Here is a 55,575-nt window from a genome sequence, read left to right as displayed (position 1 = left end):
CCCCACCGAAGACGGCCCGCCACCGATGATCGTCACCCGTACGCCCGCGTCCAAGCCCGTCATCGCGGCCATCGAGGGCTACTGCTTCGGCGGCGGCTTCGAACTCGCCCTCTGGTGCGACCTGCGCGTCGCGTCCACGACCGCCGAGTTCGGCGTGCTCAACCTGGCTCAGGGCCTGCCCTGCCTGGACGGAGCCACCGTCCGGCTCCCGCGCCTCATCGGCCAGGCCCGAGCCCTCGACATCCTCCTGACCGCCCGCCGCGTCCCCGCCGCCGAGGCCGAGACCCACGGCCTGATCACCCGGCTGGTCGCCCCGGGCCAAGCCCTGCAGGAAGCCCTGGCCCTGGCCGCCACCATCACGGCCCTGCCACCCGCCGCCCTGCAGGCCGCCCGCCATTCCGTACTGACCCAGTGGTCACTGCCAGAAAAGGAAGCCACCCACCACGAAGCCCACCTGGCCCTACAGGCCCCGCTGTAAGGGCCAGGCACCGGCTCCAGGACTCAGGAGTGGGGATCTTCGCTGAACAGCTCAGCGGCCGAGTCGGTCTTGAGCGCGCGCTCCAACATCGACTCGAGTTCGACGGTGTCGGTGCACTCCGCGATCCGCTCGCGCTGCTCCCCGGTCAGCTGGATCCCGCGAAGATCCAGCAACTTCAGCAGGGCCTTGGCCTCGCCCCGGGCCATGCCCCTGGCCATGCCCCTGGCCTCGCCTCGAGCCTCACCCTTGGCCTCGCCTCGCGCCTCCGCGTCGCGGAAGACCTCGCTGAAGTAGGGGGACTCGGTCTTCATCTTCTCCTCCAGGAAGGTTCGGACGACAGTTGGGATGACCGCGCAGACGTCGTCATAGTAACGACGAGCGATCTGCATGTTCTTCGCCGCCAGCAGATCGGTCGCCTTCTGAGTGGCCAGGAGGACTTCCCTGCCGGACGGCCCCTCGCTGTGAAAGCACGCCGACAGGACACCGAGGGCGTAGTCGGCGGCGATTTCGTACGGGTCGGTCATCAGAGGGATGTGTTCCGACTTGACCACCATGGGGCACAGAACGTAGCCCGGGTGGCCCAGGTCGATCGGCTCGGCACACCACTCGGCCACCTTGGGGTTGGGCGCGATCACCAGGACGCTTTCCGGAATCCGGGGGGATTCGGAAGGCGATCGCTGGGTGGTCTTGCGTTCCGTCAGGTACTGAACGGTAGTCTGGACACGTGTCCAGAACAACCGATCGTTTGCTTGCCAATCCCTCTCCCCTACTGCTGGACGGGCGCCTGACCGGTGGGTCGGGCGGTACGTTCGAGACGCTGAACCCCGCGACCGGCGAGGTCCTGGGGTCCGCGGCCGACGCGACGGCCGCGGACATGGACCGGGCGATCGCCGCGGCGCGGCGCGCGTTCGACGAGTCCGGGTGGGCCACGGACGTCGCTTTGCGGGTGCGCTGCCTGCGGCAGCTGCGCGAGGCCCTGCAGCGCCATGCCGACGAGCTGCGCGAGATCACGATCGCCGAGGTCGGCGCGCCCCGGTTCCTCACGCACGGGGCCCAGCTCGACACGCCGGTGGACGATCTGGGCTGGTTCGCCGACCTGGCCGAGTCGTACGGCTGGAGCCAGGACCTGGGACGCGCCGAGCCGATGGGCATGCCCAGCCATCGGCGGGTCGTACGGGAACCGGTCGGGGTGGTCGGCGCGATCACCCCGTGGAACTTCCCGCACCAGATCAATCTGGCCAAGCTCGGGCCCGCGCTGGCCGCCGGCAACACCGTCGTCCTGAAGCCGGCGCCCGACACCCCGTGGTGCGCCGCGGTGCTGGGGACCCTGATCGCGAACGAGACGGACTTCCCCGCGGGCGTCGTCAACATCGTCACGTCGTCCGACCACGGGCTGGGCGCGCAGCTCGTCCAGGACCCGCGGGTGGACCTGGTGTCGTTCACCGGGTCGACCGAGACGGGACGCGCCGTCATGACCTCGGCGGCGGTGACCCTGAAGAAGGTGTTCCTCGAACTGGGCGGCAAGTCGGCGTTCGTGGTGCTGGACGACGCCGACCTCAAGGCGGCCTGCTCGTACGCGGCGTTCGCCGGGATCGCGCACGCCGGGCAGGGCTGCGCGATCAACACCCGGATCCTGGTGCCCCGCGACCGGTACGAGGAGGCCGCGGAGATCACCGCCGGGACGCTGCGGGCGCTCGGTGCCGACGATCCGCACGACGAGGGGACGATCTGCGGCCCGGTGGTCTCCGCCCGGCAGCGCGACCGGATCGAGGGCTACCTGAGGCTCGCCGTCGAGGAGGGCGGTTCCTTCGCCTGTGGCGGGGGCCGTCCCGAGGGCCGCGAGCAGGGCTTCTGGATCGAGCCGACGCTGGTCACCGGGCTCACCAACGAGGCCCGTACGGCGCGCGAGGAGATCTTCGGGCCGGTGCTGGTGATGCTGCCGCACGACGGTGACGACGACGCGGTACGGATCGCCAACGACTCCCCGTACGGCCTGTCGGGCTCGGTCTACGGCACCGACCTGGAACGGGCGCGGGCGGTCGCGGCACGGATGCGCGCCGGGACGATCAGCGTGAACGGCGGCGTCTGGTACGGCGCGGACGTGCCGTTCGGCGGCTACAAGCAGTCGGGGCTCGGCCGCGAGATGGGCGTGGCGGGCTTCGAGGAGTACCTGGAGACCAAGGCGATCGCGGAGGGTATCTGATGGGGTTCGACGGCAAGGTCGCTGTGGTGACCGGGGCTGCGCAGGGGATCGGTGAGGCTTACGCTCGGGCGCTGGCCGCCGAGGGGGCTTCGGTGGTGGTCGCGGACGTGGACGAGGCGGGCCGGGCGGTCGCCGAGGACATCAAGGGCCTGTACGTACGGACCGACGTGTCGGATCCGGCGTCGGTGGAGGCGATGGCGCAGGCCGCGGTGGACCGGTTCGGCGGCATCGACCATCTGGTGAACAACGCCGCGATCTTCGGCGGGATGAAGCTGGACTTCCTGTTCACCGTGGACTGGGACTACTACAAGAAGTTCATGTCGGTGAACATGGACGGCGCGCTGCTGTGCGCGCGGGCCTGCTACCCGCACATGCAGGCGCGTGGCGGCGGCTCGATCGTCAACCAGTCGTCCACGGCGGCATGGCAGTACTCGGGCTTCTACGGGCTGGCCAAGGTGGCGGTCAACGGGCTGACGCAGCAGCTCGCGCACGAGCTGGGCGGCATGAACATCCGGGTGAACGCGATCGCGCCGGGCCCGATCGACACCGCCGCCAACCGGGCCGTGGTGCCGGGCGGGATGTCGGAGAAGATCGTCCGGGACAAGATGGCGCTCAAGCGGATGGGGACGCCGGACGACCTGGTGGGGGCGTGCCTGTTCCTGCTGTCGGACGCGGCGGGCTGGATCACCGGGCAGATCGTGAACGTGGACGGCGGCGAGGTGTTCCGGGCATGACGGTCGGGTTCATCGGTCTCGGCCAGATGGGCGCGCCGATGGCGGGCCACCTGGTGGGGCACGGGCTGGTCGTGTACGACGCGCGGCCGGACGCGGCGCAGCCGCTGGTCAAGGCGGGTGCGCGGGCGGCGGGCAGCGTCGCCGAGGTGGCCAGGCACGCGGACCTGATCTCGCTGATGGTCCGCGACGACGCGCAGGTACGCGAGGTCGCGGAGGAGATCCTGGCCTCCGCGCGCGAGGGCACCGTGCTGGCGATCCACTCCACGATCGGCGCCCGTACCGCCGAGGAGCTGGCCGAACGCGCCCGCCCGTACGGCATCGAGGTCGTGGACGCGCCGGTCAGCGGCGGGTTCATGGGCGCGAGCGCCGGGACGCTGGCGGTCATGGTCGGCGGTACGGACGAGGCGTTCGAGAAGTGCCGGGAGCCGTTCGGGACCTGGGCGGACCTCGTCCTGCACATGGGACCGGTCGGTGCCGGCACTCGTACCAAGCTCGCCCGCAACCTGCTGCACTTCGTCGCGTTCACGGCGGCGGCGGAGGCGCAGCGGCTGGCGGAGGCGTCCGGGGTGTCGCTGCGCAAGCTGGGCCGGGTGGTCCGGCACACCGACGCGATCACCGGCGGGGCCGGCTCGATCATGCTGCGCGGCACCACCGCGCCGATGGCGCCCGATGACGAGCTGTACGACATCCTCGACAACGCGCGCAGCCTCGGCGAGAAGGACCTGACGCTGGCGCTGGAGCTGGCCGGCGAGCTCGGGGTGGACGCCCCGTTCGCGCGGCTGGCCCTCGAACGCTTCGCGGCCGGCCTCGGCCTGCCCGACCGGAAGGGAGCCTGAGCGTGGACGAACGCCGGCGACGCGGGCTGGACATGATGCGCCAGGTGTACGGGTGGGAGGTCGGCGAGATGGAGGGCGACTTCTTCGGGCTCACCGTCGAGCACCTCTTCGGCGACATCTGGACCCGGCCGGGACTGAGCCTGCGGGACCGGCGGCTGCTGCTCGTCGGGATGCTCGCCGGCCAGGGCCTGAACGACGTCCTGGACATCCAGATCCCGGCGGCGCTGGCCAACGGCGAGCTGTCGCCGGAGGAGCTGCGCGAGATCGGGATCTTCCTGATGCACTACGTGGGCTGGCCGCTGGGTTCCAAGCTCTGCGTGCAGATCGACACGCTGATCGCCAAGCACGAGAAGGCGCAGCGGCGGCAGCAACGGGAGAGGGATCTCGAAAAGGAGAGTGACCTCGAGAAGGAACAGGACGGCTAGGGCCTGTCTCGATCTCGAACTGGCCGACCACCGCGCGAGCGCGCTACCTGGCCGGGGAGGCGAAGCCGAAGGCGAGCCTCACCGGCCAGATCGCGAAGCGATGCCGCGCTCGCCCAAGGCACGGCTAGTTTGCGAGCCGCCAGGCGAGCAACCGTAGGCCGGGACTGAAATTCAGGACGCGTGCCAGGTCAGGGCGACCTGGTGCTCCTGGAAGCCCATCGACCGGTACAGCGCGGCGGCCTCGGCGGGCGCGTGCAGATCGACCCGGTCCACGTCCTTGGCGCGGAACCAGGCCAGCAGCTCGTGCATGATCAGGCGGGCGTAGCCCTGGCCCCGGTAGACCGGGTCGGTCACCATGCCCAGGATGTAGCCGGACAGCCCGCTGCCCTGGTACGGGCCGGGCAGCCGGTACTCGATGACGCCAATGCCGCAGGCGGCGAGCCTGCCCTCTTCCCCGTCCACGACGAAGACGCCCAGCGTGTCGCCGAGCCGCTCCCCGACGTCGCGCGCGAACTCCGCGCGCCAGTCGCCCTCGGCGGCCGGTTCGGCGGCGTCGAGGACGCGCCGGAACAGCAGCTCGCGGAGGCGGGTGAGCTCGGGGACGTCGGCGGAGGTGGCCGGGCGAACGATCACGATGCCACCCTAGGCGACCGCGGCCCTCCGGCGCTGCCCCTGGTGGTGCGGTTGGCGTGGCACACAGGGCCCGCGTTGTGAGAGCAGGAATCCCGGTCGTGAAAGCAGGAGCCCCGGTTGCGAGCGCGGGACCGGCGGCTGCGAGAGCAAGGGCATGGAATTTTCCGGGAACCTTCGCCACAGAACGGGCGTCTAAGGGCCATGCGTGCCCGGTGGATGGCGTTCACTCCGTTGGTCCTCCTGACAGCGTGCTCGGGAGCTCCGGCGCCCCCGTCGCCTCCCGAGCCCACGTCCATGCGCCTGGTCGCGTACGACGGTTGCGACGAGGTCCTCGACGGCCTGCGTACGGCCACCGAACGCCGGGTCGGCCCGTACGGCCTGAACGGCGACGCCATCCCGCTCGCCTCTCCGGGAGGCGCCGTCCCGGAAGGTGCCGCCCCGGACGGTGCCCGCGCCCAGGGAGCGGCCCCGGTCGCCCCCGCGGAGAAGCCCGCGGACCACTCCCGTACGAACGCGCATGAGGCCGGTGCCGACGAGCCGGACCTGGTGAAGACCGACGGCCGCCGCATTTTCGTGCTCGCCGGGGGGCGGCTGAACGTCATCGATCCGGCGACGCGCGAGGTCGTGCACCGCCTCGACCTGCCCGGAGCGGCCGGCGAGATGCCGTACGCCCCTCAGGGCGATGGGAAACTCCTGCTGAGCGGCGATCGGGCACTGATCCTGAGCCCGCACGGCGGCGGCTACCTTCCGCGGGACCTTCCCGGGTCGAAGCCCGCGCGGCCGTCCCCGCAAACGGTGCTGACCCTCGTCGATCTGTCCGGGACGCCGAAGGTCGTCGGCTCGATGACCACGTCCAGCGACTACGTCGACGCCCGGCAGTCCGGCTCGATCGCCCGCGTCGTGGTGACGTCCGCGCCTCACATCGATTTCCCCCACTCCCCCCGGAGCGAGCGCGAGCGGGACAGGGCGGTCGAGCGCAACCGCCGGATCGTCCGCTCGGCGCCGCTCGACGCCTGGCTCCCCTCCTTCGAGGTACGCGGCGCCGACGGCCGGGCCAGGACGTACAAGACGCCATGCGACCAGGTGAGCCGGCCGGAACCGCACACCGGGACGACGATGCTGTCGGTGCTGACGCTGGACCTGTCCAAGGACCTCGGCGACCCGGCCCCGATCAGCATCGCCGCGGACGGGCAGAAGGTCTACGGCACCGGGTCGAGCCTCTACATCACCGGTGGCCGGCGGCCGGCGTTCACTCCTTCGGGCAGGGCACCGCAGGCGTACAAGCCGAGCACCGACGTGCACAAGTTCGTGACCACCGGTCCGGGCCGTCCCAGGTACGTGGCGTCCGGCTCGGTGCCCGGCACTCTGCTCAACCAGTACTCCATGTCAGAGCACGCCGGGAACCTCCGGATGGCCACCACGAGCGGATCCGGCATCGCCGGCTCCCGGTCCACGCAGAGCGCGGTGTACGTCCTCGGCCAGCGCGACGCGCGGCTGTCGGAGATCGGCAAGGTGGACGGGCTCGGCTTGAATGAGCGGATCTACTCGGTACGGTTCATCGGCCCGACCGCGTACGTGGTGACGTTCCGGCAGGTCGATCCGCTGTACGTGGTGGACCTCAAGAATCCGGCGCGGCCGCGGGTGACCGGCGAGCTCAAGATCCCCGGGTACTCGGCGTACCTGCACCCCATGGCCGACGGGCGCCTGCTCGGGATCGGCCAGGACGCCGACGGCAGCGGCCGCACGCGCGGCACGCAGGTCTCGCTCTTCGACGTCAGCGCGGGGCCGCGCCGCGTGGACTCGTTCCAGCTGCCCGGTACCAGCGCGACCGCCGAATTCGAGCCGCACGCGTTCCTCTACTGGCCGAAGTCCGGGCTGACCGTCGTCCCGGTCGCCGACCGGTCGGGCGAGAGTGAGGCGCTGGTGCTCAAGGTGGACCGCTCGGGCATCCACCGTCTCGGAGCGGTCGCCCACCCCGGCGGCGGCTTCGAGGGCCGGATCCAGCGCTCGCTCATCGTCGGCGACACCCTCTGGACGGTGTCCGATACCGGCGCCCGCGCCACCGACGCCGCCACCCTGGACGACCGTGCCTGGCTGGAGTTCTGAAGGCCGACTGGAATTCTGAAGGCCGGCTGGAGTTCTGAGGGCCGACTGGAATGCTGGGAGCCGGCCGGATTCCTGCCGGCCGGCCGGCCGGATCACGAGGGAGAACCTGTGGACCGAAAGAAGATCAACGAGTTCCGCGACTACCTCATCGGAGCCGCCCAGGACTACCCCGGCGCGGTCGAGGCGGGGCCGGTCCCGGGCGAGCACGGCATGTTCAGCGTGGACCTCGGCGACGGCGAGGAGCTCTTCGTCGCCATCGCCGCCGTCACCGCCTGACCGCGCAGTCTCACGTTGACTCGTGGCGTGTTCGCCTCAACGGGCGGCGCCGGGGGCGAACACGCCACGAGTCAACCACGAAGGCACCGAGAGGGCGCCGCTAGCGGAGGCCGGTGGAACGCTGCAGCGCGGTCTGGATGAGGCGGTCCACCAAGGCCGGGTAGTCGACGCCGCTGGCGGCCCACATCTGCGGGAACGCGGAGGCCGGGGTGAAGCCGGGCATCGTGTTGATCTCGTTCAGGACCCAGCGGCCGTCGGGCGTGTGGAAGAAGTCGACGCGGGCCAGCCCCTCGCAGTCGAGGGCCTCGAACGCCTGCACGGCCAGGCGCTGGGCCTCCTCGATCGCGGCCTGGTCCAGCCGCGGCGGGATGTCCAGCCGCAGGGACGTGTCGAGGTACTTGGTCTCGAAGTCGTAGAAGCTCTGGTCGCCGCTGATCACGACCTCGGCGGGCAGGCTGGGCTCCGGCGGGCCGTCGTCCAGGCCCTGCAGGACGCCGCACTCGATCTCGCGGCCCTCGATCGCGGCCTCGACGATCACCTTGGGGTCGTGCTCGCGGGCCGTCTCGACCGCGGCCTCCAGGCCGTCCTCGGAGGTGACCCGGGTGATGCCCATGCTGGAACCGGCCCGGGCGGGCTTGACGAAGACCGGCCAGCCCAGGTCCTTGATCTCGTCGATCTTGCGCTTGCGCTCGCGCCGCCACTCGCGGTCGCCGACCAGGACGTACGGGCCGACCGGCAGGCCGCGGGCCTGCCAGACCAGCTTCATGAAGCCCTTGTCCATGCCGACCGCGCTGGCCAGGACGCCCGCGCCGACGTAGCGGACCCCGGCCATGTCGAGCATGCCCTGGATGGTGCCGTCCTCGCCGTACGGGCCGTGCAGCAGCGGCATGACGACGTCGACCTCGCCGAGCGTCGACGGCACCTGGCCCGGCTCGATCACCATGAGGCCGCGGCTGTCGGGGTCGAACGGCAGCGCCAGCGGGCTGCCCTCGCCGCTCACCTCGGGCAGCCGGCCGTCCTCGATCGCCAGCCGCTGGCCGGCCGGGGCGAGCACCCAGCGGCCGTCGCGGGCGATGCCGACCGGCAGCACCTCGTAGCGGTCCCGGTCGATCGCGGCCATCACCGCGCCCGCGGTGACGCAGGAGATGGCGTGCTCGGAGCTGCGCCCGCCGAACACCACGGCCACTCGGATCTTGGTTGAAGCCTGCGACATGACGCCCGACCCTACCGGTGATCGGCCGGGATCGGCCATGAGCGCCCCGCCGGGTCCCGTGGGCTCAGACACCGTAGCGCTCCGGCTTGGGCGAACGGGAGATCAGCGCGATCGCGGCGTCCTTGATCGGGACGCCGTCGTACAGCACCGAGACGACCGCCTCGGCGATCGGCATCTCCACGTTGTGCTTGCTCGCCAGCTCCAGGACCGCGCCGGAGGACTTGACCCCCTCGGCGGTCTGCTTGGTCACCGCGATGACCTCGTCCAGCGTCATGCCGCGGCCGAGGTTCTCGCCGAACGTGCGGTTGCGCGACAGCGGCGAGGTGCAGGTCCCGATCAGGTCGCCCATCCCGGCCAGCCCGGCGAAGGTGTGCTCGTCGGCGCCCAGCGCGGCGCCGAGCCGGGCGATCTCGGCCAGCCCGCGGGTCATCAGCAGCGCCCGGGTGCTGTCGCCGAAGCCGAGCCCGACCGACATCCCGACGCACAGCGCGACGATGTTCTTGACCGCGCCGCCCAGCTCGCAGCCGACCACGTCGGTGCTGGTGTAGACGCGGAAGTACGGCGTCATCGAGGCGGCCTGCACCCGCCGCGCCGCCTCCTCGTCGACGCAGCCGACGACCGCCGCGCCGGGCTGCCCGGAGGCGATCTCGCGGGCCAGGTTGGGCCCGCTGAACACCGCGACCCGCTCGTCGGGCACGTCGGCGACCTCGGCGATGACCTCCGACATCCGCCGGCAGGTACCGAGCTCGACGCCCTTCATCAGGCTGACCAGGACCGCGTCGGGCGGCAGCAGCGGTACCCAGGCGGAGAGGTTCTCGCGGAGCGTCTGGGCGGGCACGGCCAGCGCCACGAAGTCGGCGCCCGCCAGCGCCTCGGCGGCGTCGGTGGTGGCGCGCAGGCTCGCCGGCAGCTCGATGCCCGGCAGGTAGTCGGGGTTCTCGTGCCGCTCGTTGACGGCCGCGACCGGCCCGGCCCGGCGCCCCCAGAGGGTGACCTCACCACCCGCGTCGCACAGCAGCTTGGCGAACGTGGTCCCCCAGGAACCCGCGCCCATGACGGCCGTACGGAAGGTCACGAGGTCTCCTCTCCAATGCCGGTACCGGTACCGGTGCCGGTGCCGGTGCCGGGACCGGTGTCCGTGCCGGTACCCGTCGTTCCGCGGCGCTGTTCGAGGACCTTGTGGTGGTCGTACAGCTCCTCGGGCGGCCGCTCGCCGCGCAGCTCGCCCAGCAGCCCGGCGATCGCGCGCATGATCTCATCCGTGGCCGCGCGCAGGGTCTCCTTGCTGAGCGGCTCGCCCTCGAAGCGCGCCAGGTCGACCGGCGGGCCGGCGATCACTCGCATCCGCTTGCGCGGGAACGGGTGGAAACCCCTCTTCAAGGTACCGGCCAGCCCGCGCTGCTCGGCCTTCTTGTACGGCAGCAGTTCGTGTGCGCCCCAGCTGGCCACCGGGACGACCGGGGCCCCGGTCGTCAGCGCCATCCGGGCCGCGCCGGTCTGCCCGGTCATCGGCCACAGTTCGGGGTCACGGGTACAGCTGCCCTCCGGGTAGAACATCAGGCACTGGCCGTTGAGCAGGGCCTGCTCGGCGTCCTTGAGGGCCATCGCGGCGTCGGCGCGGTCGCGGTAGACCGCGATCTGCCCGGTCCCGCGCAGCACGTTGCGGACGAACCGCACGTCGAAGAGCGTGGACTTGGCGAGGTACACCGGGTAGCGGCCCGACTCGAACACGAAATGGGCCAGCGCGAACGGGTCGGCCTCGGAGATGTGGTTGGCCGCGATGATCACGCCGCCCTCGCCCGGCACGTTCTCGCGTCCCCGCCACTCCCGCTTCAGCATCCCGTAGAGCAGCGGGCGAAGGATGACGATGGTGAGCTTGCGCCAGGCCGGCGAATACGCGTGGCTCATGCCCATCCCTCCTCGGTCGGGCCCACGTGAACGTGGGGTGTGCTCAAGTGTCGTGCTTGCCTGCGCATAGTGTCGAGTCGCCATGTCTATAGCAGAGCGCAGTTCGCCTCCCCTCCAGTGGTCGCTCGTGGTGCCGGTCAAGGTGCTGGCCAGGGCGAAGTCCCGGCTGTCCGGCGCGGCCGGCCCGCACCGCCAGGCGCTGGCGCTCGCCGTCGCGGCCGACACCGTGGTCGCCGCGCTGCGCTGCGAGCCGGTCCGGCATGTGATCGTCGTCACCGATGACCCCGTCGCGGCCGCCGAACTGGGCGCGCTGGGAGCGCTGATCGTCCCGGACGAGCCGGACGCGGGGCTCAATCCCGCGCTCGTGTACGGAGCGCGCCGGAGCCGGATGACCGCCCCGGACACCGGCGTGGGCGCGATCTCGGCGGACCTTCCCGCGCTGCGCCCCGGCGAGCTGGAACGGGTCCTGGACGAGGCGTCGCGGGCACCGGAGGCGTTCGTCCCGGACGCGGCCGGAATCGGGACCACGCTCTACACCGCGCGGCCCGGCGTCCCGTTCTCGCCCGCGTTCGGCCGGGACTCGCGGACGGCGCACCGGGCGCGGGGCGCACGCGAACTGCTGCCCGGCGACATCGACAGCGTGCGGCGCGACGTGGACACCCTGGAAGACCTGCGCGCGGCGCTTGCCCTCGGGACCGGTCCCCGGACGGCGGCCGTCGCCGCCCTGCTGCCCGCGCTCCGTACCTCCGCGTGATCCGTACCGCCACATGATCACCGGGTCGGCGGGCGACCGCTAGGCTGGCGCCATGCAAGGGACGGTGCGCAGCTATGACGCCGGGACCCGTACGGGCAGCGTGCTGCTCGACGACGGGACCGAACTGCCCTTCGACGCCGAGGCCTTCGCGGCGGGCGGCCTGCGGCTGCTGCGCTTCGGCCAGCGGGTGAACCTGGCCCTGGACGACGGCACCGACGACAGCACCGACGACGGCGCCGGCGCTCAGAACGAGGGCGAGAACGAGAGCGAGCGCGAGGAAGGCGGCGGGGCCGAGTGGGGCCGGATCAGGGCGATCACGCTGTCGACCTTCCCGCTGCCACCCGCCTAGCCCCCTGTACTCCCTGTGCCCAAGACCACAGAACCCGAGGCCATAGGACTGGCCACCACGGAACTGGCGGCCACAGAACCCGAGGCCGCAGAACTGGCGGCCCCAGAAATGCGACAGCGCCCGGAGCCGCGCAGTGCGGCCCCGGACGCTGACGAGGGCATTACTTCTTCCCGGCCACCAGGTTCTTGAAGTCGGCGCCCGCCTTGAACTTGGGCACGGACGTCGCGGGAACGTCGATGGTCTTTCCCGTTGCGGGGTTACGGGCCGTACGGGCAGGCCGGTCGGCCTTCTCGAACGAACCGAACCCCGTGATCGCGACCTTGTCGCCCTTGGCGACGGCGGTCTGGATGGTCTCCAGGATCGCGTCGACGGCCTCGGCTGCGGCCTTCTTGCTGCCCAGCCGGTCAGAGATCGCGTCGACCAGCTCACGCTTGTTCATGGGTTACTCCTCTAGTTCCCCCCTTGCCCGAACGAAACTAAGGGACCCATAGCACCGACACAATCACCTGCAAGCAATAGTTGCCGTGTCGCAGGCGTTTTGGTCGGTCTCGCCCCCGTCTCGCCAGGCGCCGGACCGGATCCGGCCACCCCGCACGCTAGCGGGATTCCGGCGCCCTGCGGAAATCGGCGAGGAACGTCTCCAGCCGGCGACCGGCCAGCGCGGGGTCGCGTTTGGCCAGATCAGTGATCGTCAGGAGCTGGCGGATCAGCCGCCGCCGGGGTTCCGGGGGCAGCGGCGCCACCAGCCGGTGGGCGACCTTCAACTGCTCGGCGAGCCAGGCCAGCGCCGGGTCGTCGTACTCGGGGCCGGTCCAAGGGACCGTGCTCAATTGAGCCCTCCAAAGGGTCGAGCGTGTCTCCGCACTAAGAATTGTCCTCCGTGCGGAGACACGCTCGTGCACCCGGGGTGCCCCGGCGCGTACCTGAGGCCCGCGGTGCCTGCCCTTGAGACCCGGCCCCTCAGGCGGTGACGGGCATCCAGGGCGTCCGCTGCTTCTCGTACGCCTGGACGGCGTCGGCGTGCCGGAGGGTCAGGCCGATGTCGTCCAAGCCCTCCATGAGCCGCCAGCGCGTGTAGTCGTCGATCTCGAACGGGGCGGTGATGTCGCCGGCGCGGACCTCGCGGGCGTCCAGGTCGACGGTGATCTCAGCGGTCGGGTCGGCCTCGGCGCGGGCCTGCAGCGCCTCGACCGTCTCCGTGGGCAGGATCACCGGCAGCAGCCCCATCTTGGTGGAGTTGTTGCGGAAGATGTCGCCGAACCGCGGCGCGATGACGACCTTGAAGCCGTACTGCTGCAGCGCCCAGACGGCGTGCTCGCGGGACGAGCCGGTACCGAAGTCGGTCCCGGCGACCAGGATGCTCGCGCCGTCGTACTGCGGCTGGTTCAGCACGAACTCCGGGTCCTCGCGCCAGGCCGAGAACAGGCCCTCGTCGAAGCCCGTACGGCTGACCTGCTTGAGCCACACGGCCGGGATGATCTGGTCGGTGTCGACGTTGCTGCGGCGCAGCGGCACGCCGCGCCCGGTGTGGGTGGTGAACGCTTCCATGATCGCGAGATCCCTCTACAGGTCGGTGTCATTCTGGGGGGCCGACCCCCCAGACCCCCCGGCGGCTGCGCCGAGGTCAGTGGGGGCGGCCAGCGTCCCCGTGACGGCGGTGGCGGCGGCGACGGCGGGCGACACCAGGTGGGTCCGCCCGCCGGGCCCCTGCCGGCCCTCGAAGTTGCGGTTGGACGTCGAGGCGCTGCGCTCGCCCGGCGTGAGCTTGTCGGGGTTCATCGCCAGGCACATCGAGCAGCCGGCCTCGCGCCACTCGGCGCCCGCCGCCGAGATGACCTCGTGCAGGCCCTCCTCCTCGGCCTGCTTCTTGACCGCCATGGAGCCGGGCACGACCAGCATCCGGACGCCGTCGGCGACCGTACGGCCGGACAGGATCCCGGCCACCGCGCGCAGGTCCTCGATCCGGCCGTTGGTGCAGGAGCCGACGAAGACCGTGTCGACCTTGATCTCGCGCAGCGGCGTACCGGCGGTCAGGCCCATGTACTCCAGCGCCCGCTCGGCGGCCTGGCGGCTGATCGGGTCGTCGTAGGAGGCCGGGTCGGGCACGGACTCGCCCAGCGGCAGCCCCTGGCCGGGGTTGGTGCCCCAGGTGACGAACGGGGTCAGCTCGGCCGCGTCGATCACGACCTCCTTGTCGAAGGAGGCGTCGTCATCGGTGCGCAGGGACGTCCAGTACTCGACGGCACTGTCCCAGTCGGCGCCCTCAGGAGCGTTGGGACGACCCTTCAGGTACGCGAACGTGGTCTCGTCCGGGGCGATCATCCCGGCCTTGGCGCCGGCCTCGATGGACATGTTGCAGACCGTCATCCGGCCTTCCATCGACAGCGAGCGGATCGCCTCGCCGCGGAACTCGATGATATGGCCCTGGCCGCCGCCGGTACCGATCCGGGCGATGATCGCCAGGATCAGGTCCTTGGCGGTGACGCCCGCGGGCAGCGCGCCGTCCACGGTCACGGCCATCGTCTTCGGCTGGATCTGCGGCAGCGTCTGGGTGGCCAGGACGTGCTCGACCTCACTCGTGCCGATACCGAACGCCAGCGCGCCGAACGCGCCGTGCGTGGAGGTGTGCGAGTCACCGCAGACCACCGTCATGCCCGGCTGGGTCAGGCCCAGCTGCGGGCCGATGACGTGCACGATGCCCTGGCCGGCGTCGCCCATCGGGTGCAGCCGGATCCCGAAGTCGGCGCAGTTCTTGCGCAGCGTCTCGACCTGGATGCGCGACACCGGGTCGGCGATCGGCCGCAGCAGGTCGGTCGTCGGGACGTTGTGGTCCTCGGTGGCGATGGTCAGCTCGGGCCGGCGGACCTTGCGGCCGGCCATCCGCAGCCCGTCGAACGCCTGCGGGCTGGTGACCTCGTGCACCAGGTGCAGATCGATGTAGAGCAGGTCCGGTTCGCCCTCGGCACGTCGTACGACGTGCGCGTCGTACACCTTCTCGGCCAATGTGCGGCCCATCGCCCTCACCTCACCTGATCGTTTTGCGGCGCGACGGTGCGCCGTGGTCCCGGTCACCTTGGTCGCTCTCGGTCACCTTGGTCCGCGTCCCGGTCACTCCGGCTTGCATCTCAAAGTACGAGACGACAATATCAAGACATGGACAACTCTAGCGGAGTCGGCGTACTCGACAAAGCCGTTCTCGTACTGAACGCGCTCGAAGCCGGTCCGGCCTCGCTCGCACAGCTCGTGCAGAGCACCGGGCTGGCCCGGCCGACCGCCCACCGGCTCGCCGTCGCGCTGGAGTACCACCGCCTCGTCCACCGCGACACGCAGGGCCGTTTCATCCTCGGCCCGCGGCTGGCCGAGCTCTCCGTGGCGGCCGGGGAGGACCGGCTGCTGGCGATCGCCCAGCCCGTCCTGACCCAGTTGCGCGACCTCACCGGCGAGAGCGCGTCGCTGTTCCGCCGCCAGGGTGACGTGCGGGTATGCGTCGCCGCGGCCGAGCGCAGCAGCGGCCTGCGCGACACCATCCCGGTCGGGGCGGCGCTGCCGATGACCGCCGGCTCGGCCGCCCAGATCCTGCTCGCCTGGGAGGAGCCCGACCGGCTGCACCGGGGGCTGCGCGGCGCCAAGTTCGAGGCCACCACCCTCGCCTCCGTACGGCGGCGCGGCTGGGCACAGAGCGTAGGCGAGCGCGAACAGGGAGTAGGGTCGGTCTCGGCGCCGGTCCGCGGTGCCGGCGGACGGGTGATCGCGGCCGTCTCGGTCTCCGGCCCGCTCGAACGGCTGTCGCGCTCCCCCGGCCGGATGCACGCCGGTCCCGTGCTGGCCGCCGCCGAGAAGATCTCCGAGTCGATGCGCCGTACCACCGTCCGGTGAGGGGAGCCCGGTGACAGAAGACACAGCAGCCGAGAACACAGTGGCAAAGGGCACAGCGGCCGAAGACACAGCGGCTGAGAACACAGCGGCCGAGGACACGGCACCTAGAACCGCGGGGCCTGATGAGGCCGACCTGCGTGAACGGCTCGGCCGGCTCTCCCTGGACGAGAAGGTCGGCCTGCTCACCGGGGCCGGTTTCTGGACGCTGCACCCGATCGAGAAGATCGGCCTGGCCTCCCTCGTGCTGTCGGACGGCCCCAACGGCATACGCGGCACATCCTGGGACGGGCATGACCCGAGCCTGCTGTTCCCCAATCCGACGGCCCTCGCCGCGACCTGGGACCCCGGCCTGGCCGAGGCCACGGGATGGCTGAACGGCGCGCAGGCCCGCGACAAGGGCGTCCACGTCCAGCTGGCCCCCACGGTCAACCTGCATCGCACCCCGTTCGGCGGCCGGCACTTCGAGAACTACTCCGAGGACCCGCTGCTCGCGTCCAGGATCGCGGCCGGGTTCGTACGCGGCGTCCAGTCGGCCGGGGTGGCCGCGACGGTCAAGCACTTCGTGGGCAACGACTCCGAGACCGACCGGATGTCGTACGACGCCCGGATCGACGACCGCACGCTCGACGAGCTCTACCTGCGTCCCTTCGAGGAGGCCGCCCGCGCTGAACCGGCCGGGGCCGGGGCATGGGCGGTGATGGCCGCGTACAACCAGGTCAACGGCGCCACGATGACCGAGAACCGGCCGCTGCTCACCGGCCTGCTCAAGGAGCGCTGGGGGTTCGACGGCGTGGTGGTCTCGGACTGGACCGCCGTCCGTTCCACCGAGGCCGCCGCGCTGGGCGGCACGGACCTGGAGATGCCGGGCCTGCCGTGGAGCCCCTGGCGGGACAAGCTGGTCGCCGCCGTACGCGACGGCCGGGTCCCCGAGGAGCTGATCGACGACAAGGTGCTGCGCGTCCTGCGGCTCGCCGCCCGCGTCGGCGCCCTGGACGGCGTCCCCGGCCCGCCCCCGGTGACCACACCCGACGACGCCCGCGAGAGGCTCCGCGCCCTCGCCTCGACGGGCACCGTTCTGCTGCGCAACAACGGCACCCTCCCGCTCCGGGCGGCCCGCGGCGTGGCGCTGATCGGCCCGAACGCCGTGCGGTTCAGCCCGCAGGGCGGGGGCAGCGCGCACGTCGATCCGGCCCATGTCGTGACCCCGTACGAGGGGCTCCGGCGGGCGCTCGGCGAGGACGCGGAGATCACCGTCCATTCCGGCGTCTACCCGCACGCCCGGCTCGCGCCGCTGCCACTCGCCCTCATGACCGACCCCGAGACCGGCGAGCCCGGCGCCCGCGCCGACTTCCTGGACGCCGCCGGCGGCGTGCTGCTCACCGACCACCGCCGCGCGGCCCGGATCCTGTCCTTCACCGACGACATCCCCGAGGGCACCCGCCAGGTCGTGATCAGGACGACCGTCACCCCGGCCGCGAGCGGCCTCCACACGTTCGCGGCGGCCGGGATCGGCGAGTTCGAGCTGCGCGTCGGGCCGGACATCGCGCAGGTCCGCACGCTCTCGGCGGACGGCGGCACCATGGTGGAGTCGCTGATGCGCCCGCCCGAGCACCGCGCCGAGATCGACCTGCCCGCCGGCCGCGCCGTACCGGTCGAGCTGCGGCACACGCTCGCCGAGGAGCCGTTCGCCATCGCGTTCGGCCTCGGCTACCAGGAGCCCCACCTGCCCGAGGACGAGGAGCTGGCCGCCGCCGTCGAGGCCGCCCGTACCGCCGAGACCGCCGTGGTGATCGTCGGCACCCACGACGACGTGGAGAGCGAGGGCTTCGACCGGACGAGCCTGGCCCTGCCCGGCCGCCAGGACGAGCTGGTCGCGGCCGTGGCCGCCGCCAATCCCCGGACGGTCGTGGTGGTCAACGCCGGCGCGCCGGTCCTGATGCCCTGGCGGGACGACGTCGCCGCCGTGCTGTGGGCCTGGCTGCCCGGCCAGGAGGGCGGCGACGCGATCGCCGACGTGATCACCGGCGCGGCCGAGCCCGGCGGCCGGCTGCCCACCACGTTCCCGGTCACCGAGACCGGCGTGCTGTCCCCCGTCCCCGGCCCGGACGGCACGCTCGAATACTCCGAGGGCACCGCGATCGGCTACCGGCACTACGCCCCCGAGGACGTCGCGTACCCGTTCGGCCACGGCCTGGGCTACACCACCTGGGAGTACGAGTCGATGACCGCCGCCGGCGGCACGGCCGAGGTCACCGTCCGCAACACCGGCAACCGGCGCGGCCGCGAGATCGTCCAGTGCTACGCCTCCGGCCCGGCCCTGCCGGTCCGGCTGGCCGGCTTCGCGGCGGCCGAGGCGGGCCCCGGCGAGACGATCACCGTCCCGATCGAGCTGGACCCCCGCCTGGACGGCCCGTTCCGGCTGCACGCGGGCCGCTCGATCGCCGACCTGGTGCTGGATGTCGAGATCGGCTGATACCCCGATCGGCTGATACCCCCTTTGGATAGTGGCAGTACCCGGCACCGGAATGGCGCTAGGAATGAGCCCTAGGGGGTGTGCCGTGCAGATTTCGGAGCTGAGCGACCGCAGCGGGCTCACCGTTCAGACGATCAAGTTCTACATTCGCGAGGAACTGCTTCCCCGGGGCACCGCCGCCGGCGCCACCCGGGCCGAGTACGGCCCCGGCCATCTGGAGCGGCTGCGCCTCATCCGCGCGCTGCGCGAGGTCGGCGACCTGCCCATCGCCGCCATCCGGCGGATCCTGGCCGCGATGGAGAACGACGGGATCGGGATGCACGAGCTGTTCGGGACCACCCAGCACGCCATCGGCCCGCATGTCGCGCCGCCCGACGACCCGCACTGGCGCGCCGCGCGGGAGGACGTCGACGCCCTCGTCGGCGAGCTCGGCTGGCGGGTCAGTGCCCGTGCCCCGGCCCGCGACCTGCTCGCCCAGACGTTCGTGGGGCTGCGCCGGCTGGGCTTCCCGATCACGCTGGCCGACCTGCGCCCGTACGTGCGGGCCGCCGCCGACGTGGCCGAGCACGAGATCGGACGGGTCGCCCACGACGCGCCCCGGACCCGTACCGTCCACTCGATGCTGGTCTCCACCGTCCTGTACGAGCAGGTCCTCACCGCCCTGCACCGGCTGGCCCAGGAGGACGCCTCGGCCCGCCGATTCGACGGGAATTAAGGAATTCCGCCGTTCAGCACGAATACCACCTAAATAGTGGGAATTCGCTTATCGCCTAATGTGGGGCGTGATGACCGAAATCCCGTCCCGCTGGACCGATCGGCTGCTCGCCGAGGGCGACGATCCCGATCCCCGGTTCACGCTGGCCAACGAGCGCACGTTCCTCGCCTGGATCCGTACCGCGCTGGCCGTGATCGCCGGCGGCATCGGGGTGGCCCTGGCCGGCGACGCGCTCGCGCCCGTGCTGCGCAACGGCCTGGCGATCGCGTTCTCCGCCACCGGCGCCCTGATGGCCGCGCTGGCGTTCCGCCGCTGGCTGCGCACCGAGCGGGCGCTGCGCCGCGCCGAGACCCTGCCGCCGCCCGCGCTGGCGCCGATCATGTCGTACGGCCTCGCGCTCGCCGCCATCGTGCTGCTCGCCGCCCTGCTCGTCGGCCGATGAGGCTCTGGGATCCCGGCGCCCAGCCCGAACGCACGGCCCTGGCCTGGTCGCGCACCACGCTCTCGCTCATCGTCGCGGGCCTGCTCTGCGTACGCTTCGCCCCGTCCGGCCCGGCCGCCGCGCTGAGCGCCGCGGCCGTGTGCGGCGCGGTCTCCCTCCAGCTCCGCCGTACCCAGAAGCAGCACCACAGGCGCCACCAGCGCCTCACGGCCGGCACCCGGGTCGCCGATCCCGGCTCCATCCTGCTGGCCACCGCCGTCACGATGCTGCTGGGCCTGATCGGACTGCTGTTCGCCCTCTGAGCCCTGACTTCTCTGATTCTCTGACCCTCTGACCCTCTGACCCTCTGGTTCTTTGGTTCTCTGGTTCCTTGGTTCTCTGGTTCCTTGACCATCTGACCGGCTCCGGCTCCTGAGCGGCGCTCTGGGAGGCTGGGGGCATGTTCGTCAGCCTGACCACCGACTTCGGCCACGCCTACACCGCCATCTGCGCCGGAGTGGTCGCCACGATCGCCCCGGAGGCCGACGTCCTGGTCCTGAGCGACGAGGTCACCCCGTACGCGATCACCGAGGGCGCGCTGCTGCTCCGCCAGGCCCTGCCCTACCTCCCGGCCGGCGTGCACGCCGCGATCATCGACCCCGGTGTCGGTACCCCGCGCCGCCCCATCGCGATCCGTACGCGCCGTGGCGACACCCTCGTGGGTCCCGACAACGGCCTTCTCATGCCCGCCGCCGCCCGCCTGGGCCTGGAACGCGCGTACCTCCTGGAGAACCCCGCGTACCGGCTGGCCGAGGTCTCCACCAGCTTCCACGGCCGCGACGTCTTCTCCCCCGCCGCCGCCCACCTGGCCTCCGGTACGGACATCACCGAGTTGGGCCCGGAGCTGAGCCTGGACGGCCTGCAAGCCCTGGACATCCCGGAACCCGAGATCGCGAACGGGCGGCTGACCGCAACGGTCCTCTACACCGACCCCTTCGGCAGCCTGATCCTCTCCGCCGAACGGAAGCACCTGGAAGAGGCTGTGGGCCCTCTGGAGCACGGCACCGTCCTGGAGACGGAAGCCGGGCCGGTTTCCTTCGAGTCGACGTACGGAAGCGTCCCCAAGGGCCACCCGCTCCTCTGGGTGGACTCCTCGGGACAGCTGGGCCTCGCCGTCAACCAGGGCTCGGCCGCCGAACGCTTCGGCCTGGCCGACGGCGACGCCCTCACCCTGCGTGGACGGCCCGGCTCGGCGACCCGCTGAACCGGCCGGCGGACTCCTCGGCCGACGGACCTGATCGGGCGACGGACCTGATCGGCCGGCTGGCAGACTGATCGGCATGGAGCTCGACGTCGTCGCCTGGGTGCACGTCTCCCGGGACCGGATGCTCGCCGTACGGTCCCGCGGCCGGAACCTGTTCTATCTCCCGGGCGGCAAGCGCGAGCCGGGCGAGGACGATTGGTCGGCGCTGTCCCGCGAGGTCCGCGAGGAACTGGCCCTCGAACTCGTTCCCGCCTCGTTCCGCGAGCTGGGCGTGGTCCGCGCCGCCGCCCACGACCAGCCGCACCACACCCACGTGCGGATGGCCTGCTTCACCGCCACGTACGAGGGCGCCATGGAGGCCGCCGGCGAGGTGGACGAGTACCGCTACGTCGAGGCCACCGAACGCGACCTGCTGGCCCCCGCCTCCCAAGCCGCCCTGGACCTGGCGATCGCCCGGGGCCTGCTGCCCTGATCGCGTCCCGGCGCGAGCGAGATGCCACGGTGTGCCCCTGTTCACATTCATGTGCCCCTGTTCACATTGAAGGGTCAATGTCATGATGCTTCGGGTCCTGATCAGCGCCGGATCGCCGGCGCCTCGACCATCCCTGGGGGCGAACCGATGAGGCAGATGACCGAGCGGGACATGACCGCACTGGGCGGGAACGGATTCCACTTCGAGGACATCCCCTCCGAGGACGTCGACCGGATGGAGGCGCTCTACGGGCCCCTGGGCGACAGCGTCCGGGCGCTGGTGGACGCGGTCATCCGTACCGAGGCCGACGCCGACACGATCCAGCAGGCCCGGAGCGAGATCGACGCCGTGACGGCACGGCTGCGGGAACGGCAGAGCGACGGGCCGTTCGGGATCAGGTTCAACCGCGCCGGCCGGGCCTGGTCCTGGGGCAACGCGGCCGTCGGCCTGCGCAACGCCGTCGCGCCGCCTTTGGTGATCGTGCACGGCCAGGACGGTCTCTCGCACACCGATTTCGAGTTGGGCGCGGCGTACGAGGGTCCGCCCGGCAAGGTCCACGGCGGCGTTCTCGCGCTCGTCCTCGACCATCTGATGGGCGAGACCGCCAGTACCGGCGGCCGGCCGACCGCGACCGGCACGCTGACGCTGCGCTACCGGCAGGCCACCCCGCTGGGCCCGCTGCGGGCGGAGGGACGGATCGACCGGGTCGAGGGGCTCAAGACGTTCGTCGTCGCGCACATCTCCGGCCCCGAGGGCGTCACCGTCGAGGCCGACGGCGTCTTCATCCTGCCCCGCTGGGCCCGCGACGAGCACGACGGCCGGCCCACCTGAACCTCCATCGCCTGAACACCATTCACCTGAACGCCCATCGCCTGAACGCCAACCGCCTGAACCCCTCCGCCCGAACCCCCTGAGGAGCGACACCATGCGCCACGGCATCGTCCTGTTCACCAGCGATCGCGGGATCACCCCCGCGCAGGCCGCGCGAGCGGCGGAGGACGCCGGTTTCCACACCTTCTACGTCCCCGAGCACACCCACATCCCGGCGCGGCGGGACGCGGCGCACCCCGGCACCGGCGACGAGACCCTCCCCGACGACCGGTACTCGCGCACGCTCGACCCCTGGGTGTCGCTCGCCACGGCGGCCGCCGTCACCGAGCGGATCCGGCTGTCCACGGCGGTCGCCCTCCCGGTCGAGTCCGACCCGATCACGCTCGCGAAGGCGATCGCGAGCCTGGACCACCTCTCCGGAGGGCGCGTCTCCCTCGGCGCCGGGTTCGGCTGGAACACCGACGAGCTCGCCGACCACCACGTCCCGGCCGGGAGGCGCAGGACGGTGCTGCGTGAGTACATCGAGGCGATGCGCGCCCTCTGGACCCAGGAGGAGGCCGCGTACGAGGGCGAGTTCGTGAACTTCGGCCCCTCGTGGGCGTGGCCGAAGCCCGTCCAGCCGCACATCCCGCTGCTGATCGGCGCGGGCGGCGGGCCGAAGACGTTCGACTGGATCTCCGCCAACGCCGACGGCTGGATGACGACCCCGATCGAGCAGGACATCACCGGCAAGGCCGGCGAGCTGCACCAGGCCTGGTCGGCCGCCGGCCGCGAGGGCCGTCCCGACATCGCGGTCCTGGCGACCACCCGGCCGGACGCCGACCAGATCGCCCGCTGGGAGGACGCGGGAGTGACCGACGTCATATGGGGACTTCCCGACAAGGCACCGGACGAGGTCGTCGCGTTCATCGGCCGCCTCGCCGGACGGGTCGGCGTGTCCGCCTGATCGGGACATGCACCTGATCAGGACATGCGAAAGGGGCCAGGATCGATGATCCTGGCCCCGCAATTGTCGAGAGGTACCCCCGAGCGGATTCGAACCGCCGTTACCGCCTTGAGAGGGCGGCGTCCTAGGCCACTAGACGACGGGGGCGTGCGTACTGCCGAGATCCTGGGCTCGCACCCGGGATCGGTTCGTTCGACCTGCGTTCGATCGATCTGCGTTTGATCGATCTGGGCGACCCGCGCTCCCGAACCGTACCCCCGAGCGGATTCGAACCGCCGTTACCGCCTTGAGAGGGCGGCGTCCTAGGCCACTAGACGACGGGGGCGTGCCCGGCCGTTAACGGGCCGGAACAGCTGGGGTACCAGGACTCGAACCTAGACTAACTGAACCAGAATCAGTCGTGCTGCCGATTACACCATACCCCAGTGCGGTAAACGGGCCCTTTCGGTTCTGGAACCGGCCGGACCCTCGCGCCTCGAAGAGAATACAGGACCTTGGGAGTTCGACCAAAACGAATAGCGAGGCAGGGCCGCGATTCAGGCCGGTTCGCCCGGCGGATCGATGTTCCGGGTGCCCCATTCGGCCAGCGGGCGCAGCCGGCGCCAGGACTCCCGGACCCGGTCCACGACCTCGCGGGTGTGCATCCAGGGGTCGGCGGGCCAGCCCTCGTGGGCGTAGAGCGAGCGGTGCCGCAGCAGGTCGAGCCGGGGATGATCGGGACGGGTACCGCGGGGGCGGGTCTTGAGGCGGTCGCCGGCGATCTCCAGGCCGGCGGCGCGCAGGCCCCCGACGATCGCCTCGAGCTCCTTGCCGCTGGAGTCGGCGTCGACGGCGGCACGGTAGCGCCGGAGCCGTTCGGGATCGGGCGCGAACATGCCGCCGGCGACCATCAGGCCGTCCGCGTCGACCTGGACGTACAGCCCGCCCAGGGCATGGGCGCCCTGGTGGGTCTTGTACGGCGTCTTGTCCGCCGAGAACCGGACGTCCCGATACGGCCGGAACATCTTGGCCGGTCCGAACTCCGCCTCCAGTTCGGCGCACAGCAGGGCCAGCGGGTCCCGTACGTGACGCTCGTAGGTGGACTTGTGCTCGGTCCAGTAACCCTTGGAGTTGTCGGCGAGCAGCCCCTCGTAGAAGGTGAACGTCGCGTCGGTGAAACCGTCGAATGCCATGACCTCTCCCGGCCGTACGACCTCAGGGTTCCGTCGCTCGGATCAGTCGCGGGCGACGACCCGGTTGGTGAGGCCGCCGATGCCCTCGACGGTCACGGTGACCTCGTCACCGATCTCCAGCGGGCCGACACCCGCCGGGGTCCCGGTCAGGATGACGTCGCCGGGCAGCAGCGTCATGACCTGGCTGACGTACGCCACCAGCGTGGGGATGTCGTGCAGCAGCAGCGACGTGCGGGAGTCCTGCCGGGTCTCGCCGTTGACCGTGGTGGTGATCGCCAGGTCGGACGGGTCCACCTCGGTCTCGATCCAGGGGCCCAGCGGGCAGAACGTGTCGAAGCCCTTGGCCCTGGTCCACTGCCCGTCCCTCTTCTGCAGGTCGCGGGCGGTGACGTCGTTGGCGCAGGTGTAGCCGAGGATGACGTCGGCCGCGCGAGAGGCGGGGACCTCCCGGCACATCCGGCCGATGACGACCGCCAGCTCGCCCTCGAAGTCGACCCGCTCGCTGAGCTTCTCGGGGTAGGCGACGGCCTCCCCCGGTCCGATCACCGCGGTGGACGGCTTGCCGAACATCACCGGCTCGGCCGGCGGCTCGCCGCCCATCTCGCGGGCGTGATCGGCGTAGTTCTTGCCGATCGCGATGATCTTGCTGGGCAGGATCGGGGCCAGCAGCCGCACGTCGGTGAGCGGATACCGATGCCCGGTGAACGTGAGATCCCCGAACGGGTGGGCCGCCACCGCGGCGACGGTGTTCTCTTCCACCACTCCGAAGGACATGCCCTCATCGGTGGAGAACCTCGCGATACGCATGACTCGAGCCTAGTACCAGCGCGATGGCGGCCGTCCCGCCGGTCAGAACCCGCAGGGCTTGCCGTTCAGCCGGCAGTCCTTCGGGTCGGCCGCCGCCCCCTCGGCACCGAACTGGACGTCCCAGGTGGCGCCCGGCGGGATCGCCGGGGCGTTCTCCAGGTTCTGGATCTCCACCTTGTCGCCCTTGCGGACCAGCCGCGCGCCCCAGATGTTCTTCACGTTGGCGCCGGGAGTGTTGAACGTGATCTTCCAGTCCTGCATCGGCTTGCTCGACCTGTTGGTGATGACGAGCTTGCCCTCGAAGTAGCCGGGATCGCGCTGGACGAGCTGGTAGGTGATGCCCTTGCCCGGAACGACGGGACCGACCGGCGCCACAGTGGGCGGCGGCGCCTGCAGTCCGGGGCTCGGGGACGCCGCCGGCACCTCGCCGGGCGCCGGGCTGCCCGTGGCACCAGGTGCGGCGGGCGCGGTGGGCGCGCCGGAGCCGGACGCCGTGGGCACGGGGGTGGTGGGCGGGGCCGACTGCGCGGCGGGCTTCTTGCCGGTGGGCTCGCCGCCGCCGGAGAGCACGATGGCTGCGACGATCGCGCCGGCGCCCACGGCCAGCATCGCCACGACGGCGACGGCCAGCAGCACCGGACGGCGCCCCTTGCCCTGCGAGGGGGCCGCGGGCGAGGGGGCCGCGGGCGCGGGGCCGGGAGGCAGGCCCCCGGACGGGGACATCGCCGCCGGTAGCGGCGAGTTGTGGGGCGGTGAGTTGTGGGGCGGTGAGTTGTGGGGCGGTGAGTTCGGTGCGGGCGGTGGCGGGTTCGTGCCTTCCGGGCCGGGTGGCTGGCCTCCGGAGTGCGACGCCGCGATCGGTGCGGGCTGCGGGAATCCGCTCGGCAGTGGCGGCGGGCCCGTGGGCGAGGCCGCGGCCTCGGGCGTAGCGGGCGGCGTCGCGGCCTCAGAGGCCGCTGGAGCCGCCGGCGGCGCCGGGCTCGCCCAGGAGACGGCCGGCGCGGCCGCCGCCGCCTGCTGCGGGACGGACGGGCCCGTGGGCTGCTCGTTCCCGGGCGCAGTCGGTGCTTCCTGCTGGAACGGCGCCTCCTGCTGGAACGGCGCCTCCTGCTGGAACGGCGCCTCCTGCTGGTACCCGGCCTGCTGCCCGCCGGTGGCCTCCTCGGCGCCGAACTGCGCCGTCCAGGGTCCCTGCTCGGGTACGGCCGGGGCCGGCGTCTCGGCGGCCGGTGGCGCGGGCTCGGCGGGCGCGCCCTGCTGCTCCAAGGCGCCCGTCTGCTCCAGTGCGTAGGGGGGCAGCGGAACCGCCCCGGCCCCTACGGGAGTGTCGTCTTCGACGCCAGCGGAGAAGTCGGACATCGTCGCGTCCGTCAGCGTGGACGGCCCCGTCTGCGGCCCGACCGGCGACTCGGATGCCTCGGCGCCGGGAAGGTCGTCCGCCGGGAAATCCTGCATGGTCATGTCCGCCATCGCCGGGCGGTCCACGAAGGTGTCGTCGGCGCTCGGCTCCGCGCTCTCCGGAACCGCGCTCTCCGAGGCCGCACTTTCCGGGACCGTGCCGTCCGTGATCGTGCTGTCCGCGGCCGCGCTCTCCTGGACGGTGGTCTCCGGAACGGCGTCGTCCTGAACGGCGCTGTCCTGAAGGGCGCCGTCCTGAAGGGTGTCGTCGGGATCGCCCTTGACCATCGGGATCGCGAACTCGGTGGTCGTCTTGTGGTCCGGGGGAACGTACCCGGGCTCCTCGCCGCTCAACTCGTCACCTTCCATCGCGTCGGCCCGTGTGCCGGCCTATGGACTCCGACGATGACGAGGCCGATCAGGTTCACACTCGCGGCCTGCCGGCTTGATCAGCCCGCGCCGGCGGACTCCAGGCCGCGGCGGGCGGCCGCCCGCTGGTGCCGGAGCAGCATGTCGGTGATCAGCAGGATCGCGTCGGGACGGCCGGCGTCCAGGCCCTCGCTGAGCCAGCGGCTCGCCTCGGCCAGCAGTTCCTCCGCCGCGCCCGCGTCGCTCTCGTCGGCCAGCCGGGACAGGACGGCGCTGAGCCGTACGGCGGCGTCGGGGCGGTCGCACTCGGCGGCCTGCCGGAACCACCGGACGGCCTGGTCGAGATCGCCCTCGCGCTCGTACAGCAGCCCGAGCTCGAAGGCGATGTCGGCCCAGGCCCCGTCCATGCAGCGCCCAGCCGTGCCGGGGCTCCAGGGTCGGACAGACATGCGATCACTCCGTGCTCGGGGTACGTCGGGAACGGCGCGGGACGTCCCGCGCGCCATGGGCTACACATGATGGCGTCCCGCCCGGTCGCCCGCCACTGGTTTGCTCCGCATTCGCGGAATTTCTTCCCGTTAACCGCTTACCTGAGTCACCTGCCGTGTCAGGAGCCACCGTGTCAGGACGTGCCGCCTCAGGAAACGCCTTCCGGCCGCTCCGGGGACGCCGGGGCGGGCTGGATAGGGTCGGCAGCGAACGAGAGTGACGAGGACGAGGAGGTTCCGACGTGTCCGTGGTGAAGATCAACGTCCTGACCGTGCCCGAGCCGATGCGGGAGGAACTGGAGCGGCGGTTCGCCAAGCGCGCGGGCCTGGTCGACGAGGCCGAGGGGTTCGAGCACTTCGAGCTGCTGCGGCCGGTGGACGGCACCGACCGCTACCTCGTCTACACCAGGTGGCGCAGCGACGAGGACTTCACGAAGTGGATGGAGGGCCAGGCGTTCCAGCGCGGGCACGCCCGGACCATGAAGGACTCCCAGGAGGCCGAGGCCGGCAAGGCGCCGAACCAGGGGCACGGCGGTCCCGCCGCCAGCGGCTCCGAGCAGTGGGCGTTCGAGATCGTCGAGAGCGCCGGCCCGAAAGGCCTAGCGGCTGCCGGGCTTCAGGGCGCACACGCGTCCGGGCGGGGGTCCTGACCAGGATCCCCGCCCGTTCTCCGTCCCGTCCTTCGCCGGGTCAGGCGACCAGGTCGGCGTAGTCCGGGTGCTTGTCGATCCAGCTCTTGATGAACGAGCACTGCGGCACCACGTTCACGCCGCCCTTGGCTCGGACCTCGTCCAGGGCTCCGCGGGCCAGCGCGCCGCCGACCCCCTGGCCGCCGAACGCCTTGTCGATCTCGGTGTGGGTGAAGACGACCTCGCCGGGACGGGTGGTGTACTCCGCGAACCCGGCCAGGGCGCCGTCCACGTGGATCTCGTACCGGCTCGCCTCGGGGTTGTCAGTGATCTCTTTGCTCATGTCCGGTCAATGCCCGCTGGGGCGCGGGTATTTCCGGTCGGCCGGCCTCGGAATCAGCTGGCCTCGGAGCCAGCCGGCCCTCGTGATCAGTAGGCCTCGTGATCAGTAGGCCTCGTGATCAGCCGACCTCGTGGCCGGCGTGCAGCAGGCAGTACGTGACCGCGCCCTCCAGGGCCTCCCAGGAGGCGGCGATGACGTTGTCCTCGACGCCGACCGTTCCCCACTCGCGCTCGCCGTCGCTGGACTCGATCAGTACCCGGGTACGGGCGCCGGTGCCGTGCGAGCCCTCCAGGATCCGGACCTTGTAGTCGACCAGCTCCAACCGCGCCAGCTCGGGGTAGAGCCGCTCCAGCGCGACCCGCAGCGCGTTGTCCAGCGCGTTGACCGGGCCGTTGCCCTCGCCGGTGGCGATGATCCGCTCGCCCTTGGCGTGCAGCTTCACGGTGGCCTCGCTGATCATCGAGCCGTCGGGCCGGCGCTCCACGATGGACCGCCAGGACTCGACCTCGAAGTGCCGCTGCCGTACGCCGGTCAGCTCCTCGCGCAGCAGCAGCTCGAACGAGGCGTCGGCGGCCTCGAAGGTGTAGCCGGTGGACTCCATCTCCTTGACCCGGGCGACGACGTCCTTGGCCTTGTCGCCGGACAGGTCGTACCCGAGCTCGCGGCCCTTGAGCTCGACCGAGGCGCGGCCGGCCATGCTGGAGACCAGCATCCGCATGTCGTTGCCGACCGCGGCCGGGTCGATGTGCTGGTAGAGGTTCGGGTCCACCTTGATCGCGGAGGCGTGCAGCCCGGCCTTGTGCGCGAACGCCGACAGCCCCACGTACGGCTGCTGCGAGTTGGGGGTGAGGTTGGTCACCTCGGAGACCGCGTGCGCGATCCGGGTCATCTCGGCCATCTGGTCGTCGGTGACCAGCCGCATGCCCTTCTTGAGCTGCAGGTTGCCGATGACCGTGAACAGGTTGGCGTTGCCGCTGCGTTCGCCGTAGCCGTTGGCGCAGCCCTGGACGTGGGTGGCGCCGGCCAGCACCGCGGCCATCGAGTTGGCGACCGCGCAGCCGGAGTCGTCGTGGCAGTGGATGCCGACCCGGGCGCCGGCCGAGACGACCTCGTGGACGACGTCGGCCAGCTCGTCGGGCAGCATCCCGCCGTTGGTGTCGCAGAGCGCGACGACGTCGGCGCCGGCCTCGGCGGCGGTACGGACGACCTCCAGCGCGTAGGCGCGGTTGGCCTTGTAGCCGTCGAAGAAGTGCTCGGCGTCCAGGAATACGCGCTGGCCCTCCGCACGCAGATGGGAGACCGTGTCGCGGATCATCGCGAGGTTCTCATCGAGCGTCGTGCGGAGGGCCAGCTCGACGTGCCTGTCGTGACTCTTGGCGACCAGGGTCACGACGGGCGCGCGGGAATCGCGCAGGGCGGCCACCTGGGGGTCGTCGGCGGCCTGCACACCTGCCCGGCGGGTCGCGCCGAACGCGGTGAGCTGCGCGTGCCTCAGGTCGAGCTCGGTCAGAGCCCGCCTGAAGAACTCGGTGTCCTTGGGGTTGGCGCCGGGCCAGCCGCCCTCGATGAAGCCGACGCCCATGTCGTCCAGATGCCGGGCGATGGCGAGCTTGTCGGTGACGGAGAGGTTGAGCCCCTCCTGCTGCGAGCCGTCGCGCAGCGTGGTGTCGTACACGTGGAAGGCGTCGTCACCCTGCATCGTTGGTTCCCCTCGAGGGTCTGGGCCGGTGCGCCGCTTGCGGTCCGTTCCACGGGGTCCTGGCGGGCCCTGCCGCGGAACGCCCGGGTTCTGGAAGACCCGGGTCTCGGAAGTCCCGGATTCCCGAAACAACCGGATTCCCGAAACAAAAAGACCCCTCACGGACGTGAGAGGTCTGCGCGCCGGCGGTGTCCCGTTGTCAGCCGGCGCGCCAGCCGATAATCAGGAGGCTGTGGCGCATGATGCCCATCAGTCTGCCACACGGATGCCGATGCTCGGACGAACGGTCTCAGGATGCGAGACACCGGCGTGTCGACCTGCGGCGCGTCGACCTGTTGGCGCGTCGACCTGTTGGCTTGTCGACCTGTTGGCTTGTCGACCTGTTGGCTTGTCGACTCGTGGCGTGTTCGCCTTTCCGGGGCCGGCGGAAGGCGAACACGCCACGAGTCGACGTCAGGCATGGGCGACTCAGACGATCTTGTGGACCCAGCCGTACGGGTCGGGGCGGGCGCCGTACTGGATGCCGATCAGTTCCTCGCGCAGCCGCATCGAGACCGCGCCGGCGCCGCCGTCGCCGATCTTCCACTCCCGGTCGGCGCCCTTGACGTGCCCGACCGGGCTGATCACGGCGGCGGTACCGCAGCCGAAGACCTCGGTGATCTCGCCGGACTCGCAGCCGGACTGCCACTCGTCCACGCTGATCCTGCCCTCCTCGACCGGGATGCCGAGGTCGGGGGCCAGCTTCAGCATGCTGTCGCGGGTGATGCCGGGCAGCAGGGTGCCGGTGAGCGCCGGGGTCAGCAGCCGGGTCGTGGTGCCCGAGCCGTACACGAAGATCAGGTTCATCGACCCGACCTCCTCGACCCAGCGGCGCTCCGCGGCGTCCAGCCAGACGACCTGGTCACAGCCCTGCTCGACGGCCTGGGCCTGGCCGGCGAACGAGGCGGCGTAGTTGCCGCCGGTCTTGGCCTCGCCGGTGCCGCCGGGCGCCGCGCGGGTGTAGTCGGTCGACAGCCAGACCGACACCGGCTTGATCCCGCGGGCGTAGTAGTTGCCCGACGGGGAGGCGATGACGACGAAGAGGAACTCGTCGGCGGGCTGGTTCACGCCCAGGGCGCGGGTGGTGGCGAACATGAAGGGCCGCAGGTAGAGGCTGTGGCCCTCCTGGGTGGGCACCCATTCGCGGTCGGTACGGACCAGCAGTTCCAGCGCGTCCACGAACAGCTGCTCGGGGATCTCGGGCATCGCCATCCGCTGGGCGGAGCGGTTCATCCGGGCGGCGTTGGCGTGCGGGCGGAACGTCACGATCGTCCCGTCGGCCTGCCGGTAGGCCTTGAGGCCCTCGAACAGTTCCTGGGAGTAGTGGAAGACCTGGCTGGCCGGGTCCATCGGGATCGGCCCGTACGGCTCCAGGCGGGCGTCGTACCAGCCCTTACCCGCCGCGTACCGGATCGTGACCATGTGGTCGGTGAAGTGGCGGCCCCAACCGGGGTCGGCCAGGATGCCCGCGCGCTCGGCGGCCGAGGCGGGACGCTCGCTGAGCGTGATGTCGAAGTCCAGGGTGCTCATCGTGGGGTCCTCTCGCGGATCGCCGCCGCGGCCCCGTTGCCGCTCGGCATTCCCTAGTCCTTATTGTCGTACTTCATCCTGACCACTCCTCCACCGTGCCGCACGCCGAAAACCGGGCGCGCCACGTGGCGCGCCCGGTCATGGGAGAGCGCGCCGCTAGCCGGATACTCGCTTGGCGATGGCGTCGCCGACCTGGGCGGTCGTGCGGGCGCCCTGGCCCGCGCGCTCGGCCAGGTCGTCGGAGACGGCCCGCTCGACGCGGCGGGCGGCCTCGCCGGCGCCCGGCGCCCGGGTCGCCAGGTGGTCCAGCAGCATGACCACCGACAGGATCGTGGCGGTCGGGTCGGCCTTGCCCTGACCGGCGATGTCGGGGGCGCTGCCGTGGACGGGCTCGAACATCGACGGGGCGGTGCCCTCGGGGTTGACGTTGCCCGAGGCGGCCAGGCCGATGCCGCCCGCGATGGCGGCGCCGATGTCGGTGATGATGTCGCCGAACAGGTTGTCGGTGACGACCACGTCGAACCGGCCCGGGTCGCTCACGAAGAACATCGTGGCCGCGTCGACATGGCAGTAGTCGGTACTGACCTGCGGGTACTCGGCGGCGACCTGCTTGAGGACGCGCTGGTAGAGCTCGCCCGCGAAGGTCAGCACGTTGTCCTTGTGGACGAGCGTGAGCTTCTTGCGCGGCCGGTTCGCGGCCTGCTCGAAGGCGTACCTGATGACCCGCTCGACCCCGAACGCGGTGTTGACGCTCTCCTGGGTCGCGACCTCGTGCGGGGTGCCCTTGCGCAGCACGCCGCCGACGCCCGTGTACGGGCCCTCGGTGCCCTCCCGGACGACGATCATGTCGATGTCGCCGGTGCCCACGCCCGCCAGCGGGCTCGTGACGCCGGGGAAGAGCTTGACCGGACGCAGGTTGACGTAGTGGTCGAGCTCGAACCGGGTCCGCAGCAGCAGCCCGCGCTCCAGCGTGCCGCTGGGCACGCTGGGGTCGCCGATCGCGCCGAGCAGGATCGCGTCCTGCCCGCGCAGCTCCGCCAGGACGGAGTCGGGCAGCGTCTCGCCGGTACGGTGCCAGCGGGCGGCGCCGAGGTCGTACGTGGTGCGCTCGAACGCCAGGCCGGACGAGGGGGCGACGGCGTCGAGGACCTTCAGCCCCTCGGCGACCACCTCGGGGCCGATCCCGTCACCCGGGATGACGGCCAGCTGAATGCTGCGGGAAACCATGGGCGCACTCTACTGCAAACGTCTCAGTTCCTGAGCATCCGTCTCAGAGTCCGATATGGGCGTTCGGTCGGCGTGTCCCGTCCGCTCGGTGGTTGAGTAGGGCCTACTCAGGCGGGATCCGGGCCGGCGGAGCAGGCTGATGCGACGGGGGCGGTCGGGCCCGTGATCGACGGGCCCGTGGTTGAAAGGCTCGTGCTCGAAGGGCCCGTCGTGGGGCTCGGGGGGAGGGGACGATCATGTTGTACGCCAGGCTGCAGACCGTCGGCGGGATGCCGGCGCCCGCCGGGGCCGTGCGCCGGCTGGTGGAGATCGTGTCCGGGCATCCGGGCTTCGCCGGGCTCTGCCTGATGGAGGCGGTCGAGGAGACGGCGGCGGGCGCGCTGCTCACCCTGTGGCGGACCGAGGAGGACGCCCGGCTCGCGGCGGACCGTACCGAGGCGGCGCGCGGCGGGCCCCGGCCCGTCACCCTCCACAGCGACCGGATCTACGAGGTGGAGGCCATGGCCGAGGGACCGGACGTGGCGCTGGCGCCGGGCGCCGCGGTGATCCTGTTCTTCGACGGCCCGCACGACGCCGCGTGGATGGAGTCGGCGCGCTTCGCCCAGCGTGAGCGTGTCGGGCCCGCGATGCGGACCGTTCCCGGCTTCGTCCGCGGGTTCGTCCTGTCCGACCCCGAGGCGCGCTCATCGGCGATCGTCTCGCTGGCGGTCTCGCTGGAGGCGCTCGCGCGCGGCGAGAAGGCGGTCAACTCGACCGAGCTGCTGCCGGGTGAGGATCCTGCCCTGCTGACCGGGCCCGATCGGGCGGTCGTGCACCGCGTGTCGGCGTTCGTCGGTGCCCCTGCCTGAGGCTCCGGAACGCGCGGCGCGGGTGTCCGGTACGTGCGGCCCGGGTGTCCGGTACGCGCGGCGCCCTTGGCCGGGCGGTCGTACCGCTCGTACGATGCGCGCGTGGCCGCCTCGCGCCCGACCCCCGCCCCGCCCGGCCCCTCGCCCGAAGAGCCCGGCTCCTGGCCCTTCGTCGGCCGTACGACGGAACTGGCCGCGGTACGGTCCGCGCTGCTGGATGCCAAGGCCGCCGGGGTGATCGTGGTCGGGGACGCCGGGGTCGGCAAGTCGTGGCTGGCCGCCAAGGTGGCCGCCGACCTCGATCCGGGCCGCAACCTGGTCGTGCGGGCCAAGGCGACCCGGGCCGCCGCGCGGATCCCGTACGGGGCGCTGGCCCATCTGCTGCCCGCCGAGCGCGCCCCGGGCGCGGGTCCGCCGGCGCTCGCGGGCCCGGTCGCGGGCGACGCGCGCAGGCGGCTGGTGCTGGCGCTGGACGACGCGCACGATCTCGACCCGGCCTCGGCCGCGCTGGTCGGCGACCTGCTGGCGCGCGGCGGCGCCCGGTTGCTGGCGACGGCCCGTACCGGGACGGAGGTGCCCGAGCCCCTCGCCGCGCTGCACCGGGACGGCGCGCTGCACCGGCTGGAGCTGGGACCGCTCGGGCACGCCCAGACGGTCCGGCTGCTGGAGACGGTGGTCGGCGGGCAGGTGGAGGACGCCGGGGCGCGGCGGCTGTGGCGCGTCGCCGGCGGCAACCCGCTGTTCCTGCGCGAGCTGCTGCTGGCCGGGATGCTGACCGAGGACGGCGGGGTGTGGCGCTGCGCCGGGGGCCCGCCGCTGACGCCCCGGCTGCGCGAGCTGATCGAGGCCCGGATCGGCGCGGTGGACGAGGAGGAGCGCCTCGTCCTGGAGTACCTGGCCCTGGGCGAGCCGCTGTGCGAGGCGATGCTGCACGAGCTCGCGGGGGCGGACGCGGTCGGCCGGGTGCGGCGGCGGCAGCTGGTCACGGTCGCGCCCGACGCGCGCGGTGCGCGGCGGCAGTTGCGGCTCGCCCATCCGCTGTACGGGGAGGTCGTGCGGGCGGGGACCGGTCCGCTGCCCGCGCGGGCCCGGCTTCGGCGGATGGCCGAGGCGGTCGAGGGCACCGGCGGGCGGCGGCGCGAGGACGTCCTGCGGGTGGCGACGTGGCGGCTGGACTCGGGCGGCGAGACCGACCCAGGCCTGCTGCTGCGGGCCGCCTGGCTGGCCTGGTCGGCGCTGGATCTGGAGCTGGCCGCCCGGCTGGGCTCCGCCGCTCTGCACGCGTACCTGGCCCGGCCCGCGCGGCGGCCGGGCAGCGCGGGGCAGGCGGCGGCGCTGCTGGCGACCGTGCTGCACTTCGCCGACCGCGACGAGGAGGCCGAGGCCGCGCTGCGCGAGGTCGCCGGCCGACTCCAGGACGACCGTGAACGGGGCCTGCACGCGGGCGCGCGCGGGCTCGTCCTGGCCTGGGGCCTGGCCCGCGACCGCGAGGCCGGGGATCTGCTCGCCGAGGCCGCCGCGACGATCACCGACCCGGCCTGGCGCCGGCACGTGCTGTCGCTGGCGGGCTGGGTCGCCCTGTTCGCGGGCCGCGTGGCCGACGGCCTGGACGCGGTCGAACGGGCCCGCGCCGAGGGGGCGGCGCCTCGCGGGATCACCGCCGAGACCGACTCGGCCGAGGCGCTGCTGCACGCGTACGGCGGGCTCCCCGGACGCGCGGTGGCGGAGGCCGAGGCGTGCATGCGGGACGCGGACGCCTGGCGGGACGAGGTCCCCGTCGTGATGACGACGCTCGCGCACGCCCGCACGGTCGCGCACCTGTTCGCCGGGGAGCTGGACGAGGGACTGGCCGCGACCGGGCGGGGCCTGGAACTGGTGCGGGGCCTGGAACCGGGGAAGGAGACCGGCGGCTGGGGACGGGTCGCCGCCTCGTTCAGCGGCTGGCGCGCCCAGCTGCACCGGCTGCGCGGCGATCTGCACGAGGCGGTGCGCTGGTCCCGGGACGGCACCGCCAAGCTGGCCGGCCGCCCGGCGATGTTCGCCGGGCTGTGCCTGGGCGAGCTGGCCTGCGCGGCGGCCCAGCTGGGCCGGGCCGCCGAGGCCGAGGAGGCCCTCGAACGCGCCGCCGCGCTGGCCCGTCCCGCCTGGCACGGCGTCGACTTCTCGCTGGTCCTGGCGCGGCCCTGGGTGCTGGCGGCGCGCGGGGACGACGCCGGCGCGGTCGCCGCCGCGCTGGAGGCGGCCGAGGACGCCGGCCGGCACGGGCTGCGCGGGTACGCGATGTTCGCGCTGCACGACGCCGTGCGCCTGGGCGCGGCGGGCCGCGTCCTGGTCCGCCTGAGGGTCCTGGCCGGGGAGGTCGAGGGCCCGCTCGCGCCGGTATGCGCGCGGCACGCCGCCGCCGCCGCGGCTCCGGACGGCGACGCGCTCCTGGCCGTGTCCGAGGAGTTCGAGGGGCTGGGGATGCTGCTGTACGCGGCGGAGGCCGCCGCCCAGGCCGCCGAGACGTACGAGAACGCCGGACGGGACCGTACGGCCGCCGCCGCCCTCGACCGCGCCCGGAAGCTGGCCGACCAGTGCCCCGGGGCGCGGACCCCCGCGCTGGCGCCGCTGTCGGCGCCGCTGCTGACGCCCCGCCAGCGGCAGATCGCCCGGCTGGCGGCGCAGGGGCTGAGCAACCGGGAGATCGCCGTGCGGCTGGACATCTCGATGCGGACGGTCGGCAACCACCTGGTGACGATCTACGAGCGGCTGGGCGTCACCGGCCGTTCGGGGCTGGCGGAGTTCTACGAGGCGGACTGAGCGGCCCGGGCGGACTCAGTGGCCCGGGAGGATCGGGCGGACTGAGGGGATCGGGCGGACTGAGGGGACCGAGCGGGCCGAGCACGCCGGCCAGGCCCTCGCGGTCGTGCACGCCGAGCCGGTCGTAGACCGCGTGCAGGTGGTTGGCGACGGTACGGACCGACAGCACGAGCCGTTCGGCGATCTCCCTGTTGCCCAGCCCCTGCGCGGCCAGCCGGGCGATCTCCAGCTGGCGGGCGGTCAGCTCGGGCGCGGCCAGCCCGGACAGTGCCGGGGTACGGGCGCCCGGGCAGCCCGCCGCCAGTGACCAGGCGCGGGTCGTGGCGGCGTTGGCCTCGCGGGTCCGCCCCGCCTGGCCGTGCGCGCGTGCCGCCTGCGCCGACGCCTCCGCCGCGTACAGCGTCATGCCGAGTTCGGTGAACGCCTGGGCGACCTCGTCCAGCCCGCCCGCGTCGTCATCGGCCGCGGCGGCCGCGTGCCTCGCGCAGACACGTGCCAGCCGCCCGTCCATCTCTCCCGCCAGGCGCGCGAGTCCGTCGCGGGCGCGGTCCGCCGCCCCGAGCCGTACGGCGTCGTGCAGCGCCATGGTCTCGTAGCAGCGCAGCGCGTGCTCCCGGTACCCGGCGGCGCTCTCCAGGGCGAGCGAGGCGGCGCCGTCCCGGTCGCCCGCCGCCGCGCGGATCCAGGCCCGTGCCAGGTCAGCGCGGAAGTGGAAGATGCGCCCGGACGGGGTACGGCGCCGTTCGGCCTCCTTCACCGCCGTGGACGCCGTGGCGACGTCCCCGGCGACGGCCGCCGCGTACGCCAGCAGCTCGAACCCGTGGCCCGAGACCGCCCAGATGGCCCCGGCCCCATGTGAGGCCGCCTCGTGCGCCCACCGCACGGCCCGGCGGATGTCCCCGCGCAGCAGGCAGTACTCGACGCGCAGCGAGCGCGACGTCGTCGCCGCCACAGGGGACAGGTGTTCCTCGGCGAACAGCGCCTCGCCATAGGAGACGAACGCGTCGGCCGCGTCGAGATGTCCTGCGAAGAGGGAGGCGGCGGCGCGGGCGTCGTTGAAGGTCGACACCAGAGTCGGCATCTCCCGCAGCAGCGCGTCCGGGTCTCGCAGCATCGCGTTCGACAGCACGACGGCCTCGTCCAGGGCGCCGGTCAGCATCAGCCTGAGCGCCTTGCCCGCCGTGAGCAGGGGCGCGGCCTTCGGGGCGATCGTCCCCGCTGTGCCGGTCTCGGCGGCCTCGCCGGTCTCGGCGGCCTGGGCGGCCGTACGTTCCGCCTCGGTGAACCGGGCCGCGTAGGCGTGCCCCATGGACTGATAGGCCAGGATCTCCTGCCGGGACGCGACGCCGCTCGTCCGGGACAGGGCCTCGTCGAGAAGCCGCTCGGCGCGCTCCTGCTCGCCCAGCCCCATGCCCATGTTGAACGCCCGTACGGAGGCGTGCGTGGCGCGGGTCGCCTCGTCCATCGGGTCGCCGGCCACCCGCGCGAGATGGGCCTCGGCCTCCTGGTGCAGACCCGCCATGAGCAGCACCGGCGCGACCACGACGGTGGCGCTCGCGTCGGCGCCGGACGCCAGCGCGGCCTTGCCGCACCGGACGGCCAGGTCGATGTCGTGCAGGGCCCACGCCTGGCCGCACCCGGCCAGCAGCAGGCCCGGATCGGCCGGGGCGTCGCCGTCCAGCCGCCACAGGGCCACCCGCAGCACGTCCCCGTGCCGCCGCATGCCGGTCGCCTGCAGCGCGGACGCGAGCGCGGACAGCCGCTCCCGGACGCGTTCGGGGGACGCCCGCAGCCGCGCGACCTCCCCGTACAGCGGATGGGCCGTCCGGACCTCCAGGCGGCGCCCGGCGGCGGCCGAGGTCACCACGTGGTGGGCCTCGGCGCGCTCGATCGCGGCCTCGGAGGTCACCGCGGCCAGCGTGGCGGCGCCCAGTGGCTCGCCGAGCGCGACGTACTCCAGGACCTCCCGCTCGGCCGCGCCGAGCGTCCCGAGCCGTTCCTCCACCAGCTCGCGCAGCCGGGGGCTGAGCGGCAGGTCGCCCCGCCACCGCCAGACACCGCCGGCCTCGCTCAGCCGCCCCGCCGCCAGCCCGGCCAGCACCAGCTCGCGCAGGAACAGCAGGTTGCCCCGGGTGCTCTGGTAGAGCCGCCGAGCCGTGGATTCGGCGACCTGACCGCCGAGCGCGCCCTCCACGACCGCCTGGCTCTCCGCCATCGTCAGCGGCACCAGGTCCAGGCGGCGGGCCAGGTCGTCCTTCCACAGCGCCGTCACCGGGTCGGGCGCGGGCGCGCCGGTACGGACGGTCGCCAGCACCCGGGCCTCCCGCTGCAGCACCAGGTGGTGCACCAGCGCGGCGGAGGACGGATCCAGCAGGTGCGCGTCGTCGACCGCGACCAGCAGCGGCGCCGCGTCCGCGCGGGTCCGCAGCGCCTCGGTGGCCCAGCGCAGCGGATTGACGACCGACAGGCCCGGCGACTCCACCGGCAGGACACGGCCGAACGCCCCGAACGGGATCGCGGCCTCGGCGGTGGTCCCGCCGACCTGCAGCACCGTGAACCGGCCCGGCTCGAGCCGCCGCAGCGCCTCGCCGACCAGGCGCGTCTTGCCCACGCCGGCGTCCCCCGCCACCACCACGCCTTGCGCGGCGCGCGTGCGCAGCAGGGTGTCCACCTGATCGAGCGTCGACGTACGGCCGGTGAACGGCCAGAAGGTCCGCACAACAGGATCGTACGGACGCTCACCCCGTGCCACCAGACAGAGTCACCAGACAGCGCCACCGGACAACCAGTGCCACCGGACAACCAGTGCCACCAGACGACCAGCGCCACCGGACGACGCGCAAAGGGAGCCCGGCGCGGAATTGAGTAGGGGCTACTCATGTGCCGCGCGCGCCGCGGGCGCATTCTCATGGTGCGGGACATTTCCGGAACGTATGGGAGCTTCCGGAAGGGTCTCGCGCGGCACCGGAGGCGACCGGCCGATCAACGTCGCCACCGGGGCGGGAGGGGGCACCCTCCGTATCTCCAGCGGGGGGAGATACGGGTGGCGCCCCCTCCCACATGTTCATGGCGGCCGCGCTCGCGGACTTGACGCGCGGGGTGCGAAAAGGGGACTCTCAGGGCGACAAGTTCACATATGAGGCGACGGTGTGCAGGAACCTGGTGCGATTCCAGGACGGTCCCGCCACTGTGACCAGGGAGCCTCCCCGCACGCGACCACGGCCGTACTCCGGCTGGAAGGTCGGAGGGGGCGTCGATCTGGGAGTCAGGAGACTGACCCGTCGTCCTCCCGTTACCGGGGCGAGTGCACCCCGTGAGGAGACCCCATGGCCCAGCCGGCCGTACCGCAGCGCGTTCCCGTCCCCCAGCGCGTTCCCGTTCCGCAGCGTGTCCCCGTACGCCAGATCCTGCCCTGGGCCGTTCTGGCCCTCGTGCTGGGCGCCGCGCTGCTCTACTTCGTCGGCGCCGAGCAGGGCGCCACCTCCCTCTTCGGCGGTACGTGGGTGCACGAGTTCACGCACGACGGCCGGCATCTGCTCGGCTTCCCCTGCCACTGAGCCGGGGACCGTACCGATGATGAGATCCCTACTGGTCCGCGGCATGCTCACCGGTCTGGCCGCAGCGGCGGCCGGGCTGCTGATCGCCTGGATCTACGGCGAGCCCCAGGTGGACCGCGCGATCGCGTTCGAGGAGGCCAAGGCCGCCGCCGAGGCCGCCGCCGCCCAAGTCCACGCGCACGGTGTCGGCGAGCACGGGGCCGGGGAAGAGGTGGTGAGCCGCACCGTTCAGCGCACCACCGGCCTGATCACGGCGATGGCGGTGTACGGGGTGGCGATCGGCGGGCTGTTCTCGATCGCGTTCGCCTTCGCGTACGGCCGGATCGGCGCGCTCGGCGCCCGCGCGACCGCCGCCCTGGTGGCGCTGGGCGGGTTCGTGGCGATCGTGCTGGTGCCGTTCCTGAAGTACCCGCCCACTCCCCCGGCCGTGGGCGCCCCCGAGACGATCGGCGGACGGACCGCGCTGTACTTCGGCATGGTCGCGCTGGGCGTTCTGGCCACGGTCGCCGCCGCGATCCTCTTCACCCGCCTGGCTCCACGGCTGGGCGGCTGGAACACGGCGATCGTGACGTCGGCGGGGTTCGCGATCGTGGTCGCGATCGTCTTCCGCCTCACCCCGCGTCCCGACGCGGTCGCCGACGGCTTCCCCAGCGCGGTGCTGTGGGACTTCCGGATCGCCTCGCTGGGCGTCCAGGTCGTCCTGTGGGCCACTCTGGGGTTGCTGTTCGGCGCCCTGACGGAACGCGCCTACCGGCGACAGCAGGCCGCGCCCCGTACGGAGGACGAGGCCCTGGCCGTCTAGCCCCGCCGGTCCAGCAGGGCGCAGTCGCCGCACATCTCGCCGCCGGGCGGTACCCGGTAGTAGAGGCAGCAGCTGCGCCGGACGAAGCCGTGCCGGCCGAACGACCCCGTACCCGCGAGCGGTTCACGCGCGAGCAGCTCGCGGACGAGGGCGGCGGCCGGCGCGGCGACCCCGGGCCGCAGCGTCCCGGCCAGGGCGGACGCCGCGTTCCCCCACATCAGGCCGTCCGCCAGCGGTACGACGCCGAGCAGGGTCTCGCGCAGCGGCCGCAGCTGCCGCTCGACGACCTCCGCGTGGACGAGGTCGGCCGGAACGGCGGGTCCGCTCCAGCCGTCCGGGTTCTCCAGCCACAGGGCGATCGGCGCGCCCGGGGCCCAGCGCCAGTGCAGGCCCGACAGATCCGGTACGACGCCGAGCGCGGCGACCGCGATCATCGGCGACCACAGCCGCGAGGCCAGCCCCTGGAAGAGGATCGAGGCCGCGACGCGCCGTTCGCCCGTACCGAGCCGGGCCGCGTACGCGTCCACCAGGTCCGACAGCCGGGATCCGTCGCGTTCGGGCAGCGGCCGCCAGGTCGGGTCGGCCGCCTCGTCCGGGTCCGTGCCGATCTCGAAGAACGGGCCCAGCGCGGCGGCCCGGGCCAGCGCGGGGACGACGTCGCGCGCGCCGGCCCTCATCTGCCGGGCCTCATCTGCCGGGCCTCATCTGCCGGGGCTCACTTGGTGGGAGAGCCGCCGTTGTCGCGGCGGTCCAGCGCGGTCTGCAGTGCCCGCGCGGCCTCCTCGGAGGCGTCGTCGGCGGGACGGGCCGCGTGCGCGGCGCTGTGCTGGGAGACGCTGTGCTGGGCTGCGTTGAAGGTCTTCATGGGTGTGCTCCGTGGCTTCGCGGTGGCGGAACGGTCAAGGACTTACGGCCAGCGCCACACTCCGCGACGGGGGTGGCCTGCCGTTCAGGCCCCGTCGCGGCAGCGAAGGATTACTACGAAGCGCCGCATGACACCACCCACGCTACCTGCGGTTCGGCGATCCTGTCTTGACCGGTGACCGAACTTCCCACATCGTGAGACGCCGCCGCCGTGATCCCGGCGGACGGGACCACGGCGGCGGAACGTTTCGGCGAACGGGTCTCGGCGAGACAAGTTTCGGCCGAGAGGGGCTCAGCCCTCCAGGTCCACCCGGCGGCCGCTCTCGGCGCCGACCTCGTTCTTGATCACGTCCACCAGCTGCGCGGGGATCGCCGAGTCGACGGTCAGCGCGATCAGCGCCCGGCCGCCCTTGGCGTCCCGGCCGACCTGCATGCTGGCGATGTTGACCCCGGCGTCGCCGAGCAGCCCGCCGACGACCCCGACGATGCCGGGACGGTCGGAGTAGACGAAGAAGGCCATGTGCTCGGTGGGCACGAGCTCCATCTGGTAGCCGTTGACCTCGATGATCCGCTCGATGTGCTTGGGGCCGGTCAGCGTGCCCGACACCGACACCACCGAGCCGTCGGCCATCGTGCCGCGCACCTGCACCACGTTGCGCCAGTCGGGGCTGTCCTCGCTGGTGGTGAGGGTGACCTCGACGCCGCGGTCGCGGGCCAGCAGCGGGGCGTTGACGAAGGTCACCGCCTCCTCGATCACGTCCAGGAACACGCCCTTGAGCGCGGCCAGCTCCAGCACCTTGACGTCGTGCTCGGCGATCTCGCCGCGGACCACGACCTCCAGCCGGACCGGCACGCCGCCGGCCAGCGCGGTGAACAGCCGGCCGAGCTTCTCGGCCAGCGGCAGGCCCGGCTTGACGTCCTCGGCGACCGCGCCGCCCTGGACGTTGACCGCGTCCGGGACGAACTCGCCCGACAGGGCCAGCTTGACCGAGCGGGCCACCTGGGTGCCGGCCTTCTCCTGCGCCTCGTGCGTGCTGGCCCCGAGGTGGGGGGTGACGACCACGTTGTCGTGGTGGAACAGCGGGCTGTCGGTGCACGGCTCGGTGCTGAACACGTCGATGCCGGCGCCGGCCACCCGGCCGTCCTTGAGCGCCAGGTCCAGCGCGCCCTCGTCGAGGATGCCGCCGCGGGCGGCGTTGACGATGCGCACCTCGGGCTTGACCTTGTGCAGCTCCTTGTCGCCGATGAGACCGAGGGTCTCCGGCGTCTTGGGCAGGTGCACGGTGATGAAGTCGCTCTGCGCCAGCAGCTCGTCCAGTGTGACCAAGTGCACGCCGAGCTGGGCGGCGCGGGCGGCCTGGACGTACGGGTCGAACGCGATCACGTTCATGTCGAAGGCGGCCAGCCGCTGGGCGACCAGGACGCCGATCCGGCCGAGGCCGAGCACGCCGACGGTCTTGCCCTGCAGCTCGACGCCGGTGTACTTGGACCGCTTCCACTCGCCCTGCTTGAGCGAGGAGTGGCCCTGCGGCACGTTGCGGGCGGTCGCCAGCAGCAGCGCGATCGCGTGCTCGGCGGCGGTGACGATGTTGGAGGTGGGGGCGTTCACGACCATCACGCCGGCCTTGGTGGCGGCCTCGACGTCGACGTTGTCGAGGCCGACGCCGGCCCGCGCCACCACGCGCAGCCTGCCGGCGTGCTGGAACACCTCGGCGGTGACCTTGGTCGCGCTGCGCACGATCAGCGCGTCGACGTCGGCGACGGCGGGCAGCAGCAGCTCGCGGTCGGAACCGTCGACGTGGCGGACCTCGAAGTCGGATTCGAGGACGGCGATACCGGCCGGTGAGAGTTCTTCGGCGACGAGGACGACAGGCTTGCTCAAGGAACGGTCCTTCGGAACGTGGATGTGCAGTGAAGTGCGGGAGAAGTCGCGAGTCACCACGGTGTGCCCTCGCCTCGTTCCCGAGTCTATCCCCCGCCGGGGGCGCCCCTTCCTGCCATGGTGGCACGCCCCCGAACAGCGCCGACGCCGCCCCGCCCACCGGCGCGCGGTGGGCGGGGCTAGGCGGCGTTGGGTTCCGGGATCGCGGTGAGGACGCCGGCGACGCGTTCGGCGTCCGACACCGCGATGTGCGGGACGTCGATGAGGATCCGCAGCGGGCCGGGCGGGAGCCCGAGCTCGTCGGCCACCTCGAGCTGGACGCCGCGCAGCGGGATGTACGACAGGTAGCCGTGGAAGACGTCCTGCGAGCGGAACATCGCCGTCATGATCAGCCGGTAGCCGCGGATCCGGAACGACAGCGCGGCCAGGTGCGGGACGCTGTCGGCGGGCTCGCCGGGCACCGTCAGGGAGATCCAGGCGCTGGTGGTCCACGGCCGGGCGCGCAGCAGGTTGGTGACCCAGCGGAGCTGGTCCACGCCGTTCTGGTCGCGCAGCCGGGACCCGTGCTCAGCGGACCCGTGCTCAGCCGACCCGTGCTCGAACGGGGGGCCGCCGCGGGTGCGCTCCTGTGCCCTGCGGACCAGCCGGCCGCGGTCGCCGTGCTTACGCAGGAGGGGGTCCTCCCAGCTCAGCGAGGCGATCTCGAACAGGGCCGGCGGCCCCTCGATGATCGGTCCGTACTCCTCCATGCCCGCCACGCCGGACGTCCAGACGTGCCGCAGGACCGCGATCCACGCCTGCCCGCAGGTCTCCCAACGCTGGACGGCCCGCTCTGCCGCCGCCACCTCACGACTCCTCGCCACGCATCACCCCGCGGCCCGCTGCGCCGATCGGGTCATTACTTGCCAGCGAACCGCGTGAACGGAAAATGGATTCCGCGCCGCGGGCCCTGGTCCCATGTTGAAGAAAATTCATGATCCCGCCCCACCACCGTCGCGGGCACGGTGAGTGTTTGCGCTGGTGCGCTGGGGTTGCCCGCGCCCGCTGCGACTCACTACAAGTATCGGTCAAAGAAGGGAAAAAGTGTAGGCCAATTCTCCACGGGATGGTCTTCACCGGCTTTCTGACACCAGTGATCCATATGGGTCACCGTCGGCCGAAAGCCGGGGCGATCAATCGCGGGTGAGAACGACGTACCCGGTTCGGCGGAACACCGGGCGGTAACCGCCGTCGATCAGCTCGCCGACCCGTTCGCGCTGCTCCGCCAGCGAACGGAAGGGAAAGGAGAACCGCGCGGTATCGGCGACCACCCAGGGAGCCCGGCGGGGCTCGCGGTCCCAGAGCAGCACTTTCGTCCGCCCGGAAAGGGCGGGACCGAGGTTGTTGACGGTCTCGACGAGCGCGCCGTCCGGTACCACCGAGACCGCCGCCGCGGCGGCCCGGGCCCGCTCGTCCAGCCGGTAAAGGCCCGGATCGGCCAGATCGCCGAACGCGAAGAACGGCAGCGCCGCCACGGCGGCCGTGAACAGCGCCGCGGCCGGCAACTCCGCCCCGAGACGGCCCGCCGCCGCCCGGCCGAGCGCCGTTCCAGCGCGGCGGAGAAGGCGCGAGCGCCGGAGCCGGTACGCCCCGTCCACGGCGGCCATGACCAGGATCGCGATCAGGAACGCGTTGTAGTGGTACTTCGGCTCCCACCAGTTGGGGAACTGGTCGGCCAGCATCCGCTCGGCCAGCATCGGCAGCACCGCCAGCGAGAGCGGTGAGCGGAGCGGGAGGAGCAGCAGCGGCAGCACGAGCAGCGCGACCGTGACCAACTTCACCGAGGGCGAGCCCAGCGCGGCCGGCACGGCCCACGGATGGGTGAGGATGTGCAGCGCGGCGGACGGCATGTCCTCGCCCAGCGAGCCGTATGCCCAGTAGTAGGCGTTGTCGCCGCCGAACGCCGCGATCATGACGCGGGAGGAGATCCAGGTGGCGGCGATCCCGGCCGCGACGCACGCCCCGCCGACGATCCGCTCGCCCCGCCGGGTGAGCAGGACGAATCCGAGCCCGGCCAGCAGCAGCCCGGCGTCCTCCTTGACCAGCAGCAGCGCGGTCGCGGCGAGGGCGGCCTGCCCGCGCCGGCCGGCGTCGTACCGTTCGATCAGCAGGGCCGTCAGGAACGGGACGAACGCCACCTCGTGAAAGTCGAACGCCACCGCCTCGGCGATCGGCCACGACAGCGCGTAGGCGCCGGCCACCAGGTACGCCGAGGCCCGGCCCAGGCGGCGCCGCGCGTACCGCCAGATGGGCACGATCGCCAGCGCGAACAGCACCGCCTGCGCGACGAGCAGCGTCGCGGGGCCGTCGTGGATCCAGTACAGCGGGGCCAGCAGCGCGAGCAGCGGCGAGAAGTGGTCGCCGAGGATGGAGAAGTCCGGCCCGAACCCGTTGTGGACGCCCTTGACCATCGCGACCGGAGCACCGAAGCCGCTGTACGAGCGGATCGCCTGATCGAAGATCACCAGGTCGTAGGTCCCGGCCTGGAACGCCCGGAACCGCAGCAGCGAGAACGCCGCGTACAGCGCGGCCGCCAGCGCGACGAGCCCGGCCAGGACCAGCCCGTCCCGTCGCGATCGCGACGGCCGGGACTCCGGTGGCTCGCCGCCGGAGGAGGCCGCGCGCGCCGTCGTCGGATCCGAAGCCCGAACCACGGCCCGCCCTGCCGCCAGCGCCTTCGTCACGTGCCGGAACGCTACCAGCACGGCCTTCCCGGCGTGCCGGTGACCAGACATCGCCGCGGCCCGTGCGGCGGCCCGTGCGGCGGCCCGTACGGCGGCCCGTGCGGCGCGGGCGAGGACGCCGGCACGCGAGAGTGGCGAACACGCTGAGTGTCGGTCACGATGGGTGATCTTCGATGGCCTTACCGTGACGATGTTTGACCGCATCACGGGAGAGCCAGTGACATCGGACGGCACGATCAGTGTCCTGCAGGACGTCCTGCGTGTGTACGACCATCGCTTCCTGGACCTGGACCGCCCGCAGCGCGACCGGCTGCTGGAGGGCACCCGCCGCGTCCTCGGCGACGAAGGGCTCAGCGACGCCGCCCGAGCGGCGCTGCCCGCCGCGTACCGGCTGCGCGCGTTCTGCATCAGGTACGGGCTGAGCGACGAGCTGGAGCGGATGATCCGCGACGAGGTGGACGGCCGTACGGTGGGCGCGGTGGTCGTCGGGGGCCGGGTGTACGCCATGTACTCCTACCTGCGCGGCGTCCCCCGCCAGGACGCCGACATCACCGCCGAGGTCGGGGTGGAGCACCGGCTGGACGCCGCGCAGGTAGCAGTCCGGGCGGCTCCGGATCCGCGGCCGGGCCGCGATCGAGCGGATCCAGGCCAGGCGGACCCACGTCGAGATCATCCTGCGCGAGCGCCGCACCGGCGAGGAGCACCGCTTCACCGCCGGACCGCTGGAGGGCGACGGCTTCGAGGCCGGGGTGTTCCCGCCAGGGCCCGGCCACTGGGACGTGCACGTGGCGGTGACGGCGCTGGGCCTCAGCCGCGAGGCACGGCTCGGCGGCGTGCGCGGCCCCAAGCTGAAGACGGCGCCGCAGCGGCACACGCTCGGCGCCGCCGGCGAGGCGACCGCCCACTTCACCAACGACGGCCACCTCGCGGTACTGGTGGAGAGCACGGTGCGTCCCGCGACGCTGCGGTCCCGGCTCCGCCGCCTGTTCGGCAACGGCTGAGGCCGCCCGCTCACCGAGCGGACGGCCTCTGTGCCTCTGTGACCCTGTGACCCTGGGGTCTCTGTGCTTCTGTGAGCGCCTACGGGCTCAGTCGTTCAGCCAGCTCATCATCGGGCGGAGCTTGCCGCCGGTCTGCTCGATCGGGTGAGCGGCCAGTTCCTCGCGGTACTTGGCGAACTGGGTCTGGCCGCCCTCGAACTCGGCCACCAGCTCCTTGGCGAACTCGCCGGACTTGATCTCGGCGAGGATCTTCTTCATCTCGGCCTTGGTGTCGGCGTTGATGACCCGGCCGCCGCGGCTGTAGCCGCCGTACTCGGCGGTGTCGGACACCGACCAGTACATCTTGGACAGGCCGCCCTCGTACATCAGGTCGACGATCAGCTTCACCTCGTGCAGGCACTCGAAGTAGGCGACCTCGGGCTGGTAGCCGTCCTCGATCAGCACCTCGAAGCCGGCCTTGATCAGCTCGGAGAGGCCGCCGCAGAGCACGACCTGCTCGCCGAACAGGTCGGTCTCGGTCTCCTCGGTGAAGGTGGTCTTGATACCGCCGGCGCGCAGGCCGCCGATGGCCTTGGCGTACGACAGCGTCAGCGGCCAGGCGTTCCCGGTCGGGTCCTTCTCCACGGCCACGATCACCGGCACGCCGCGGCCGGCGGTGAACTGGCGGCGGACCAGGTGGCCCGGGCCCTTCGGCGCGACCATGCAGACGTCGACGCCCGCCGGCGGCTCGATCAGGCCGAAGCGGATGTTGAGGCCGTGCCCGAAGAACAGCGCGTCGCCCTCGACCAGGGCGGGCTTGATGTCGTTCTCGTAGATCCCGCGCTGCAGGTGGTCCGGCGCCAGGATCATGATCAGGTCGGCCTCCTCGGCGGCCTCGGCCGGGGTGAGCACCCGCAGCCCCTCCGCCTCGGCCTTGGCCCGCGACTTGGAGCCCTCGGGCAGGCCGACCCGGACGTCCACTCCGGAGTCGCGCAGGGAGAGCGCGTGCGCGTGCCCCTGGCTGCCGTACCCGATGACGGCGACGTGCCGGCCCTGGATGACGCTCAGGTCCGCGTCGTTGTCGTAGAACATCTCAGCCACTGTGCTGCTGCCTTTCAGTGTTAGCGGTATCGGTGTTGGCGGTAGAGGTACGGGTCCAACGGTTCTGGTCCGGCGGGATCACGCGCTGCGCTCGATGGAGCGCAGCGAGCGGTCGGTGATGGAACGGGCGCCGCGCCCGATGGCCACCATGCCCGAGTGGACGAGCTCCTTGATGCCGAACGGCTCCAGCACCCGGATCAGCGCGTCCAGCTTGTCGCGGTTGCCGGTGGCCTCGATCGTGACCGCGTCCGGCGCGACGTCGACGACCTTGGCCCGGAACAGCTGGACGGTCTCCAGCACCTGGGACCGGGTCTCGGCGTCGGCCCGCACCTTGATCAGCACGAGCTCGCGCTGGACCGAGGCGGGCTGGTCCAGCTCGACGATCTTGAGCACGTTCACCAGCTTGTTGAGCTGCTTGGTGACCTGCTCCAGCGGCAGTTCCGCCACGTTCACCACGATCGTCATGCGGGAGATGTCGGGGTGTTCGGTCACGCCGACGGCCAGTGACTCGATGTTGAACCCGCGGCGCGAGAACAGCGCCGCGACCCGGGCGAGTATGCCCGGCTTGTTCTCCACCAGCACCGAGAGAGTGTGCAGGCTCATCGCGGTCAGTCTCCGTTCTCCCAGTCGGGGGCCATGTCCCGGGCGATCTTGATGTCGTCGTTGCCGGTACCGGCGGCGACCATCGGCCAGACCATCGCGTCCTGGTGGACGACGAAGTCGATGACCACCGGGGCGTCGTTGATCTCCATCGCCTTGGCGATGGTCGCGTCGACGTCCTCGGCCCGTTCGCACCGCAGCCCGACGCAACCGTACGCCTCGGCCAGCTTGACGAAGTCGGGGACCCTCCGCGCGGGACCGGTCTTGTCCTGCAGGTCGGTGTTGGAGTAGCGCTGGTTGTAGAACAGCGTCTGCCACTGCCGGACCATGCCGAGGTTGCCGTTGTTGATCACGGCGATCTTGACCGGGATGCCCTCGATCGCGCAGGTGGCCAGCTCCTGGTTGGTCATCTGGAAGCAGCCGTCGCCGTCGATCGCCCAGACCTGGGTGTCGGGCGCGCCGACCTTGGCGCCCATCGCGGCCGGGACGGCGTAGCCCATCGTGCCCGCGCCGCCGGAGTTGAGGAACGCGCCGGGCCGTTCGTACTTGATGAACTGCGCGGTCCACATCTGGTGCTGGCCGACGCCCGCCACGTAGTAGGCCTCGGGCCCGACGAGCTCGCCGATCCGCTGGATCACGAACTGCGGCGACAGCGAGCCGTCGTCCGGCGTGTCGTACCCGAGCGGGTAGGTGTCGCGCCAGGCGTTCAGCTGCCGCCACCAGTCCTCGTAGGCGTTCTTGCGGCCCGCCTCGTGCTCGGCCTGGACGGCGACGATCAGGTCGGCGATCACCTCGCGGGCGTCGCCGACGATCGGGACGTCGGCGTGCCGGTTCTTGGAGATCTCGGCCGGGTCGATGTCGGCGTGCACGACCTTGGCGTGCGGGGCGAAGCCGTCCAGCTTGCCGGTGACCCGGTCGTCGAAGCGGGCGCCCAGGGTGACCAGCAGGTCGGCCTTCTGCAGGGCGCCGACCGCGCCGACGCTGCCGTGCATGCCGGGCATGCCCATGTGCTGGGGGTGGCTGTCGGGCAGCGCGCCCTTGGCCATCAGCGTCGTGACCACCGGTGCCCCGGTCAGCTCGGTCAGCACCTTCAGCTCGGCCGACGCGCCCGCCTTGATGACGCCGCCGCCGACGTACAGCACCGGCCGCTTGGCCTCCACGATCAGCCGGGCCGCCTCGCGCACCTGCTTGGAGTGCGGCCGGGTGACCGGGCGGTAGCCGGGCAGCTGCATGGCGACCGGCCACTCGAAGGCGAACGTCGCCTGCAGCGCGTCCTTCGCGATGTCCACCAGGACCGGTCCAGGCCTGCCGGTGGAGGCGATGTGGAACGCCTCGGCGATCGTCCGGCCGATGTCCTCGGCCTTGGTCACCAGGAAGTTGTGCTTGGTGATCGGCATGGTGATCCCCGCGATGTCCGCCTCCTGGAAGGCGTCCGTGCCGATCGACTTGCTGGCCACCTGGCCGGTGATCGCCACGATCGGGACCGAGTCCATGTACGCGTCGGAGATGGGGGTGACCAGGTTGGTGGCGCCCGGCCCGCTGGTGGCCATGCAGACGCCGACCTTGCCGGTCACCATCGCGTAGCCCTGGGCGGCGTGGCCGGCGCCCTGCTCGTGCCGCACCAGGATGTGGCGCAGCTTCTTGGAGTCGAAGATCGGATCGTAAGCCGGGAGGATCGCGCCCCCCGGAATGCCGAACACGGTGTCGACGCCGACGTTCTCCAGGGCGCGGACCAGCGCCTGGGCTCCCGTCATCTGTTCGGTCGTCATGTTCTGGTTCCTTGGGAGAAGACGGTGCTTCCTTGGGAGAGGACTGTGCTCGCTGGGAGAAGCCTGTGCTCGCTGGTGGATCTCTGTTCTTGACGCCGGGGCGGCCGGGGAACGCGGGTACCCGTTCTCAGGTCACTCGGCCAACAAAAAACCCCCGCCGCCGGATGGCGGTCGAGGGGCGCGCGCAGGACGAGAAACTCGGTCAGCCTGCGCGCCGACCAAGTACTACGAGGATGATGGAACTAATCTGCACGGGTTCACTGTCGCCGACTTCCGGCCCCCGGTCAAATCCGTGGACGATTCATCCCACCATGTGAGACGGCAGGGGCGGGTCCTCCAGCGGCAGGACGATCTCCCCGGGCAGCCGCTGGGCGGCCAGGTTCGTCCGGACCAGCGCCTCCGCCCGGCCCGCGCCCATCGGCCTGGCCACCAGGTAGCCCTGCCCCCGCGGGCAGCCCATCTCGCGCAGCAGCTCCAGCTGCTCGGGACGCTCGATGCCCTCGGCCACCACGGCCAGCCCGAGATCGCTGCCGAGCCGCACGATCGTCCGGGTCAGCAGGGTGCGCGTCTCGTCCGAGCCCAGCCCGGCCACGAAGGACGGGTCGATCTTGATGATGTCCACCGGCAGCTGGCCGAGGTAGGCCAGCGAGGCGTACCCGGTGCCGAAGTCGTCGATGGCCAGCCGGACGCCGAGGTCGCGCAGCTCCGAGAGCCGCGCCACGCCCTGTCCTGCGTCCTCGACCAGGACCTCCTCCTTGACCTCCAGGGTCAGCGCGGACGGCGGCAGCCCGGTCTCGGCGAGCGCCGCCGCGACCGACTCCACGAACCGCGGCGCCGCGATCTGCCGCGCGGTGAAGTTGACCGACAGCCCCACGTCCCAGGAGTCGCCGCGCCAGCGCGCCACCTCGCGGCACGCCTCGCGCAGCACCCAGTCGCCCAGCGGGACCATCAGCCCCGACTCCTCGGCCGGGCCGATGAACTCCTCGGGCGGGATCGACTCGCTCCCCCGCCACCAGCGCAGCAGCGCCTCCACGCCGGTCACCCGCGAGGTCGCCAGGTCGACCACCGGCTGGAACTCGACCGCGAACTGCTCCTCGGCCAGCGCCCGGCGCAGGTCGCCGCCGAGCTCCAGCCGCCGTACGACATCGGCGTGCATGTGCGGGGCGAACACCTCGACCCGGCCGCCGCCCAGCTCCTTGGCGCGTGCCATCGCGAGATCGCCGTTGCGGATCAGGTCGGCGGCGCTGCGCCGCAGCCTGCGGTCCGAGTCCGGGCCGGGCCTCCGGCCGCCGTTCGCCAGGCCGCCGTTCGCCCCGCCGCTCTCCGGTTCCTCGCCGTCGCCGGCGAACGCGATCCCGATGCTGGCGGTCAGCGCGATGCCCTGGCCGCCGACCCGGTACGGCTCCAGCGTCAGGACCCGCAGCATCCGCTCGGCCAGCTCGACCGCCGCGCCGGTCTCGCCCGCGTCCGGCGGCAGCTGCACCAGCACGGCGAACTCGTCGCCGCCCCAGCGGGCCACGGTGTCGTCGGCCTGGACGGTGCCGCGCAGCCGCCGGGCGGCCTGCGCCAGCACCTGGTCTCCGGCCGCGTGCCCGGCCGAGTCGTTCACCGCGGTGAAGCCGTCCAGATCGACGAAGACGACCACGACCTTGCCGCCGTACCCCTGCCGGGGCAGCAGCTCGCGGGTGCGCTCCTCGAAGTACGCCCGGTTGGGCAGCCCGGTCAGCCCGTCGTGGAAGGTCAGATGCGTGACCTGGCGCTGCAGCGCGGCCTGCTCGCTCAGGTCGCGGGTGGTGACCAGCAGCCGGCCGGACGTGTCGCCCGTGCCGCTGTAGCGGGTGATCGTCGACTCGGTGGGCAGCCAGGTCCCGTCCGAGGCCCGGACCCGGCAGGCCAGCCGCAGCGTGCCGTCGCCGTACTCGGCCTCCAGCGGATCGTCCTCGAGCTCCTCCGGTACCTCGTCCAGTTCCGGATCCCAGTTCGGGTCCCGCTCCCTGTCCCCGTCCCTGTCCTTGCCGGAGCGGGAGCGGGCGTCCCAGCCGTCCTCCCCGGCCAGGAACTCGCCGAAGGCGGCTCGGACGCGCGGCAGGTCCTCGGGGTGCACGAACTCGTGCATCGAGCGTCCCAGCAGCTCCCCGGGCCCGTACCGGTACATCTTCAGGGCGCCCGCGCTGGCGTACTGGACGATCGCCTTCAGGTCGCAGATCACCACCGCGTCGTTGATGTTCTCCGACAGGGCCCGGAAGTGCTCCTCGCCGTTGCCGACCGCGCGGCGCAGCGACTCGTTCTCGCGCAGCAGCCCCGCCAGCCGGGCCAGCACGACGAGCGTGGCCGTCCCGGCGACCAGGGCCACGACCGGCTCGAGCCCGTCCGACTCGGTCAGGGCGTGCCCGGCGACGAAGATCGCCGCCGCGGCGGCCACCGCGGCCGGGGCGATCCCCGGCCCGATCATGCGCCCGCGCTCGTCGTCCGCCCCGCCTTCGGCACGGGCCCCGGGACGGGCCTCCGGTGCGTCGTCGTCGGACTCGCGGGGCGGGGCGAAGGCCAGCGGGATGAGGATCAGCAGCAGCAGCCCGCCCAGCCGCAGCAGGTCGGCCGGGTCGTCTGCGGGCGCGCCGCCGCCCAGCCGGACGATCGTGGTCATGATGTCGGCGCCGGCGAACGCCAGCAGCACCCCGTACCCCATCAGGGCCGGGCGCCGGTAGGCCCGGGACGCGCCCAGCACGAACGGCAGTGCCGCCCAGACCAGCACGACGTCGATCAGCGGGTACAGCAGTTCCAGCAGGAACTCCGACGGCGTCTCACCGGACCGGTGGTAGAGCGTGCTGAACCGCGCCACCCAGCCCAGCACGAACAGCGCGGCGGCGCAGACGTAGGTGTCGGCCGCGTACCGGACCCAAGTCCGCGCGTCCCGGGCCGGCCGGATGGGCACGATCAGTCCCGCCACCAGCGCGAACACCGCGACCAGGTAGAACAGATCGGGTACCGACAGCACCAGCGCGCTGCGGCTGGACACCGTCGAGGACAGGGCGCTGCCGACCGCGGCCACGAACCAGGACGCGGCCGCGATCCCGAACCAGCGCCACGACGACCGCCGGATCGTCGCCGCCTCTCCCCCGCCCGCCCAGCCCCTGGCCGGGGCGTCGGCGGGCCGGCGCGAGGCCGGCAGCAGCAGTCCGGCGGCGACCGCGGCGGCGGCCGCCTCGGCCCAGGAGACCAGGTCGGTACCGCCCCAGCCCAGCAGCGAGCCGATGGCGTAGAGCACGCCGGCGACCGCGACCATGCCGACCGGTATCGCCCGCGGCGGTACTCGCCGCGGCGACCACCTGGTCCTGTCGCCGCTCATCGCGCCGTGTTCCCTTCCTGCCCGCCCGGGCGCCCGCCACCGCGAAAGCCGCGCCGCGTCGCGCCCGGGGAGATTCTCGGTCAAGCATGATCGTGTTCGAGCGTGATCGTGTTCCAGCGTGCTCGTGCCGGTCGCTCGCGCCGATGCCTCGTCAACGTCCGGCGCGGGATGGAACGTGCCCACGCGCGGGGTCGGCGCCGGGTCGCGGCGAGCGCATCGGCTGCGCCGACTGTAGGTCAGCGACGTTGCTGCAGTGCGGGGTCACCGTGCTGCCCACAGTACGTTCCGTAGGTCACGGAGCGATTGAGGCTGGGCGTCCTCCCGGCGACGAACATCGGCGCCGACCGGCGTGTCGTCCACGATCATCCCGGCTTGCCGGAGTCACCGGAACGGTCTCGCGCCCGCGTCCGTAGTACTACTAGTGACGGAGGGGCGTTCATGAGACAGCACTCGTTCAGGCGGCACTCACTCAGGCGGCACTCAATCGACAAGCACGCGTTCAGGCGCTACCCCATAAGGCGTTCGGTCACCGCGGGTGCGATGGCCACGGCCCTGCTGGCGAGCGCCTGCTCGTCCGGTGGATCAGGTGAGGGGGGCGGCGAGGGCACGGCGAGCACCCCGCCCCCGATCCCCGCCACGGCCTCGGCGGGCAAGGGCGGCCCCGGCGAGCCGCGGGAACTGGCCGGCGGTCTCGAAGTCCCGTGGGCCATAGCTTTCCTCCCTGACGGCAATGCACTCGTCACCGAACGTGACAGCGCCCGCCTGCTCCAGGTCACCCCGCAGGGCAAGGTCAGCGAGATGGGCAAGGTCCCGGGCGTCGAGCCCGGCGGCGAGGGCGGACTGATGGGCGTGGCGGTCTCGCCCTCGTACCAGCAGGACCGCCTCGTCTTCCTGTACTTCACCGCCGCCGAGGACAACCGGGTCGTGCGGTTCCGCAACGACGGCGGCGTCGGCGCGCTGCAGCCGGTCATCACGGGCATCCCCAAGGCCGGCAACCACAACGGCGGCCGGATCGCCTTCGGTCCCGACCGGATGCTGTACGTCGCCACCGGCGAGGTGGGCCGGACCGAACTGGCCCAGGACCGCGACTCGCCCGGCGGCAAGATCCTGCGCGTCACCCCGGACGGCAAGGCCGCGCCCGGCAACCCGTACGACTCCCGGGTCTGGACCTACGGCCACCGCAACGTCCAGGGACTGGCCTGGGACGACGCCAAGCGGATGTACGCCACCGAGTTCGGCCAGAACACCTACGACGAGATCAACCGCATCGAGAAGGGCGCCAACTACGGCTGGCCGGAGGTCGAGGGCGTCGGCGGCAAGGGACGCTACACCGACCCCCTGCTCACCTGGACGACCGCCGAGGCGTCACCGTCCGGCCTCGGCTACGCGGCCGGCTCGCTCTGGGCGGCCGGACTGCGCGGCGAGCGCCTCTGGCAGGTCCCCCTGGACGCCAAGGGCGAGACGGGCCGTCCCGTCGCCCACTTCGAGGGCCGCTACGGCCGGCTCCGCGCCGTCGTCCGCGCCCCCGACGGCCGCTCCCTCTGGGTCACCACCAGCAACAGGGACGGCCGAGGCACCGACCAGGGCGACGACAAGATCCTCCTCGTCCCGCTCGGCTGACGGCCTCGCGACCACGTTGACTCGTGGCGTGTTAGCCTCACGGAACCACTCAGAAACGCGCACACCC

At 72.3% G+C, this 55,575-nt stretch carries 53 protein-coding genes, 3 tRNA genes and 1 riboswitch (1 of these 57 only partly in view); of the genes, 25 read left to right on the top strand and 31 right to left on the bottom strand.

Going from position 1 to position 55,575, the window contains the following annotated elements; genetic code table 11:
- On the top strand, window positions 1-478 hold the 3' portion of the coding sequence (locus ACH34Q_RS40340) for an enoyl-CoA hydratase-related protein (RefSeq protein WP_395988474.1). Its footprint begins 146 nt before the window's first position; only the last 478 of its 624 coding nucleotides appear in the window; the start codon falls outside the window, past its left edge; it ends in the stop codon at window positions 476-478.
- A gap of 23 nt (window positions 479-501) precedes the next feature.
- Here ACH34Q_RS40340 and ACH34Q_RS40335 read toward each other — a convergent pair whose 3' ends face one another.
- Window positions 502-1,113, bottom strand: a complete 612-nt coding sequence (locus tag ACH34Q_RS40335; protein WP_395988473.1) for a hypothetical protein — start codon at window positions 1,111-1,113, stop codon at window positions 502-504.
- Window positions 1,114-1,202: 89 nt separating this feature from the next.
- Here ACH34Q_RS40335 and ACH34Q_RS40330 point away from each other — a divergent pair, with 89 nt between their 5' ends.
- From ACH34Q_RS40330 to ACH34Q_RS40315, 4 genes are read left to right on the top strand one after another with little or no spacing between them, the layout of a single operon-like run.
- Window positions 1,203-2,681: an aldehyde dehydrogenase gene (locus ACH34Q_RS40330; protein ID WP_395988472.1), complete on the top strand. Its 1,479-nt coding sequence runs from the start codon at window positions 1,203-1,205 to the stop codon at window positions 2,679-2,681.
- Window positions 2,681-3,415 carry an SDR family oxidoreductase gene (locus ACH34Q_RS40325; protein ID WP_395988471.1) on the top strand — a complete coding sequence of 245 codons (735 nt, stop codon included), beginning with the start codon at window positions 2,681-2,683 and terminating at the stop codon, window positions 3,413-3,415. Before ACH34Q_RS40330 ends, ACH34Q_RS40325 begins: the two co-directional genes overlap by 1 nt.
- Complete coding sequence (locus ACH34Q_RS40320; protein ID WP_395988470.1) at window positions 3,412-4,251, top strand: NAD(P)-dependent oxidoreductase; 840 nt, start codon at window positions 3,412-3,414, stop codon at window positions 4,249-4,251. Before ACH34Q_RS40325 ends, ACH34Q_RS40320 begins: the two co-directional genes overlap by 4 nt.
- A 2-nt stretch (window positions 4,252-4,253) precedes the next feature.
- Entirely contained in the window at window positions 4,254-4,676 is a 423-nt protein-coding gene (locus tag ACH34Q_RS40315; RefSeq protein ID WP_395988469.1) for a carboxymuconolactone decarboxylase family protein, read from the top strand.
- 171 nt (window positions 4,677-4,847) lie between these two features.
- Here the strand turns inward: ACH34Q_RS40315 and ACH34Q_RS40310 are convergent, their stop codons facing one another.
- Entirely contained in the window at window positions 4,848-5,309 is a 462-nt protein-coding gene (locus tag ACH34Q_RS40310; protein ID WP_395988468.1) for a GNAT family N-acetyltransferase, read from the bottom strand.
- 294 nt (window positions 5,310-5,603) lie between these two features.
- Between ACH34Q_RS40310 and ACH34Q_RS40305 the strand changes: the two genes are divergently transcribed.
- Both ACH34Q_RS40305 and ACH34Q_RS40300 read left to right on the top strand, forming a co-directional pair.
- Window positions 5,604-7,415: a beta-propeller domain-containing protein gene (locus ACH34Q_RS40305; protein ID WP_395988467.1), complete on the top strand. Its 1,812-nt coding sequence runs from the start codon at window positions 5,604-5,606 to the stop codon at window positions 7,413-7,415.
- Between the two features lie 108 nt (window positions 7,416-7,523).
- On the top strand, window positions 7,524-7,691 hold the full coding sequence (locus tag ACH34Q_RS40300; RefSeq protein ID WP_395988466.1) for a hypothetical protein: 168 nt from the start codon (window positions 7,524-7,526) through the stop codon (window positions 7,689-7,691).
- 100 nt (window positions 7,692-7,791) lie between these two features.
- Here ACH34Q_RS40300 and ACH34Q_RS40295 read toward each other — a convergent pair whose 3' ends face one another.
- The 3 genes from ACH34Q_RS40295 to ACH34Q_RS40285 form a co-directional block, all read right to left on the bottom strand.
- Window positions 7,792-8,904, bottom strand: coding sequence for a D-alanine--D-alanine ligase family protein (locus tag ACH34Q_RS40295; RefSeq protein WP_395988465.1), 1,113 nt, complete (start codon window positions 8,902-8,904; stop codon window positions 7,792-7,794).
- Window positions 8,905-8,968: 64 nt separating this feature from the next.
- Window positions 8,969-9,958, bottom strand: a complete 990-nt coding sequence (locus ACH34Q_RS40290) for an NAD(P)H-dependent glycerol-3-phosphate dehydrogenase (RefSeq protein WP_395988499.1) — start codon at window positions 9,956-9,958, stop codon at window positions 8,969-8,971.
- 17 nt (window positions 9,959-9,975) lie between these two features.
- A complete protein-coding gene (locus ACH34Q_RS40285; protein ID WP_395988464.1) occupies window positions 9,976-10,812 on the bottom strand; it encodes a lysophospholipid acyltransferase family protein in 837 nt (278 codons plus the stop codon).
- 82 nt (window positions 10,813-10,894) lie between these two features.
- Between ACH34Q_RS40285 and cofC the strand changes: the two genes are divergently transcribed.
- Together cofC and ACH34Q_RS40275 are read left to right on the top strand one after the other, a co-directional pair.
- The gene (cofC, locus tag ACH34Q_RS40280) at window positions 10,895-11,566 is read left to right on the top strand and encodes a 2-phospho-L-lactate guanylyltransferase (protein WP_395988463.1); all 672 of its coding nucleotides are present in this window, start codon (window positions 10,895-10,897) and stop codon (window positions 11,564-11,566) included.
- Between the two features lie 52 nt (window positions 11,567-11,618).
- Complete coding sequence (locus ACH34Q_RS40275; RefSeq protein ID WP_395988462.1) at window positions 11,619-11,915, top strand: hypothetical protein; 297 nt, start codon at window positions 11,619-11,621, stop codon at window positions 11,913-11,915.
- Window positions 11,916-12,075: 160 nt separating this feature from the next.
- Here the strand turns inward: ACH34Q_RS40275 and ACH34Q_RS40270 are convergent, their stop codons facing one another.
- The 4 genes from ACH34Q_RS40270 to leuC all read right to left on the bottom strand — a co-directional run bounded on the left by ACH34Q_RS40270 (window position 12,076) and on the right by leuC (window position 14,930).
- A complete protein-coding gene (locus tag ACH34Q_RS40270) occupies window positions 12,076-12,354 on the bottom strand; it encodes an HU family DNA-binding protein (RefSeq protein WP_131758296.1) in 279 nt (92 codons plus the stop codon).
- Window positions 12,355-12,511: 157 nt separating this feature from the next.
- Window positions 12,512-12,745 (bottom strand): hypothetical protein, encoded by a 234-nt coding sequence (locus ACH34Q_RS40265; RefSeq protein ID WP_395988461.1) that lies wholly within the window; start codon window positions 12,743-12,745, stop codon window positions 12,512-12,514.
- 130 nt (window positions 12,746-12,875) lie between these two features.
- The gene (gene leuD / locus ACH34Q_RS40260; RefSeq protein WP_395988460.1) at window positions 12,876-13,463 is read right to left on the bottom strand and encodes a 3-isopropylmalate dehydratase small subunit; all 588 of its coding nucleotides are present in this window, start codon (window positions 13,461-13,463) and stop codon (window positions 12,876-12,878) included.
- A gap of 15 nt (window positions 13,464-13,478) precedes the next feature.
- Window positions 13,479-14,930: a 3-isopropylmalate dehydratase large subunit gene (gene leuC / locus ACH34Q_RS40255; protein WP_395988459.1), complete on the bottom strand. Its 1,452-nt coding sequence runs from the start codon at window positions 14,928-14,930 to the stop codon at window positions 13,479-13,481.
- Between the two features lie 138 nt (window positions 14,931-15,068).
- Here leuC and ACH34Q_RS40250 point away from each other — a divergent pair, with 138 nt between their 5' ends.
- The 9 genes from ACH34Q_RS40250 to ACH34Q_RS40210 all read left to right on the top strand — a co-directional run bounded on the left by ACH34Q_RS40250 (window position 15,069) and on the right by ACH34Q_RS40210 (window position 22,913).
- Window positions 15,069-15,791, top strand: a complete 723-nt coding sequence (locus ACH34Q_RS40250) for an IclR family transcriptional regulator (protein WP_395988458.1) — start codon at window positions 15,069-15,071, stop codon at window positions 15,789-15,791.
- A 40-nt stretch (window positions 15,792-15,831) separates the two neighbouring features.
- The gene (locus ACH34Q_RS40245) at window positions 15,832-18,264 is read left to right on the top strand and encodes a glycoside hydrolase family 3 C-terminal domain-containing protein (RefSeq protein WP_395988457.1); all 2,433 of its coding nucleotides are present in this window, start codon (window positions 15,832-15,834) and stop codon (window positions 18,262-18,264) included.
- A gap of 85 nt (window positions 18,265-18,349) precedes the next feature.
- Window positions 18,350-18,979, top strand: a complete 630-nt coding sequence (locus tag ACH34Q_RS40240) for a MerR family transcriptional regulator (protein WP_395988456.1) — start codon at window positions 18,350-18,352, stop codon at window positions 18,977-18,979.
- Between the two features lie 70 nt (window positions 18,980-19,049).
- Window positions 19,050-19,421 carry a YidH family protein gene (locus ACH34Q_RS40235; protein ID WP_395988455.1) on the top strand — a complete coding sequence of 124 codons (372 nt, stop codon included), beginning with the start codon at window positions 19,050-19,052 and terminating at the stop codon, window positions 19,419-19,421.
- The gene (locus ACH34Q_RS40230; protein WP_395988454.1) at window positions 19,418-19,723 is read left to right on the top strand and encodes a DUF202 domain-containing protein; all 306 of its coding nucleotides are present in this window, start codon (window positions 19,418-19,420) and stop codon (window positions 19,721-19,723) included. The genes ACH34Q_RS40235 and ACH34Q_RS40230 overlap by 4 nt, the downstream gene beginning before the upstream one ends.
- A 137-nt stretch (window positions 19,724-19,860) precedes the next feature.
- Window positions 19,861-20,664: an S-adenosyl-l-methionine hydroxide adenosyltransferase family protein gene (locus tag ACH34Q_RS40225; protein ID WP_395988453.1), complete on the top strand. Its 804-nt coding sequence runs from the start codon at window positions 19,861-19,863 to the stop codon at window positions 20,662-20,664.
- A 76-nt stretch (window positions 20,665-20,740) separates the two neighbouring features.
- Complete coding sequence (locus ACH34Q_RS40220) at window positions 20,741-21,136, top strand: NUDIX domain-containing protein (protein ID WP_395988452.1); 396 nt, start codon at window positions 20,741-20,743, stop codon at window positions 21,134-21,136.
- Between the two features lie 156 nt (window positions 21,137-21,292).
- The gene (locus tag ACH34Q_RS40215) at window positions 21,293-21,967 is read left to right on the top strand and encodes a PaaI family thioesterase (protein ID WP_395988451.1); all 675 of its coding nucleotides are present in this window, start codon (window positions 21,293-21,295) and stop codon (window positions 21,965-21,967) included.
- A 94-nt stretch (window positions 21,968-22,061) separates the two neighbouring features.
- Window positions 22,062-22,913, top strand: coding sequence for an LLM class F420-dependent oxidoreductase (locus ACH34Q_RS40210; RefSeq protein ID WP_395988450.1), 852 nt, complete (start codon window positions 22,062-22,064; stop codon window positions 22,911-22,913).
- A 74-nt stretch (window positions 22,914-22,987) separates the two neighbouring features.
- Here the strand turns inward: ACH34Q_RS40210 and ACH34Q_RS40205 are convergent.
- The 7 genes from ACH34Q_RS40205 to ACH34Q_RS40175 all read right to left on the bottom strand — a co-directional run bounded on the left by ACH34Q_RS40205 (window position 22,988) and on the right by ACH34Q_RS40175 (window position 27,108).
- Window positions 22,988-23,060, bottom strand: a tRNA-Glu gene (locus tag ACH34Q_RS40205).
- A 105-nt stretch (window positions 23,061-23,165) separates the two neighbouring features.
- A tRNA-Glu gene (locus tag ACH34Q_RS40200) sits at window positions 23,166-23,238 on the bottom strand.
- A 28-nt stretch (window positions 23,239-23,266) separates the two neighbouring features.
- Window positions 23,267-23,338, bottom strand: a tRNA-Gln gene (locus ACH34Q_RS40195).
- Between the two features lie 111 nt (window positions 23,339-23,449).
- On the bottom strand, window positions 23,450-24,085 hold the full coding sequence (locus tag ACH34Q_RS40190; protein WP_395988449.1) for a DUF2461 domain-containing protein: 636 nt from the start codon (window positions 24,083-24,085) through the stop codon (window positions 23,450-23,452).
- 42 nt (window positions 24,086-24,127) lie between these two features.
- The gene (locus tag ACH34Q_RS40185; protein ID WP_395988448.1) at window positions 24,128-24,892 is read right to left on the bottom strand and encodes a fumarylacetoacetate hydrolase family protein; all 765 of its coding nucleotides are present in this window, start codon (window positions 24,890-24,892) and stop codon (window positions 24,128-24,130) included.
- Window positions 24,893-24,934: 42 nt separating this feature from the next.
- The gene (locus ACH34Q_RS40180) at window positions 24,935-26,644 is read right to left on the bottom strand and encodes a cellulose binding domain-containing protein (protein ID WP_395988447.1); all 1,710 of its coding nucleotides are present in this window, start codon (window positions 26,642-26,644) and stop codon (window positions 24,935-24,937) included.
- 95 nt (window positions 26,645-26,739) lie between these two features.
- Complete coding sequence (locus ACH34Q_RS40175) at window positions 26,740-27,108, bottom strand: hypothetical protein (RefSeq protein ID WP_395988446.1); 369 nt, start codon at window positions 27,106-27,108, stop codon at window positions 26,740-26,742.
- 281 nt (window positions 27,109-27,389) lie between these two features.
- On the opposite strand from ACH34Q_RS40175, the gene ACH34Q_RS40170 reads away from it, so the two are divergent.
- The gene (locus tag ACH34Q_RS40170; protein ID WP_395988445.1) at window positions 27,390-27,797 is read left to right on the top strand and encodes an antibiotic biosynthesis monooxygenase family protein; all 408 of its coding nucleotides are present in this window, start codon (window positions 27,390-27,392) and stop codon (window positions 27,795-27,797) included.
- A gap of 40 nt (window positions 27,798-27,837) precedes the next feature.
- Here ACH34Q_RS40170 and ACH34Q_RS40165 read toward each other — a convergent pair whose 3' ends face one another.
- From ACH34Q_RS40165 to ACH34Q_RS40150, 4 genes are all read right to left on the bottom strand, one after another.
- A complete protein-coding gene (locus tag ACH34Q_RS40165) occupies window positions 27,838-28,119 on the bottom strand; it encodes a GNAT family N-acetyltransferase (protein ID WP_395988444.1) in 282 nt (93 codons plus the stop codon).
- A gap of 118 nt (window positions 28,120-28,237) precedes the next feature.
- Window positions 28,238-29,818 (bottom strand): citramalate synthase, encoded by a 1,581-nt coding sequence (gene cimA, locus ACH34Q_RS40160; protein ID WP_395988443.1) that lies wholly within the window; start codon window positions 29,816-29,818, stop codon window positions 28,238-28,240.
- A gap of 468 nt (window positions 29,819-30,286) precedes the next feature.
- The gene (locus ACH34Q_RS40155) at window positions 30,287-31,387 is read right to left on the bottom strand and encodes a branched-chain amino acid aminotransferase (RefSeq protein ID WP_395988442.1); all 1,101 of its coding nucleotides are present in this window, start codon (window positions 31,385-31,387) and stop codon (window positions 30,287-30,289) included.
- 156 nt (window positions 31,388-31,543) lie between these two features.
- A complete protein-coding gene (locus ACH34Q_RS40150; protein WP_395988441.1) occupies window positions 31,544-32,614 on the bottom strand; it encodes a 3-isopropylmalate dehydrogenase in 1,071 nt (356 codons plus the stop codon).
- Window positions 32,615-32,850: 236 nt separating this feature from the next.
- On the opposite strand from ACH34Q_RS40150, the gene ACH34Q_RS40145 reads away from it, so the two are divergent.
- Both ACH34Q_RS40145 and ACH34Q_RS40140 read left to right on the top strand, forming a co-directional pair.
- A complete protein-coding gene (locus ACH34Q_RS40145) occupies window positions 32,851-33,462 on the top strand; it encodes a hypothetical protein (RefSeq protein ID WP_395988440.1) in 612 nt (203 codons plus the stop codon).
- A 102-nt stretch (window positions 33,463-33,564) separates the two neighbouring features.
- Window positions 33,565-36,264 carry a LuxR C-terminal-related transcriptional regulator gene (locus ACH34Q_RS40140; RefSeq protein ID WP_395988439.1) on the top strand — a complete coding sequence of 900 codons (2,700 nt, stop codon included), beginning with the start codon at window positions 33,565-33,567 and terminating at the stop codon, window positions 36,262-36,264.
- On the opposite strand, the gene ACH34Q_RS40135 is transcribed toward ACH34Q_RS40140, so the two are convergent.
- Window positions 36,221-38,983, bottom strand: coding sequence for a LuxR C-terminal-related transcriptional regulator (locus tag ACH34Q_RS40135; protein ID WP_395988438.1), 2,763 nt, complete (start codon window positions 38,981-38,983; stop codon window positions 36,221-36,223). The two genes, ACH34Q_RS40140 and ACH34Q_RS40135, sit on opposite strands and share 44 nt — an antisense overlap.
- A 390-nt stretch (window positions 38,984-39,373) precedes the next feature.
- A riboswitch (cobalamin riboswitch) is annotated at window positions 39,374-39,561 on the top strand.
- A gap of 29 nt (window positions 39,562-39,590) precedes the next feature.
- On the opposite strand from ACH34Q_RS40135, the gene ACH34Q_RS40130 reads away from it, so the two are divergent.
- Together ACH34Q_RS40130 and ACH34Q_RS40125 are read left to right on the top strand one after the other, a co-directional pair.
- Window positions 39,591-39,821: a CbtB-domain containing protein gene (locus tag ACH34Q_RS40130; protein ID WP_395988437.1), complete on the top strand. Its 231-nt coding sequence runs from the start codon at window positions 39,591-39,593 to the stop codon at window positions 39,819-39,821.
- A gap of 16 nt (window positions 39,822-39,837) precedes the next feature.
- A complete protein-coding gene (locus tag ACH34Q_RS40125; protein WP_395988436.1) occupies window positions 39,838-40,623 on the top strand; it encodes a CbtA family protein in 786 nt (261 codons plus the stop codon).
- Here the strand turns inward: ACH34Q_RS40125 and ACH34Q_RS40120 are convergent.
- From ACH34Q_RS40120 to ACH34Q_RS40095, 6 genes are all read right to left on the bottom strand, one after another.
- Entirely contained in the window at window positions 40,620-41,300 is a 681-nt protein-coding gene (locus ACH34Q_RS40120; RefSeq protein ID WP_395988435.1) for a (2Fe-2S)-binding protein, read from the bottom strand. The genes ACH34Q_RS40125 and ACH34Q_RS40120 overlap by 4 nt on opposite strands.
- A 38-nt stretch (window positions 41,301-41,338) precedes the next feature.
- Window positions 41,339-41,488, bottom strand: coding sequence for a hypothetical protein (locus tag ACH34Q_RS40115; protein ID WP_395988434.1), 150 nt, complete (start codon window positions 41,486-41,488; stop codon window positions 41,339-41,341).
- Window positions 41,489-41,779: 291 nt separating this feature from the next.
- On the bottom strand, window positions 41,780-43,369 hold the full coding sequence (gene serA, locus ACH34Q_RS40110; protein WP_395988433.1) for a phosphoglycerate dehydrogenase: 1,590 nt from the start codon (window positions 43,367-43,369) through the stop codon (window positions 41,780-41,782).
- Between the two features lie 179 nt (window positions 43,370-43,548).
- Window positions 43,549-44,214: a hypothetical protein gene (locus ACH34Q_RS40105; protein ID WP_395988432.1), complete on the bottom strand. Its 666-nt coding sequence runs from the start codon at window positions 44,212-44,214 to the stop codon at window positions 43,549-43,551.
- Window positions 44,215-44,541: 327 nt separating this feature from the next.
- On the bottom strand, window positions 44,542-46,092 hold the full coding sequence (locus ACH34Q_RS40100; RefSeq protein ID WP_395988431.1) for a DUF2079 domain-containing protein: 1,551 nt from the start codon (window positions 46,090-46,092) through the stop codon (window positions 44,542-44,544).
- A 154-nt stretch (window positions 46,093-46,246) separates the two neighbouring features.
- The gene (locus tag ACH34Q_RS40095; protein WP_395988430.1) at window positions 46,247-46,765 is read right to left on the bottom strand and encodes a hypothetical protein; all 519 of its coding nucleotides are present in this window, start codon (window positions 46,763-46,765) and stop codon (window positions 46,247-46,249) included.
- Window positions 46,766-46,841: 76 nt separating this feature from the next.
- Between ACH34Q_RS40095 and ACH34Q_RS40090 the strand changes: the two genes are divergently transcribed.
- Window positions 46,842-47,093: a hypothetical protein gene (locus tag ACH34Q_RS40090; RefSeq protein ID WP_395988429.1), complete on the top strand. Its 252-nt coding sequence runs from the start codon at window positions 46,842-46,844 to the stop codon at window positions 47,091-47,093.
- Window positions 47,094-47,180: 87 nt separating this feature from the next.
- Here the strand turns inward: ACH34Q_RS40090 and ilvC are convergent, their stop codons facing one another.
- The 4 genes from ilvC to ACH34Q_RS40070 form a co-directional block, all read right to left on the bottom strand.
- A complete protein-coding gene (ilvC, locus tag ACH34Q_RS40085; protein ID WP_395988428.1) occupies window positions 47,181-48,164 on the bottom strand; it encodes a ketol-acid reductoisomerase in 984 nt (327 codons plus the stop codon).
- Between the two features lie 87 nt (window positions 48,165-48,251).
- Complete coding sequence (gene ilvN, locus ACH34Q_RS40080) at window positions 48,252-48,776, bottom strand: acetolactate synthase small subunit (RefSeq protein ID WP_395988427.1); 525 nt, start codon at window positions 48,774-48,776, stop codon at window positions 48,252-48,254.
- 5 nt (window positions 48,777-48,781) lie between these two features.
- Window positions 48,782-50,542 (bottom strand): acetolactate synthase large subunit, encoded by a 1,761-nt coding sequence (locus tag ACH34Q_RS40075; RefSeq protein WP_395988426.1) that lies wholly within the window; start codon window positions 50,540-50,542, stop codon window positions 48,782-48,784.
- Window positions 50,543-50,843: 301 nt separating this feature from the next.
- Window positions 50,844-53,888 carry a putative bifunctional diguanylate cyclase/phosphodiesterase gene (locus ACH34Q_RS40070; RefSeq protein WP_395988425.1) on the bottom strand — a complete coding sequence of 1,015 codons (3,045 nt, stop codon included), beginning with the start codon at window positions 53,886-53,888 and terminating at the stop codon, window positions 50,844-50,846.
- 540 nt (window positions 53,889-54,428) lie between these two features.
- Here ACH34Q_RS40070 and ACH34Q_RS40065 point away from each other — a divergent pair.
- Entirely contained in the window at window positions 54,429-55,508 is a 1,080-nt protein-coding gene (locus tag ACH34Q_RS40065) for a PQQ-dependent sugar dehydrogenase (protein ID WP_395988424.1), read from the top strand.
- Window positions 55,509-55,575 lie beyond the last annotated feature (67 nt).

The sequence above is a fragment of the Actinomadura sp. 9N407 genome, assembly GCF_044326315.1.
GTDB lineage: Bacteria > Actinomycetota > Actinomycetes > Streptosporangiales > Streptosporangiaceae > Spirillospora.
This window is presented reverse-complemented; position numbering and strand designations above follow the sequence as displayed.

Bases quoted from the DNA above. Each gene is read 5' to 3' on its own strand.
- ACH34Q_RS40325 (WP_395988471.1), top strand. From the start codon at position 2,681: ATGGGGTTCGACGGCAAGGTCGCTGTGGTGACCGGGGCTGCGCAGGGG.
- ACH34Q_RS40320 (WP_395988470.1), top strand. From the start codon at position 3,412: ATGACGGTCGGGTTCATCGGTCTCGGCCAGATGGGCGCGCCGATGGCG.
- ACH34Q_RS40305 (WP_395988467.1), top strand. From the start codon at position 5,604: ATGCGCCTGGTCGCGTACGACGGTTGCGACGAGGTCCTCGACGGCCTG.
- ACH34Q_RS40295 (WP_395988465.1), bottom strand. From the start codon at position 8,904: ATGTCGCAGGCTTCAACCAAGATCCGAGTGGCCGTGGTGTTCGGCGGG.
- ACH34Q_RS40290 (WP_395988499.1), bottom strand. From the start codon at position 9,958: ATGGGCGCGGGTTCCTGGGGGACCACGTTCGCCAAGCTGCTGTGCGAC.
- ACH34Q_RS40285 (WP_395988464.1), bottom strand. From the start codon at position 10,812: ATGAGCCACGCGTATTCGCCGGCCTGGCGCAAGCTCACCATCGTCATC.
- cofC (WP_395988463.1), top strand. From the start codon at position 10,895: ATGTCTATAGCAGAGCGCAGTTCGCCTCCCCTCCAGTGGTCGCTCGTG.
- ACH34Q_RS40275 (WP_395988462.1), top strand. From the start codon at position 11,619: ATGCAAGGGACGGTGCGCAGCTATGACGCCGGGACCCGTACGGGCAGC.
- ACH34Q_RS40270 (WP_131758296.1), bottom strand. From the start codon at position 12,354: ATGAACAAGCGTGAGCTGGTCGACGCGATCTCTGACCGGCTGGGCAGC.
- leuD (WP_395988460.1), bottom strand. From the start codon at position 13,463: ATGGAAGCGTTCACCACCCACACCGGGCGCGGCGTGCCGCTGCGCCGC.
- leuC (WP_395988459.1), bottom strand. From the start codon at position 14,930: ATGGGCCGCACATTGGCCGAGAAGGTGTACGACGCGCACGTCGTACGA.
- ACH34Q_RS40250 (WP_395988458.1), top strand. From the start codon at position 15,069: ATGGACAACTCTAGCGGAGTCGGCGTACTCGACAAAGCCGTTCTCGTA.
- ACH34Q_RS40235 (WP_395988455.1), top strand. From the start codon at position 19,050: ATGACCGAAATCCCGTCCCGCTGGACCGATCGGCTGCTCGCCGAGGGC.
- ACH34Q_RS40230 (WP_395988454.1), top strand. From the start codon at position 19,418: ATGAGGCTCTGGGATCCCGGCGCCCAGCCCGAACGCACGGCCCTGGCC.
- ACH34Q_RS40225 (WP_395988453.1), top strand. From the start codon at position 19,861: ATGTTCGTCAGCCTGACCACCGACTTCGGCCACGCCTACACCGCCATC.
- ACH34Q_RS40220 (WP_395988452.1), top strand. From the start codon at position 20,741: ATGGAGCTCGACGTCGTCGCCTGGGTGCACGTCTCCCGGGACCGGATG.
- ACH34Q_RS40215 (WP_395988451.1), top strand. From the start codon at position 21,293: ATGACCGAGCGGGACATGACCGCACTGGGCGGGAACGGATTCCACTTC.
- ACH34Q_RS40210 (WP_395988450.1), top strand. From the start codon at position 22,062: ATGCGCCACGGCATCGTCCTGTTCACCAGCGATCGCGGGATCACCCCC.
- ACH34Q_RS40190 (WP_395988449.1), bottom strand. From the start codon at position 24,085: ATGGCATTCGACGGTTTCACCGACGCGACGTTCACCTTCTACGAGGGG.
- ACH34Q_RS40185 (WP_395988448.1), bottom strand. From the start codon at position 24,892: ATGCGTATCGCGAGGTTCTCCACCGATGAGGGCATGTCCTTCGGAGTG.
- ACH34Q_RS40175 (WP_395988446.1), bottom strand. From the start codon at position 27,108: ATGTCTGTCCGACCCTGGAGCCCCGGCACGGCTGGGCGCTGCATGGAC.
- ACH34Q_RS40165 (WP_395988444.1), bottom strand. From the start codon at position 28,119: ATGAGCAAAGAGATCACTGACAACCCCGAGGCGAGCCGGTACGAGATC.
- cimA (WP_395988443.1), bottom strand. From the start codon at position 29,818: ATGCAGGGTGACGACGCCTTCCACGTGTACGACACCACGCTGCGCGAC.
- ACH34Q_RS40155 (WP_395988442.1), bottom strand. From the start codon at position 31,387: ATGAGCACCCTGGACTTCGACATCACGCTCAGCGAGCGTCCCGCCTCG.
- ACH34Q_RS40150 (WP_395988441.1), bottom strand. From the start codon at position 32,614: ATGGTTTCCCGCAGCATTCAGCTGGCCGTCATCCCGGGTGACGGGATC.
- ACH34Q_RS40145 (WP_395988440.1), top strand. From the start codon at position 32,851: ATGTTGTACGCCAGGCTGCAGACCGTCGGCGGGATGCCGGCGCCCGCC.
- ACH34Q_RS40130 (WP_395988437.1), top strand. From the start codon at position 39,591: ATGGCCCAGCCGGCCGTACCGCAGCGCGTTCCCGTCCCCCAGCGCGTT.
- ACH34Q_RS40125 (WP_395988436.1), top strand. From the start codon at position 39,838: ATGATGAGATCCCTACTGGTCCGCGGCATGCTCACCGGTCTGGCCGCA.
- ACH34Q_RS40120 (WP_395988435.1), bottom strand. From the start codon at position 41,300: ATGAGGGCCGGCGCGCGCGACGTCGTCCCCGCGCTGGCCCGGGCCGCC.
- ACH34Q_RS40115 (WP_395988434.1), bottom strand. From the start codon at position 41,488: ATGAAGACCTTCAACGCAGCCCAGCACAGCGTCTCCCAGCACAGCGCC.
- ACH34Q_RS40095 (WP_395988430.1), bottom strand. From the start codon at position 46,765: ATGATCTCGACGTGGGTCCGCCTGGCCTGGATCCGCTCGATCGCGGCC.
- ilvC (WP_395988428.1), bottom strand. From the start codon at position 48,164: ATGTTCTACGACAACGACGCGGACCTGAGCGTCATCCAGGGCCGGCAC.
- ilvN (WP_395988427.1), bottom strand. From the start codon at position 48,776: ATGAGCCTGCACACTCTCTCGGTGCTGGTGGAGAACAAGCCGGGCATA.
- ACH34Q_RS40075 (WP_395988426.1), bottom strand. From the start codon at position 50,542: ATGACGACCGAACAGATGACGGGAGCCCAGGCGCTGGTCCGCGCCCTG.
- ACH34Q_RS40070 (WP_395988425.1), bottom strand. From the start codon at position 53,888: ATGAGCGGCGACAGGACCAGGTGGTCGCCGCGGCGAGTACCGCCGCGG.
- ACH34Q_RS40065 (WP_395988424.1), top strand. From the start codon at position 54,429: ATGGCCACGGCCCTGCTGGCGAGCGCCTGCTCGTCCGGTGGATCAGGT.